The sequence below is a fragment of the Rhodopseudomonas infernalis genome (assembly GCF_022271405.1).
Classification (GTDB): Bacteria; Pseudomonadota; Alphaproteobacteria; order Rhizobiales; family Xanthobacteraceae; genus Rhodopseudomonas; species Rhodopseudomonas infernalis.
The window spans coordinates 1-56,118 of the sequence record NZ_JAJNAL010000021.1; the positions used below are offsets into that span (position 1 = coordinate 1).

Here is a 56,118-nt window from a genome sequence, read left to right on the forward strand (position 1 = left end):
CGCGTCCATCGCCCCCCGCCCCGCGAACCGTGACGATCGCGTGTCGCCCCTCTCCTTGGGACGGGATGAAGGGACTATAGTCCTTGTAGGAATATTGTCAAGGGAAGCTGTCGCTAGTCTGTAGCCCGGATGGAGCGAAGCGTAATCCGGGGAGCGTTGTCGATGCCGTCCCGGATTTCGCTTCGCTTCATCCGGGCTACTGACGGAGTCAGTGCTCGCGTCGCCCTCACCCCGCCCTCTCCCGCAAGCGGGAGAGGGAGTGCGCTGCGGCGCGGGGTGAGGCCTGAAGTGCTTACTTCGCGCCGGCCTTCTGGGCGAATTCCCATGACAGCTTGGCCATCGGGACGGTGCGGGCGGCGGATTCTTTGGCCTTGTCGGAGGCGGCGGTGCCGTCGCGGACGCGGCCGGCGATGCCCTGCAGAATGCCGGCGAGCCGGAACGTGTTGTAGGCGAGATACCAGTTCATGTTGGAGATGCCGCTGATCCCCGCCGCCTCGCAGTACATGTCGGAGGCCTGCTCCAGCGTCGGCAGGTTGAGCGCCTTCAGGTCGGCATCCATCAGGCCCGGCATCGACCACTGCATCAGCAGGTAGGTGAAGTCGGCCATCGGATCGCCGAGCGTCGACAGCTCCCAGTCGAGCACCGCCTGCACCCGCGGCTCGGTGGCGTGGAAGATCATGTTGTCGAGCCGGTAGTCGCCGTGCACCACCGAGACCCGCTCCTGCACCGGCAGCGTGCTCGGCAGCCATTCCATCAGCCGGTCCATCTCCGGGATCGGCTCGGACACCGACGCCTTGTATTGCTTGGTCCAGCGGTCGATCTGGCGCGCGAAATAATTGCCCGGCTTGCCGAAGTCGCCGAGACCGATTTTCTCCGGATCGTAGCTGTGCAACAGCGCGAGGGTTTCGATCTTGGATTTGAAGATCGCCCAGCGCGACTCCGGCGTCTGGGTCGGCAGGGTCGGATCCCAGAACACCCGGCCCTCTTCCATCGACATGATGTAGAACGACACGCCGATCACCGCGTCGTCGGTGCACAACGCGTAGGCCTTCGCCACCGGGAAGCCCTGCTTGCCGAGCGCGTCGATCACCTTGAATTCGCGGTCGACCGCGTGCGCCGACGGCAGCAGCTTGCCGAACGGCTTGCGCCGCATCACGTAGGAGCGGTTCGGAGTGTTGAGCCGATAGGTGGGGTTCGACTGGCCGCCCCTGAACTGCTGAACCTCGAGCGGGCCCTGATAGCCCTCGACATTCGCCTGCATCCATTCCGCCAGGCGGGCTTCGTCGACCCGATGCCGCTCCTCGACCGGCTTGGTGCCGACGTAGTCCTCGTCATTTCGCATCCCGACCAAAGTGCCGCTCCCTTGTTCTTGTTCGCGCGTTTGCGCAGCGCGTTCCGACCATCCAAAACAGTCATACCCGGGCCAGGCCCGGGTATCCATCTTTTCAAGAGATGGATCGCCGGATCAAGTCCGGCGATAACGTTTTTGCGTGGGCCTGATGCCCCACCCTTGCGGGCTCAGTGCGCCGTGTTGGCGTACTTCTTGAGCTCGAGCCGGGCGATGGCGCGGTTGTGCACCTCGTCCGGACCGTCCGCCAGCCGCAGCGTGCGGATGTGGGCGTAATCCTTGGCGACCCCGGCGTCGTCGGAGACGCCGCCGCCGCCAAAGGCCTGGATCGCGTTGTCGAGGATCTTCAGCGCCATGTTGGGCGCCGCGACCTTGATCATCGCGATCTCGAGCTGCGCGGTCTTGTTGCCGACCTTGTCCATCATGTCGGCGGCCTTGAGGCACAGCAGGCGATTCATCTCGATGTCGGTGCGAGCCTCGGCGATGCGCTGCTCCCAGATCGAATATTCGATGATCTTCTTGCCGAAGGCGGTGCGCGACTGCAGCCGGCGGACCATCTTCTCCAGCGCCTCTTCGGCCTTGCCGATGGTGCGCATGCAGTGATGGATGCGGCCCGGGCCGAGGCGGCCCTGCGCGATCTCGAAGCCGCGGCCTTCGCCGAGCAACAGGTTCGACGCCGGAACGCGCACGTCCTTCATCAGCACCACGCCATGGCCGTGCGGCGCATCGTCGAAGCCGAACACCGGCAGCATCTTTTCGATGGTGATACCGGGGGTGTCGAGCGGCACCAGGATCTGCGACTGCTGCTGATGCTTGGCGGCGTTGAAATCCGTCTTGCCCATCACGATCGCGATCTTGCAGCGCGGATCGCCGACGCCCGACGACCACCACTTACGGCCGTTGATCACGTAGTGATCGCCGTCCTTGACGATGCTGGTCTCGATATTGGTCGCGTCCGACGACGCCACGGCCGGCTCGGTCATCAGGAACGCCGAGCGGATTTCGCCATTCATCAAGGGGCGAAGCCACTGCTTCTTCTGCTCCTTGGTGCCGTAGCGCATCAGCACTTCCATGTTGCCGGTGTCCGGCGCCGAGCAGTTGAACACTTCGGAGGCCCACGAGATGTGGCCCATCTGCTCGGACAGCAGCGCGTATTCGAGATTGGTGAGACCGGCACCGTGGAATTCGTCGTCCTCGTGCGAGGACGGCGGCATGAACAGGTTCCACAGCCCTTCGGCCTTGGCCTTCGCCTTCAGCTCTTCGAGGACCGGGATCACCTTCCAGCGTTCACCCTCGGCGTCCTGCTTGTTGTAGATCGGCACCGCGGGCCGCACATGCGTGGTCATGAAGGCGGTGACGCGTTCCAGCCATTCACGCTGGCGATCGGACATCGTGAAATCCATCAGGCGATCCTCACTCTTTTCCAAGCTGTTGGCCGACAAGGTTGCCGACACTGTCTCCCCGCCGCCCAGCCGTCGCAAGGCGATTCGCCCTGCCACCGGCGGCGCCATAGGCGCGCGACGCGATCGGCTCGGCGGGCCGCCGGCTGTCTGACGCGCTCGCGCATTGACATCCGGCCATGAAACGATAGTTTCATACAGCTGTTTGAAATGCAAGCTCGACGATGTTCCGCAGGATGGCATGGCCGCCGACACCACACGCACCGCGATCCTCCAGGCTGCCGAGAGGCTGTACGCCGAACGTGGTTTCGGCGAGGTGACGCTGCGCGACATCGTCGCGGCGGCGGGCGTCAACCTCGCCGCGGTGAACTATCATTTCGGGTCGAAGGACGAACTGATCGCCGAGCTGTTCGTGACGCGCTCGATCGTCACCAATCGCGAGCGCCTCAAGCTGCTGAAGACCGCCGAAGCCGCGGGCGGCGGCAGCGCACCTGTCGAAGAGATCCTGCGGGCGCTGATCGGCCCGTCGCTGCGCGGCTGCCTCGGCCCCGAAAGCGAGCGCTCGGATTCGGCGCGCTTCATGATCCGCGCCTCGATCGAAACCATCGCGCCGATCCGCAAGATCAAGAACCGCGAGATCGATCACTTACGCAAGTTCGCCGCGGCGCTGCGCCGCGCCCTGCCCGGCCGCGCGGACGAAGATATCTATTGGGGCCTGCATTTCACGCTGGCGATGGCGCAACAAACCGTCCGCGACAGCGAACGCCTGCTCCGCCTGTCGGAGGGCCGCTGCGACCTCGACGACGTCGACGGCGTGATCGACCGCGTCGTCAGCGTCGCGGCGCTGGCGCTGACGGCGGGTGCTGCGGTGGACGAGAAGCAGGCGGCGCGGCGGGGACGTTAGCGGGAGGAGTCCGATCGCCACGCCAATTGACTCTGCGCCAGACGCGCGAGCGCTTGATTGGGGCGATACGGCGCTGCCACTGGCACTGCGTCCTCATCCTGAGGAGCCCGGCGAAGCCGGGCGTCTTGAAGGATGGGGCCACGCGGTGCCCATCGCACATGGTTCGAGACGGCGCTACGCGCCTCCTCACCATGAGGTTGTGCGTGTGGCAACTCCGGCTGAAGAGAAATCAGAGCCGCTGCGCGCGCCTTGCTCTCCGCCGTCATCGCTCGCGAAAGCGGGCGACCCAGTATCCCAGTGAGTCAGTGTTGAAGCGCTTCACACCAGCCGCGGGTGCACTGCAATACTGGATCCCCCGCATGCGCGGAGGATGACGGTTGGTGATGGAGCGGGCGTCGTGCCCCATTTTTGGCAACAGTCGACGACTTCGGCCTCGCCGCCCCCTCACCACGCCGGGATATACGTCCCCTTGAACCGCGTCTCGACGAACTGCTTCACCGGGTCGGAGTGATAGGCCTCGATCAGTTGCTTGACCCAGGGCTTGTCCTTGTCTTCCTCGCGGACCGCGATGATGTTCACCCACGGGCCTTCAACTTCCTCGCGGCCGATGGCGTCCTTGGCCGGGTTGAGGCCGGCCTGGACCGCGTAGTTGTTGTTGATCGAGACCAGATCGACGTCCTGCAGCGAGCGCGGCAATTGCGCGGCGTCGAGTTCGACGAATTTCAGCTTCTTCGGATTGTCGATGATGTCGGCGACGCTGGCGGTGGCGCCCGCGCCGTCCTTCAGCTTGATGATGCCGTGCAGTGCCAGGATCAACAGGCCGCGCGCGCCGTTCGACGGATCGTTGGCGATCGCCACGGTGGCGCCCTGCGGCAGGTCGGCGAGCGTCTTGTATTTGACTGAGTACACGCCCTGCGGCGACGCGATCGTATTGGCAACCTTGACGATCTTCCAATTGGTCTTGGAGACCTGGTTCTTCAGGTAAGGCTCGTGCTGGAACGAGTTCGCCTCGAGCTCCTTCTGCGCCAGCGCCTGGTTCGGCACCACGTAGTCGGTGAACTCGATCGGCTTGACGTCGAGCCCGCGCTCGGCCGCGACCTTCTTCACCACGTCGAGGATCTCGGCATGCGGACCGGCGGTGACGCCGACCCGGATGGTTTCGGCATGGGCGGCGCCGGCGAAAGCCAGCGCGATGAGCGAGACGGCAAGACGGCGCATCGACAAACTCCTTGTTACTTCGAAACGGAAATCAGGACCGGCGACTGCGGCGATCGAGCTTGCGTGCCAGCGTGTCGCCGAGCGTCTGCACGCCCTGCACCAGCGCGATCAGCACCAGCACCACCGTCAGCATCACCTCGGGCATGAAGCGCTGATAGCCGTAGCGGATGCCAAGGTCGCCGAGCCCGCCGCCGCCGACCGCGCCGACCATCGCCGAATAGCCGAGCAGGCTGACCAGCGTCAGCGTCAGCGCCATGATCACCGCCGGCATCGCCTCGGGCAGCAGCACCTTGCGGACGATCTGCAGCGGGCTGGCGCCGAACGCACGCGCGGCTTCGATCAGGCCGTGATCGACTTCGCGGATCGCCGCCTCGATGACGCGGGCGATGAACGGAATCGCTGCGATGGTCAGCGGCACGGTCGCCGCCGCGGTACCGATCGAAGTGCCGACCAGCAGCCGCGTCAACGGCACGATCGCGACCACGAGGATGATGAAGGGCGTCGAGCGGGTGGCGTTGACGATGACGCCGATGATGCGGTTGGCGACCGGCGCGGCGAACAATTCACCGGCGCGGCTGGTAGCCAGGAAGACGCCGAGCGGCAGGCCGATCAGCGTGCCGAACAGGCCGGACAGCCCGACCATCGCCAGCGTGTCGAGCAGCGACGACCAGATCATGCGAATGAGTTCAGGCGACATAGCCGAGTTGCTCCACCAGATTGTTGCCGGCCGACAATTGCGCGATCACCTGGCGCAGTACGTCTGGCGCGGCGGCGAGCGACACGATCAGGGTGCCGAACGGATGGCCGGCGATCATCTCGACCTGGCCGGACAGAATGTTGAGATCGACGCCTAAGTCGCGCGACACCCGCGACAGCAGCGGCTGGTTGGCGTCGCTGCCCTTGAAGGTGATGCGCAGCACCGCACTTCCGCCGGGCGGCTGGGTCGGCTGCAGCTTCTCCAGCAGCCAGTCCGGCGCGCCGCTGCCGGTGACGGACGAGACGAACCGCCGCGTTACTTCATGGCGCGGCGTGGCGAACACGTCGAAGGTCGCGCCGTCCTCGACGATGCGGCCGCCCTCGATCACCGCGACGCGATCGGCCAGCGCCTTCACCACCGCCATCTCGTGGGTGATGAACAGGATGGTGAGATGCAGATCGCGGTTGATCTGCTTCAAGAGCTCGAGAATCTGATCGGTGGTTTCCGGATCGAGCGCCGAAGTGGCTTCGTCCGACAGCAGCACCGAGGGCTCGGTGGCGAGCGCGCGGGCGATGCCGACGCGCTGCTTCTGGCCACCGGACAGCTCGGCCGGATAGCGGTCGCGCTTATCGGCCAGCCCGACCATATCGAGCAGCGGCAGCACGCGCTTTTCGATCTCGGCCTTGGGCGTGCCGGCGATCTCCAGCGGCAATGCGACGTTGCCGAACGCCGTGCGCGACGACAGCAGATTGAAATGCTGAAACACCATGCCGATCGAACGCCGCGCGCCGCGCAGGTCGCGTTCGCTCAGCGCGGTGATCTCGACGCCGTTGACGACGACGCGTCCGCTCGACGGTTTGTCGAGCCCGTTGATCAGCCGGATCAGCGTCGACTTGCCGGCGCCGCTACGGCCGATCACGCCGAGGATCGATCCCTTCGGCACGCTGAGGCTGATGTCGTCGAGCGCCACCACCTCGGCGCTGCTGTTGCGGGCCGCATACACCTTGCGGACGCGGTCGATCAGGATGCCCGTAGCGGCTGTCGGACTGGAGACCGGACGGTCTTCCGCGGGCGGTTGCCAGGGGGCATTCATAACAGGCTTGCTCATCGATCCAGGATGCCGTCACCGGGACGGCGCTGTCCATCGGGTACCGTCCCTGCCGCTGCACCGCAATGCACGGAGAATAAAAACAACGTCTGGAGCGATCCGACGGCGCCTCGCGGGACACTCCCGCCCCCGATCGCTGCGGTTGGAGAATAATTTTCCAGTACAAGCGAACGGCGATTCAGATCCCGCCGCCGTTCTCGAACGAGTCCGCGACCGGCTTGGCCTGAGTGACGACGGTGCCGGGCGGCACGCTACGGGTCAGCCAGACGCCGCCGCCGACCTGGGAGCCCTGCCCGATCGTGACGCGGCCCAGCACGGTCGCGCCGGCATAGATCACCACGTCGTCCTCGATGATCGGATGGCGGTCGCCGCCCTTCACGATCCGGCCGTGCTCGTTGGTCTCGAACCGCTTGGCGCCGAGCGTCACCGCTTGATACAGCCGCACGCGCTTGCCGATCCGTGCGGTCTCGCCGATCACCACGCCGGTGCCGTGGTCGATGAAGAAGCTCTCGCCGATGGTGGCGCCGGGATGGATGTCGATGCCGGTCTGCGCATGCGCGATCTCGGCGACGATCCGCGCCAGCATCGGCACCCCGAGCACATACAGCTGGTGCGCGATGCGATGCCGGATCATGGCGGCGACGCCGGGATAGCAGAACACCACCTCGTCCAGGCTCTTGGCTGCCGGATCACCATCGAACGCCGCGCGGATGTCGCTGTCGAGCAGTGCGCGGATGCGCGGCAGACCGTGAGCGAAATCCGTCGTGATGGTCAGCGCCTGCTGCTCGATTTCGCCGGGCTTGGCGGCGCCGTCGAGATCGGCAAGGTGCAGCTCGCGGCCGACCTCGCGCTGCAGCCGCGTCAGCGCCTGCTCGATGGTGTCGGCGACGTAGATGTCGAGCCCATCCTCCGATAGCCCCGCCGGCCCGAAGTGCCGCGGATACAGCGCCGACACCAGGCCGTCGACGAGCCCGGCAACCGCCTCGCGCGACGGCAGATCCGGCAGCGGCCGGCCCCGATAACGTCGGCGCTGCGAGACGGCGCGCAGCCCGGCCAGTTCGGCGACGATCGCGCCGAGATCCGATGCTGGTTCTGAGACGATACGGGGCTCGGCGGATTGCGGCATGCGGGAGACTCCGACTTGTTAGCTTCAAAGCGTCGAGCGACAACCTCTCCCCGTCATTGCGAGCGAAGCGAAGCAATCCAGCGTCGTGCATGGCGCTGGATTGCTTCGTCGCGGAGCCTGTGCCCGGACGGCGCAAGGCGCCGATCCGGGTGCTCCTCGCAATGACGCGTTGATAGTTATGTTACTAACTTGACCTTCATCCTCGCTTCACGCCCCGCCCGCTCTGCAGACGCCGCAGCGCGTCGACCAATGCGTCGATGTCGTCATGCGTGTTGTAGAGCGCGAGCGACGGGCGCACCGTGGTTTCGACACCGAAGCGGCGCAGGATCGGCTGGGCGCAATGATGGCCGGCGCGCACCGCGATGCCTTCGCGATCGAGCGCCTTGCCGACGTCCTCGCTGCGGCAACCATCGAGCACGAACGACATGATGCCGGCTTTCTCGCGTGCGGTGCCGATCAGCTTCAGGCCGGGCACCGTCAGCAGCCGCTCGGTGCCATAAAGGAGTAGTTCGTGCTCGTGCGCCGCGATGTTGGCCATGCCGATGCGGCTCAGATAATCGATCGCGGCGCCGAGCCCGACGGCGTCGGCGATGTTGCCGGTGCCGGCCTCGAAGCGGTCCGGCGGCCCCTGGAAGATGGTCTTCTCGAAGGTGACGTCGGCGATCATATTGCCGCCGCCCTGCCAGGGCGGCATCGCTTCCAGCACGTCGGCCTTGCCGTACAGCACGCCGATGCCGGTCGGCGCGAACATCTTGTGGCCGGAGAAGGCGTAGAAATCGACGTCCAGCGCCTGCACGTCGACCGGCAGGTGGCAGATGCCCTGCGCACCGTCGACCAGCACCCTGGCGCCGTGGCGATGCGCCAGCGCGGTCATCTCGGCAACCGGCGTCACCGTGCCGAGCGCGTTCGACACCTGCGTGAACGCAACGATCTTCGTCTTCGGCCCGAGCAGCTTCTCGTACTCGTCCAGCAAAATCTGACCATGATCGTCGACCGGCGCGACGCGCAGCCGCGCGCCTTTCTCGGCCGCGAGTTGCTGCCATGGCACGATGTTGGCGTGGTGCTCGAGATGCGACACCACGATCTCGTCGCCCTCGCCGATATTCCGCCGGCCCCAGGCCTGCGCCACCAGATTGATCGCCTCGGTGGCGCCGCGCACGAACACCACGTCCTTCACCGACGGCGCATTGATGAACGCGCGGACCTTGTCGCGCGCCGCCTCGTAGACGTCGGTCGCGCGCGCCGCCAGCGTATGCGCGGCGCGGTGGATGTTGGAATTCTCGTGCTTGTAGAAGTGCGCCAGCCGGTCGATCACGCATTGCGGCTTCTGCGTCGTGGCGCCGTTGTCGAGCCAGACCAGCGGGCGGCCGTTGACGGTCTCCTGCAGGATCGGGAAATCGCGTTTGAATACGTTCGCGTCGAACGGCCGCGTGCCGGACAGATCGAGCACGTGCACCTCGGTGCGGTGCTGCGAGGCCAGCCCGGCGAGATCGAACGTCTCCGCGCGCGGAGCCGGCGACGGCGGCGCGGCGGGTGTCGCCCGCGCCAGAGGATTGTCGGCGAGGAAGTACAGCGGCGCCGAGGCCGCGGCCGCGCTCGCGCCGAACGGACCTGCGCCGGCCCCCTCGGGCGGCACGAAGCTGCGCAAATCCCCGAGCCGACCCGGCAGCGCCGCCAGATCCGTCTCGCGCGCGAACACAGGTTCGATTACCGGCGCGGAGGCCGGCGGCGGAGCGACCGGCGTCGCCGCCAGTGGCACCGTCAGGTCGAGCGGCGCGATGGGAGAGCGTGGGCTCGCGGCTTCCGGCGCAAGCTTCGGATCGAGCGCGAACCCGGGCGCCGATGGCCGCGCCGCGCCGATCGTCGGGATCGGCGACGCCGAGCCCGGATTATGGTTCGGCTTGAGCGACGGCGTCAGCGGCGGCGTGCCGGGGATCGCATTCAGCAGAGGTTCGGCGGCGAACAGCGGCGCCGAGCCGAGCGCTGCGCCCGGCGCTGGCACGGCGCCGTTCGGCAGCGCCGAGAACAACGCATTCGCCAGCCGCGCGATAGCGTCGACATCCGGCGCGCCGAGCGGCGCGGACGCGGGATGCAGCACCGCAGGCTCAGGCGTACTCATGATACGTCCCGACCTCGACGTCATCGAGCACGCCGAGCGCATCCTCGGTCAGCACCGCCAGCGAGCAGTACAGCGAGATCAGATAGGACGCGATCGCCTTGCGATTGATGCCCATGAAGCGCACCGACAGGCTCGGCGCCACTTCGCCCGGCACGCCGGGCTGGAACAGGCCGACCACGCCCTGCTTCTTCTCGCCGGTGCGCAGCAGCAGGATCTTGGTGCGGCCCTGCTCATCGACCGGCACCTTGTCGGACGGCACCAGCGGCAGCCCGCGCCAGGTCAGGAACGGCGAGCCGAACAGATTGAGCGTCGGCGGCGGCACGCCGCGCCGGGTGCATTCGCGGCCGAACGCGGCGATCGCGCGCGGGTGCGCCAAGAAGAATGCCGGCTCCTTCCACACCTTGGTGATCAGCTCGTCGAGATCGTCCGGCGTCGGCGGCCCCCTGCGGGTCGAGATCCGCTGCGACGGCGCGGTGTTGGCGAGCAGCCCGTATTCGGCATTGTTGATCAGCTCGCTCTCCTGCCGCTCCTTGACCTTCTCGATCAGCAGCCGCAACTGTTCCTGAATCTGATCGAACGGATGGCTGTAGAGGTCGGACACGCGGGTTTGCACGTCGAGCACGGTGGTCACGGCGTTGAGGAAGTATTCGCGCGGCTGCTCCTCGTAATCGACGAAGGTCTCCGGCAGATCCGCATCGCGATCACGCCGCGGACTGCACTCGACATCGAACGAGGGTGACGCGGTCGCGCCGCGGGTCTCCTTGACGCGGTTCAGGCGAAAGATACCAGCCTCGACCGGTGTCCAGTGCAGCAGCGGCACCAGCCAGCGCGGCGAGATACCGCCCCATTGCGCCCGAGTCTTGGTAGCGTTGGCAAGCTGCCGCGCAGCGCCTTCCGCGAGTGTCCTGCGGATTTCGGTATCATCAGCCATCTGATCTCTTCCCCTGCACGCGCATCGCCGTTGACGCGCGCCGTTCAACTGGAACTAACAACCGGGATAAGAGAAGATTTGCACCGAGTCCACGCCGGGGACGTTCGATTATTCCGGCGCGATGGAGAATAGCATTCTACTAACAACAGCAATAAACTCCTCGATGCTAATCGCAGCCGTGCGGTCAGCACCGCATTCTCCCGACGCGCCACGCAGGAGAACGAGGTGCTAAGCGGGTGCTTCATCATTCTTTCGGTGCATAGGAATGATCTACTCTGGTCCCACAGGCGCTTCGGTGCGCCGCCGCGGAAGACCGGCGAGTGTCAGCCCGTCAGGATGTGAAGGGTAATAGCAGACCAGCGGATCATCGCGAACGCTATCAGCGCGTGCGCCGCATCTCGTCGCGCCGCATCGGCATCGCATCGACCTTGGCGAACAGAACCTCCGCCGACAGAGGCTTGTCCGAGGAGAGCGCGGTGTGGCCGTCCTTGCCGATCAGGAACACCTGAAATCGCTTGCCATCGGCGGACAGCCGCGACCGGATCTGACGCGCGCGGTCGCTATCGCCGACCGCCTCGCGCAGAACGATCCCGCGTTCGGACATGCCGGCGGCGGCCGCCTGATAAATCTGGCGCTGCTGCTCTACGGCGGCGTTGCCGGCGGGCGCGACGACGACGATGACGCGGTTTTTCCACCGCAATTCGTCGAGCGGCGACGCCTGGCTGTGGCCGGTCATCAGCATCATCCCCGTCACCAGTCCCGTCGCGAGCTTTCGGACGTGCATCATGTTCCTCGGCTTGTTTGCCGCCCCTCCGGTAACGTCGGACGCGATCGAATGATCCAGCCAGTCCGAGAGCCGTCGTCCGGATTTCGGCAGCAGCCTCGTTGCCAATGCTCGGAGCGCTGCCTAGACTCTGGCCATGAGCTCGATGACATTTGCCCCGCATGACCCGGCGTAGCGGCAGCGCGGATCTGCCGCTGCATGGCGGCCGCGTCCCGCAATGGCTGGCGGACCGCATGTCGGCGCTCGGCGCCATTGTCTGTCAGGCGATCGTGCATCATTACGGCCGCGAGGAATTGCTCGCCCGCCTCGCCCACCCGTTCTGGTTTCAGGCATTCGGCAGCGTGATGGGGATGGACTGGCACTCGTCGGGCATCACCACGAGCGTGATCGGTGCGTTGAAGCGCGGGCTTGCGCCGCTCGGCAACGAGCTCGGCGTTCATGTCTGCGGCGGTCGCGGGCGGCATTCGCGGCGCACGCCGGACGAACTGATGGCGCTGGGACAGCGCGTCGGTTTCGACGGCGCGGCCCTGACCCGCGCCAGCCGGCTGGTCGCCAAGGTCGACAGCGCCGCCGTGCAGGACGGCTTCGACCTGTATCTGCACGGCTTCTTCGTCACCGACGACGGACAGTGGACCGTTGTGCAGCAGGGCATGAACGAGACCAAGCGGCAGGCGCGCCGCTACCACTGGCATTCGGAAAACCTCGCGAGCTTCGTCGAAGCGCCGCACGCCGCGATCGACGGACCGACGCAGGGCCAGATCGTCAACCTCACCGACAGGCGCGCGGCGCCGTCGCGCGAGGCTCAGCTCGAATTGCTGGCCGACCTCGGCCCCGACGGCGTTGTCCGGACCTATCTGGATGCGACCGCAGAGCCTCCCGCACAAGCCATGCTGCCGCATCTGATCATGCCGGCACATCACGATGTCCGCTCGGCAGACGTCTTCACACGCCGGCTGCACGGCACCCTCGCCGCCGCGGCCGATCGCGGCCCGATCGACTTTCCAGACCTGCTGCTCACGCCCGGCGTCGGCGCCCGCACCGTTCAATCGCTGGCGATGGTCGCCGAGGTCGTGCACGGCGCGCCGTATCGGTTCGCCGATCCAGCCCGCTTCTCGCTAGCGCATGGCGGCAAGGACCGCCATCCGTATCCGGTCCCGATCAAGGTCTACGACGAGACGATCCGCGTGCTGAAGTCCGCGGTGCAGAACGCCAGGCTCGGGCGCGACGAGGAGCTGCAGACCATCCGGCGACTCGACGAGCAGGCGCGCCGCCTGGAGCGCACCGCGAGCGGGCCGTCATTCGAGGACTACGTCGGCGGCGAGCGCAAGGCCTCGCCGGCACTCGGCGGCCGCTCGGTGTTCGGCTGGGAAGCCGACCTCGTCGGCGTTGCGAGCGCGCCAGCCAAATGACCCGCGCGCCTGCGACTGAGCTGTTCAAGATCGAGGGCGAGAGCGCGTTGCCGTTATCGGCGATCTGGATGAAGCCTGACGACGCACGGGCCTGCCTGGTGCTTGCGCATGGCGCCGGCGCGGGCATGACGCATGCGTTCATGGAGCACGTCGCAACCGGACTCGCCGCGCACGGCGTGGCGACGCTGCGCTTCCAGTTTCCCTACATGGAGAAAGGCAGCAAGCGCCCGGATTCCCCCGCCGTCGCACACACGGCGATCCGCGACGCGGTAGCCGAGGCGCGCAGGCGCTGCGGCAACCTTCCGCTGCTGGCCGGCGGCAAATCCTTCGGCGGCCGGATGACCTCGCAGGCGCAAGCGCTGGCACCGCTGGACGGCGTGCGCGGCCTCGTCTTCCTCGGCTTCCCGCTGCATCCGGCCGGAAAGCCCGCGATCACCCGTGCCGAGCACCTCGCCGACATTCGCGTGCCGATGCTGTTCGTCCAGGGGACGCGCGACAAACTCGCCGAGCCGGATCTGCTCGGCCCCGTGATCCACCAACTCGGCAAAACCGCCACCCTGCACCCGGTCGCCGACGCCGATCACGCCTTCCACGTCCCAGCCCGCACCGGCCGGCGGGACGGCGATGTGACCAGCAAGATTTGTGGGGCGGTGGCGGGGTGGGTCGAGCGCACAATCGGCGCGATTTTTGATCTTTAGCCGTTGATACCGCCCATAGACCCTATCTTAAAGAAGGTTGCGAGCTCAAATTATTCTATTGTAGGCTGATTCATTCTCAATGTTATTTGAGGGGCACGGAAGTGGAAGGCAACCTAGCGAGTATTAAGGTGAAGCTGGGCAACGTGGAAATCGAATATCAAGGCGCCTCCGAATTCTTGCAGGCTGATCTGATTCGAATACTGAAAGAGCTACTAGAACTTCAGAAAGAGTTTCCCGCTGTCGAAGCCACAGCCTCACCAGCAAATCCAACCATTGATCAATTGGGCAAGAAAAACAACGAGACGCGGGTTGTTCACGATCATTCCACAAGCACGATCGCTACCATCTTAGCTGTCAGCTCGGGACCAGAACTCGTAAAGGCCGCCGCCGCCCATATTCATTTTTCGAAAGCTGGGAAAACGTTCTCCCGACAAGAACTTATCGATGCAATGCGCTCCGCACCAGCGTATTTCAAAGAGACTTTTATCAATAACTTGAGCTCAAGCCTGAAGCGGCTAACGAAAGACGACGTATTGCGCGTCGTCGGCAATGACTCGTTTTCGTTATCAGCTAAAGCCATCGCAGAGATAGAGCCCAAACTTGCTTAAAGCACCTGAACTGAAAAATTGGCTGCACCGTGATCTGACAAGAAAAGATAAGGTGCTTCTCGTATTAGCATCAGATGATACAAACTGGCAGGTCGCGGAGATCAGGGCTCGGGCCCTCGATGCTGGATTGAGGGATATCGTTAATTGGAACGTGTCCCAGATACTTGGAACGACCAAAGGACTTGCTATCGCGACACCAAAGGGATGGGAGTTGACGGATGCCGGGAAGCAACACTTAAGGACGCTGGGCGTTTCAAGCATCAGTCCCGCAGCAGTGCTGATAGCTACCGATCTACGCAATCTCCTCTCACGCGTAAAAGATAGTGATACGCGGGCCTTCGTGCAAGAAGCGGTGCAGTGTTATGAATTTGAGCTATATCGCTCGGCAGTAGTGATGTCGTGGCTTGCTGCGGTACATGTACTAAAGGCGGTCGTTCAAGCCCAATATCTGACTGCCTTCAATACTGAAGCGTCGAGGATTGACCAGAAGTGGAAACCAGCCAAGACGACTGATGACCTTGGACGAATGCAAGAAACGGAATTCCTAGACCGGATCGCGGCCATTTCCGTTATCGGCAAGAACGTCAAAGACGAACTGCAAAAGTGCCTAAAATTACGCAATGGTTGCGGTCACCCCAATAGTTTGAAGATTTCAACGAACACCGTCGCGAGCCACATCGAAATTCTAATTTTGAACGTTTTCACCCCGTTCGCTCGATAGCCGTATGCTCTTCGAATTGTGCACTTACCCCCACCTCTCTGCATTCTCCCGATTCAGATCGGTCTTCGCAGTCGCAATCCGATCCTGCAGGCTCATGGTCATATTTTCCGGCGGCTCTCGGAAGCCTTGAGAGCTTCAATCAGGTCGGGTTGGACTATGAGGATGCGGCGAATCACGCTTATTCGAAATCACGCCCGCACTAAACGGACGTAGAGCGCGGGCGTGGTTTGGGCGGCTTCGCCTACACTTCCCGGCATTTCCACGGCTCGCTCATCTCGGGGCATCCCGAGGAACGGCGCCATGTTGGCGAAGAATTCAGTGGTCCCACTGCGGCCCACGGCAGGCTCACGGGTCGGTTAAGCAATTGTGACGTATAATTTTTGCAATGGCCTGGTGGAGCGGGTGAAGGGAATCGAACCCTCGTATTCAGCTTGGAAGGCTGCTGCTCTACCATTGAGCTACACCCGCGTCGGGCGTTGCCTAACATGCCCGCGGGCTCGCCTCAACACCCTGTGGGGCCGCAGGCGGGGATGATGGCGAGCGGGTGCGCCCGCCGCCGCCTTGGCAAGGCCGGCCGCGCCTTCCTGGAGCAGCTGTCGCCGTCCTTCAAGGGCCAACGGCCCGTGCACGGTGCGGCCGGGGGCCCTCCGATCGTGGTCGGCGCAGGCGCAGTGCCTGGGGCTCCCTCACCCCCGCCCTCTCCCGCAAGCGGGAGAGGGAGCCTGCCGTGCTCGGCGTCCGACGTCGGTTGTCCCCGCAGCCGGGCCTGCGGCTGCCCGTCGGACACCCCGCCCGTCGCACCGGCGCGTGCCTGCCTCCGCCGCCATCGCGCAATTGGAACAGAACGGGCGCGTTCCAGTTGTGGGGCAAACACCCTACCACCGGAGGCGACGATGGGCTTTTTCAGCAAGGACATTCAGACGATGGACGACATGCTGCTGCATGGTCTCCGCGACATCTATTATGCCGAGCAGCAGATCACCAAGGCGCTGCCGACGATGATCGAGCAGGCGACCAACCGGGACCTCGCCGCCGGCCTCAAGGCGCATCTGGAAGAGACCGAGAAGCAGATCGAGCGGCTCGATCAGGTGTTCAAGAAGCTCGGCGAGAAGCCCTCCGGCATCGACTGCCCGGCGATCGACGGGCTGATCAAGGAAGCCAACGAGACCGCCAGCGAAATCGCCGACAAGACCGTGCTCGACGCCGCGATCATCGCCAATGCGCAGGCGGTCGAGCACTACGAGATCGCCCGCTACGGCACGCTGATCGCCTGGGCCGAGGAACTGGGGCACGACGACATCGTGCGCTTCCTCACCACCAATCTGAACGAAGAAAAAGCGGCCAACACCAAGCTCAACACCGTGGCGCTCCGGAAGGGCGTCAATCGCAAGGCCGCAAGCTGAGGATATCCGCCATGAAACGTACCATGATCGCACTGGGCTGCTGCCTGCTGATGGCAACGCCCGTGCTGGCGCAATCGGTCGGCGAGAAGACCGGCGTGAATTCCGTCCTCGGCGTCGCGCCGACCACCGCCGACTTCGTCAGGCAGGCGGCGATCAGCGACATGTTCGAGATCCAGTCGAGCAAGCTGGCCGAGCAGAAGGGCGACACTGCCACCAAGGCGTTCGCCAAGGAGATGGTCGCCGACCACACCAAGACCAGCACCGAACTGAAGTCGCTGATCTCCGCCGGCAAGGTGAAGGCGGAATTGCCGACCCAGCTCGATGATGCGCATCGCAGCAAGCTGGACAAGCTGACCAGCGCCAGCGGCGCGGACTTCAACGAGACCTATGTGGAGCAGCAGATCTCGGCCCATAAGGACGCGGTGTCGCTGTTCGATCGCTACGCCCGCGGCGGCGAGAGCGCCGAGCTGAAGACCTGGGCCGGCAAGACGCTGCCGGCGCTCAAGCATCATCTCGACATGGCACAGACCCTCGACAAGCAGCGGTCGAACACGACCTCGCAGTCGACCAAACCCGGCAAATAATCCCCTCCCGCCAAACTGGGCCCGGGCGCGCAAGCGTCCGGGCCTTTTTTCGTTGTGCGGGACGCGGCCGAGCCGGACAGCTCCGGAACCGAAATCGAAATACGGCATTATCGCGTCTGCAGGCGGGGAAGTTTCTCAATGATAACAGACCGATCGAGTTCAATCGGGGTTGGGCCGAGGGCCGAGCTTCGTGATTGCGCCTGCGCGCCAACGCTGAAGGACCCGCGATGACCGACACGGATACGCTCGACCCGCCGCCCGCGACCACCGAAGCGCCCGCACAGCCTGAAGCTGCGCCGAAGCCGGAGCCGGGCTATCATGTGGTGACCGACAACAGCACCGTGCGCGAAGGCCTCCCCTTCCCGCTCGGCGCCTGCTGGGACGGCGAAGGCACCAACTTCGCGCTGTTCTCCGCCAACGCCACCAAGGTCGAGGTCTGCCTGTTCGACGGCGATACCGAGCGCCGGATCGAACTGCCCGAATACACCGACGAAGTCTTTCACGGCTACATACCGGATGTCGGCCCGGGCACCTTCTACGGCTACCGCGTCCACGGTCCCTACGAGCCCGAGAACGGCCACCGCTTCAATCCCAACAAGCTGCTGCTCGACCCCTATGCGCGCGCCCACGCCGGCGAGCTGAAATGGGATCCGGCCGTGTTCGGCTATCAGATGGAAAGCGGCGACGACACCACGTTCGACGAACGCGACAGCGCCCGCTTCGTGCCGAAATGCGTCGTCGTCGATCCGGACTTCGACTGGCGCGGCGAGCCCGGGCGCAAATTCGTGCCGTGGGATCAGACCATCGTGTACGAGACCCACGTCAAGGGCTTCACCAAGCTTCACCCGGGCGTCCCCGAGGATCTTCGCGGCACCTATGCGGGCTTCGGCTCGCAGGCCGTGGTCGATTACATCGCCTCGCTCGGCATCACCGCCGTCGAGTTGCTGCCTATCCACACCTTCGTCAACGACAGCTATCTGCTCGAAAAGAATCTGGTGAACTACTGGGGCTACAACACCATCGGCTTCTTCGCGCCCGACCCGCGCTACGCCGCCGACGTGCCGAACTCGCTGCGCGAGTTCAAGGAGATGGTGTCCAAGCTGCACGACGCCGGCCTCGCCGTGATCCTCGACGTGGTCTACAACCACACCGCCGAGGGCAACGAACTCGGCCCGACGCTGTCGTTCAAGGGCATCGACAACGCCAACTACTACCGGCTGCTGCCCGACCAGAAGCGCTACTACATCAACGACACCGGCACCGGCAACACCGTCAACCTGTCGCACCCGCGCGTGATCCAGATGGTGACCGACTCGCTGCGCTATTGGGCCGGCGAGATGCATATCGACGGCTTCCGGTTCGACCTCGGCACCATCCTGGCGCGCGAAACCCACGGCTTCGACGAACAGAGCGGCTTCCTCAAGGCCGTCAATCAGGACCCGCTGCTGAGTTCGGTGAAGCTGATCGCCGAGCCCTGGGATTGCGGCCCCGGCGGCTATCAGGTCGGCGGCTTTCCGCCGGGTTGGGCGGAATGGAACGACAAGTTCCGCGATACGCTGCGCGACTATTGGCGCAGCGAGGCCAGCGCCGCGGCACTGGCCCCTCGCCTGTCCGGTTCCGGCGACATGTTCAATCGCCAGGGCCGGCGCGCGTGGTCGAGCGTCAACTTCGTCACCGCACATGACGGCTTCACGCTGAACGACTGGGCCAGCTACAACGAGAAGCACAACGCCGAAAACGGCGAGGACGGCAAGGACGGCCACTCGGACAACCGCTCGTGGAACTGCGGCGCCGAAGGTCCGACCGACGATGCCGACATCATCGCGCTGCGCGAGCGCCAGAAGCGCAACATGCTGACGACGCTGCTGCTGGCGCAAGGAACCCCGATGATGCTGGCGGGCGACGAATTCGGCCGCACGCAGAAAGGCAACAACAACGCCTACTGCCAGGACAACGAGATCTCCTGGGTGCATTGGGATCACGACGACGCGGCGCGCGAGCTGTTGAACTTTACCAAGCGGCTGATCGCGCTCCGGCGCGACTGCCCGACGCTGCGGCGCAGCCGCTTTCTGCAAGGGCAGTACGACGAAGAACTCGGCATCTGCGACGTCACCTGGATCAACGCCAATGGCGGCCCGATGCAGGACGAGCACTGGCAGGACGGCAACGTCAAATGCTTCGGCATGCTGCTCGATGGCCGCGCCAGGAAGACCGGCATCCGACGGGCCGCGGAGGACGACACGGTGCTGTTGATCACCAACAGTTTCGACGGGCTGGTCGAGTTCACTCTGCCCGAAGTTCCGCACGGCTCGAAATGGTCGCTGGTGATCGATACCAACATTCCGAATGCCGAAGAGAGTGAGGTTTTCGACTGCGGGGCGGCCTATCAGGTCACGGCGCGGTCGGCCCTGCTGTTCAAGCTGATCACTTGACGATCGCGGTTTGCCGCTAATTTGCGCAGGTGTTCAGTCGGTTACGGCGGAACCGACTGAGCGTCTGGTCATTGAAGCACGACAAATTCAATGACCGTGAAATTGGAGACTGCGGGTGAAGATTCGAGCGGGCTACAACATCGTCTTCCAGTGCTTCCAGGAAACTCCGATGAACCTGCTGCTGAGCGTTCGTCCGGAGCGGATGCCGGATGTGATCGGCGAGCACACCATCAGGTTCTCGCCGGAGGTTGCCGCACGCGACTTCATCGACATGTTCGGCAATATCTGCACGCGGATCGTCGTGCCGCCCGGGCAGATCGAAATCAGCAACGACTTTCTGATTTCGGACTCCGGCCTGCCCGACGAGGCGGCCCCCGGTGCCCGTCAGCTGACGGTCGCCGAGCTGCCCGACGAGGTTCTGGTCTATCTGCTCGGCAGCCGCTATTGCGACACCGACAAGCTGTCGAACCTCGCATGGTCGCTGTTCGGCGGCATCACCTCGGGCTGGGAGCGCGTGCAGGCGATCGTCGACTACACGCACAACCAGATCGAATTCGGCTATCACTACGCCCGCAACGACCGCACCGCCGCCGAAGGCCATGCCGAGCGGATCGGCGTGTGCCGCGACTTCGCGCACCTCGCCGTCACGCTGTGCCGCTGCATGAACATCCCGGCGCGCTACTGCACCGGCTATCTCGGTGACATCGGCGTGCCGATCGACCCGGCGCCGATGGACTTCTCGGCGTGGTTCGAGGTTTATCTCGACGGCCGCTGGTACACGTTCGATGCGCGGCACAATCATCCGCGGATCGGCCGCATCGTCATGGCCCGCGGCCGCGACGCCGCCGACGTGGCGATCTCGACGTCGTTCGGCACCGCACAGCTGGTGAAGTTCGAGGTCACGACCTACGAAGTCAACGAAGAGGCCGCCGGCCAGCAGCAAGCACTCATGCAGCAGATGCCGATGCAGCAGGTGGCGTGATCCGAAAGAGCCTTTTGAATCCGTCATTGCGAGCGCAGCGAAGCAATCCAGCCCACGGCCCACAGCGCTGGATTGCTTCGTCGCTTTGCTCCTCGCAATGACGTGAAGGCTGAGGCCATCCTCGCAATGACCGGACGGCGGGCGCTAAGCCGCCCGCACGGTGCCGAGGAATTTCGCGACCTCCACCTTCAAGCGTCCGCTGTCGCCGGACAGCGACTTCGCCGCGTCCAGCACTTGCGACGACGCCGATCCGGTTTCGGTGGCGCCGCGCTGCACGTCGGTGATGTTCGCCGACACCTGCTGGGTGCCTTGCGCGGCCTGCTGGACGTTGCGCGAGATCTCCTGGGTCGCGGCGCCCTGCTCTTCCACCGCAGCCGCGATCGTCGACGAGATCTCGGACATCCGCCCGATGGTCTCACCGATCTGCTTGATCGCCGTCACCGACTGATCGGTCGCGCTCTGGATGCCGCCGATCTGCTGGCTGATTTCGCCGGTCGCCTTGGCGGTCTGCTCGGCCAGTGCCTTGACCTCGGCGGCGACCACCGCAAACCCGCGGCCCGCTTCGCCGGCGCGTGCCGCTTCGATCGTGGCATTGAGCGCCAGCAGATTGGTCTGGCCCGCGATGGTGTTGATCAGTTCCACGACGTCGCCGATCCGCGCCGCCGCCTGGGCGAGGTCTTCGACGCGATCGTTGGTCTGGCGCGCCTGCTCCACGGCTTCCTGAGCAATCCGCGCCGATTCCTGAACCTGCCGGCTGATCTCGTTGACCGACGAACTCATCTCCTCGGTCGCCGACGCCACCGACTGAACGTTGGTGGACGCTTCTTCAGACGCGGATGCCACCAAAGTGGCGAGCGACTGCGAACGTTCCGCCGTGGAGGTCAGCGAGGTGGCGGAGGCTTCGAGTTCTTCCGAAGCCGACGACACGGCGCTCACGATCTCGCCGATCGCGCCCTCGAAATCGTCGGCGATGCGCAGCATGTCCTGCTTGCGCTGCGCCGCGAGTTCGCGGTCGCGCACGATCCTCGCCTCGGTCTCCTCGCGGGCCTTGCGCTCGGCATTGCGCTGGATGATGCCGACCGTCTTGCCGATGTCGCCGACCTCGTCGCCGCGCTCGGCGCCGACGATATCGACGTCGAGCTTGCCGCCCGCGATCTGCCCGAGCGCACCGTTCAGCCGGGTGAGCGGACGCGCGACGCCGAGGAACGAGAACAGCGTCGAGCCGATCAACACCAGAATGATGGTCGCGCCGAATGCCAGCGCCATCCTGCCGGACCACGTGATCTCCGCGGCGGCCTTGGCCTTAGCCTGCTGGGTGGACTGCTGCGCCGTTTCAACGGCGCCGCGCAACAGCGCCGCAGCCTTGTTGGCGAGCGGGATGGTCTGGTCGCGGCTGATGCTGTTCTTGAGCGCATCGGCGACGAACGCATCGGACGTCGTGGTCAGATAGCTCTTCAGCACGCCATCGAGCTCACGAAGGCCGGCTCGGCTCTTGCCGTCCGGCGCCTGCTCAAGAGCCCGCCGCAAGCCATCGGCCACAGCGGACGACTTGCGCTCGATCTTGACCTTGTAGTCCTTGTCCTCCGCGACGAAATACTGCCAGCCGATGGCGCGGACGCCGTCGAAATCGCCATCCGCTTCGTGAAGCGACGCCAGCGCCGCCTGACCACCGAGCACGCCCTCCAGCGCCGCGATCCTGGCGTCCCAATCGGCCGCAATCGCGCTGCGCTTGGCATTGAGGTCCAACACCTTGAGCTGCTGCTCGGCCTGCCGTTCGGCGCCGGCCGCATAGTCGGTCGTCATCTTCTTGATGTCGGTGAACTTGTCCTTCTCGGCCGGGGCGGCGGCCGCGATTGCCGCGTCGAGCAGCTTGGCCTGCGCCAGCCGGGCGACGTTGAACTCGCTGCGGCGCTGTTCGAATTCCTTCAGCGATCGCGCCAACCGAACGCCGCGCACCGCGAGCTGCATGTTGCGCATTTCGGACTCGGCGATCAGCGCGCTTTCGGAGACCTCCGCCTCGCGATCGGCCACGCGCGAGGCTTCGTTCACCCGCGTCTCGGTCATGAGTTGATTGGTGACCATGCCGGCCGCCAGCAAGATGCCGACCAGACCGGCGAGTCCGAGTTTGTTTCCGATGCGGTTGAGTTTAGACACGGGCAGACTCCTGTTCTGCCTCGTGCTTACCGCATGGGTCCTCAAACCCGGTTAATACCCGACTACGTAGAATTACGTGACCGCCGCAACCCCGCCGTGGCGCTGCAGCCGTCGGCGGAGGCTCGCCCGGCCGGATCAGACCGCCGACGACCTTGGCCGACTACCTGCGCTGCAGGCGCGAAATGTCCGTCACCTGCACGGTCACCGATCTTGCCCTGCCGTTACGCATCACCTCGAGTTTGACCTCATTGCCGATGCCGACGTTCTCCAGCGTCGCCGCGAGGTCGGACATGCTGTGAACCTCCTGGCCATTGGCCCCGATGATGACATCCTCGACCATCCCGGTTTCGCTGGCGCCGACCAGACCGGCGCGCGCCGCCGGCGAGTCCGGTAGCGTACGGACCACGACAACGCCATCGATGCCGAGCCGCGCCGCCTCGTTTTCATCGGCCGCGATCACGCCGATGCCGGGCACCGGCACAGTGCCGGTGCGGATCAGCGCGGTCGCAACGCGGTTGACCGAGTCGACCGGGATCGCAAAGCCGATGCCCGCGGACGCGCCCGAGCCGGAAATGATCGCGGTGTTGAGCCCGATCAGACGGCCGGCGCTATCGAGCAACGGCCCGCCCGAATTGCCCGGGTTGATCGCAGCGTCCGTCTGGATCACGCCGCTGACTTCATGCGCGGCCGCGGTCGGCAGCCGGCGCTGCAGGGCGCTGACGATGCCGGTGGTCAGCGTCTGCTCCAGCCCATAGGGATTGCCGATCGCGAACGCCGCCTGCCCGACCTGCAGGTCCGACGAGCTGCCGATCGCGATCGGGCGCAGCGCCGTGCGCGGCCGCTCCAGCTGCAGCACCGCGAGATCGTAGTTCGGCGCGGTGCCGATCACGCGGGCGGTGACGAACTCGCCCGACGACAGCCGCGCGCCGAGAGCGCTCGCGCCCTGGATGACATGATTGTTGGTGATGACGTGGCCGGCCGCATCCCAGATCACGCCGGAGCCGGACTGCACGCCGCCCTGCTGCGGATCCTGCTGCTGAAACGACGGCGCCGACCGGCGCGCCGACTGGGCATAGACGTGCACGACGGACGGCGACACCCGCTTGAACAGCTCGATCGTCGAGGTCTCGATCGGCGCCAGTTCGCCGCGGGCCGTGACGGTTCGCGGCTCGGCCACCGAGAACCACAGCGACGCCAGATAGGGTTGCGCGACCCAGGCGGTCGCGAGCACCAGCAGCCAGATCACGCCGATGCGCAGCAAGAGATCGGTACGGCGGGCACGGCGGGCTTGGGGATCGGCGGGCGATGGGGTCGGCGGAACGGAGGGCGACATCGGCAGGACGGTCCTTGGCAACGTGAGCGGACGAACCACAAGTGGCGCAGCTGATCGGGTTCCACAACGGTTCCCGGCACAATGCTGCGCAACGGTCCAGGTTCCGTTCTCGGCTTCGCGCTGGTGATGAAGATGAATTCGGAGTCATAAAGCGCCGGATCGGCTCCGCCCGAGTGGTACAGGCGGCCAGGCGGTTCTATATCCGGAACCAGACCGGCGCTCCGCCGGCAATGCAGGTTACGATGTCAGACCCGATCTCGACGATGATGCTGGTGATTTCCGTATGGGCGCTGCCGCTGCTCATCGCCATCACGTTCCATGAAGCGGCGCACGCTTATGCGGCGCGGATGTGCGGCGACGACACCGCCTGGATGCTCGGCCGCGTCACGCTGAACCCGTTCAAGCACATCGATCCGTTCGGCACCGTGCTGCTGCCGTTGCTGCTGCTGGCGATGCAGTCGCCGTTTCTGTTCGGCTACGCCAAGCCGGTGCCGGTGAATTTCCGCGGGCTGCGCAATCCGCGGCGCGACATGGTGCTGGTGGCGGCCGCTGGCCCTGCGATCAACATCGTGCTCGCGCTCGGCGCCGCTCTGGCGCTGCGGTTGTTCGGTGACGTGTCCGGCGCAACCGGCGAGTGGCTGGTGCGAAATCTCGCCAACGCGCTGTTGGTCAACGTCGTGCTGGCGATCTTCAACCTGATTCCGATCCCGCCGCTGGACGGCGGCCGCATCGCCATCGGCCTGCTGCCGCGCGTGCTCGGCCGGCCGCTGGCGCGGCTCGAACCCTACGGCATGCTGGTGCTGATCGGCCTGGTGTTCCTGATGCCGCTCGCCGGCCTCGGCGGCGCGACGCAGTGGATCGCACAATCCAGCCGCTACGTCGTCGAAGCCATCCTGCGGCTCACCGGCAACGCCTGAAGCAGCACCGCGCGGCTCACCACTTCTCGCCGAACGGGCGAATTTCGAGCTCGAACGTCCAGGCGCTGCGCGGCTGCTGATAGAGCTGCCAATACGACGCGGCGACCGACGAGGGCGGCATCAGCAGATCGGGGTTGTCGAGCGCGGTGGGGCCGAGCGCTTCCAGCCGCCGCTGCCGCACCCATTCGGTGTCGACACCGGAATCGATGATCAGATGTGCGACGTGGATGTTCTTCGGGCCGAGCTCGCGCGCCATCGCCTGCGCCACCGCGCGCAGCCCGAACTTGGCGCTGGCAAATGCCGCGTAGCCGGCGCCGCCGCGCAGGCTCGCGGTCGCGCCGGTGAAGAAGATGTTGCCCTGCCCGCGTGGCAGCATCAGGCGGGCCGCTTCGCGTCCGGCCAGGAAACCGGAGTAGCACGCCATCTCCCAGACCTTGCGGAACACCCGTTCGGTGGTGTCGAGGATCGGGAAATTGACGTTGGCGCCAACGTTGAAGATGCAGACCTCGAGCGGCGCGTGCTTGTCGGCTTCTTCCAGGAAGGAGACGATCTCCTCTTCCTTGCGCGCGTCGAGCGAGCGCGCATGGATTTCGCCGCCGGCCTGTCCGATCTCCGCGACGAGCGGATCGAGCTTGGCGCCGTTGCGCCGTCCGGCAAACACGGTGAACCCTTCGGCGGCGAATTTCTTGGCGATCTCACTGCCGATGAAATCGCCCGCGCCGATGACGGCGACGGTCGCGTTGCGCTTCTGCAAGGGTGCTCTCCCGCTGGGTTGAGTGAACGGTGGGCCACGCTGATCAGGCGATCTAACGTTCTTTTTCAGAACTCGTCAATTGGGAGCTTGTACGTCTGACAGGGGGTGGAAATTCGGTCTGAGAGACTGGACGCACATGCGCACTTTGCAATCAGGCAATTTCGCTTCCACCCGTCATGCCCGGCCTTGTGCCGGGCATCCACGCCTTGCTGGCGAAAATGCAGGAGAGGCGCGGATGGTAGGGACAAGACCGGTCATGACGGAGTTTGTGAGCATACGGAGCGATCTGGAAAGTCGGGGAGAATTCAGCTCGAACTCAGAATCAGACTGTTGGGCGAGGGCAGCGAACTATCCTCCGATCGCGCGGACCGAGTTGTCCGAGCGTCAGTTCCAATATAGAATGCACTGACCCGGCCGGGTCTGGTTCGACGACCCTCCCCGCTGGATCGACTGGAGGCTGCGGATGAAGTGGAAGGAGCTCGAAGACGAATCGTGCTCGATGGCGCGGACGATCGCGGTGATCGGGGATCGCTGGACGCTGCTGATCCTGCGCGAGTGCTTTCTGCGCACGCGCCGCTTCGAGGCGTTTCAGTCGTCATTGGGGATCACTCGGCATCTCCTCGCCGAACGGCTGAAGAAGCTGGTGAGCCAGGGCATCCTGCGCCGCATCCCGTACCAGGAGTCCCCGAGGCGCCACGAATACATCCTGACCCAGAAGGGCCTCGACCTCTATCCGATCATGATGGCGATCGTACATTGGGGCGACATCCACATGGTGGACGAGCGCGGCCGGCCGGTGCTGCACGAGCATCGGACCTGCGGCAAGATGTTCGATCCGGTGATGGTCTGTTCGGAGTGCGGCGAGCCGCTGCTGGCCAGGGAAGTCCACACCCATGCGGGTCCGGGCGCGCGGGCCGGCTCGTCGATCGCCTCTGCCCGGCCTTCACCCGAGCGAACAAGCGAACCGAAAGCGAGGCCGCGGATCCGCACCGCATGAGCCGGGCCGCTATCTCTTGAAAACTCCAACCAGCGCAGCCGCCTTGTTCGACATCTCGCTGATAGCTGCGTCCTTCTTGAAGCCGAAGCCTCGAACGACGTTCGGCAGCGAGGCCAGCTCAATCGCGGTCGGCAGATTGGCCGCGTCGAGACGCGCGAGAACGAGCTCCAGCTGTGTCTCGTAGTCGGCCAGCAGCTCTCGTTCCTTGCGACGTTCGGCGGTCCAGCCGAACGGGTCGAGCGGCGTGCCGCGCAGTCCCTTGAGCCGCGCCAGGATATCGAAGGCCGTAAAGATCCAGGGACCGAATTTCATCTTCTTCGGCCTGCCCGTGGCCTTGTCGATCGATGCGAACAGCGGCGGCGACAGCCAGACGGAGAGCTGATCGTAGCCTTCGAAGGTTTCGGACAGGCGCGCCCGCCAGTCGCCCTTCGCATACAGCCGGGCGACTTCGTACTCGTCCTTGTAGGTCATCAGCTTGGCGAGATTGACGGCGACCGCTCGCGACAGCTCCTCCGAGCCCGGCGCGACGCGGCCTTCGGCTTCGCGCACGCGCGCGACCCATTGCGTATAGCGCTTGGCCCATCGCGAGTTTTGGTACTGCGTCAGGAGGCCGACGCGATGAGCAACGATGGCGTCGCAGGTGTCGGCCGCAACCGCGGCGCTGCCGCGGGCCTGCACGGCGGCGGGATCGACCACCGCAAGACGGCCGAGGTCGAAGGCGTCGAGATTGAACTGCACAGCGGCGCCGTTGAGTTCGATGGCCTTGCGGATCGCCGCAGACGGCAGCGGCAGCAGGCCGCGCTGATACGCGTAGCCGACCATGAACATGTTGCTGCCGATGCGGTCACCCAGCATCTGCTCGGCGATCGCTCCGGCGTCGATCAGCCAGTTCATGTCGGTCGCCCCGCCGATCAGCTCGACCAGCCCGGCTTCGTCGATCCGGTAGTCGCGATCGGCCTGAAATGCCGCCGTCGGTGTCGGATCCGCGGACAGCACCGCGCGCGTGCGCGACATCGAGCAGACTTTGAGCCCATCGGGGCTCGCCGCGGCAACCAGATCGCAGCCGAGCAGCAGATCGGCGCTCTCGGGGCCGACCATGGCGCTGGAGAGCCGATCCGGCGACGACGCGATCCGCAGGTGACTGAAGACGGCTCCGCCCTTCTGCGCCAGCCCGGTCATGTTGTAGGCGTTCGCCGCCTTGCCGGCGACGTTGGCGGCCATCGCCAGCACGCTGCCGATGGTGACGACGCCGGTGCCGCCGACCCCGGTGATCAGTACGCTGTATTGGTCGAACTCGACCTCGGGCGCTTCCGGCAGATTGGCGAACAGGCCGCGATCAATCTGCCCTGCGCCTTTGCGCAGCTTGGCGCCTTCGACCGAGACGAATGACGGGCAGAAGCCTTCGACGCAGGAATAATCCTTGTTGCACGACGACTGGTCGATGCGCCGCTTTCGGCCGAGCTCCGTGTCCACCGGCACGATGCTGACGCAGTTGGACTGCACGGAGCAATCTCCGCAGCCTTCGCAGACATCCTCGTTGATGAAGACGCGCCGCGGCGGATCCGGCATCAGCTTGCGCTTGCGGCGACGGCGCTTCTCCGCCGCGCAGACCTGCTCGTACACGATGACGGTCGTGCCGGCGGTGTCGCGGAGTTCGGTCTGGATGCGAGGCAACTGGTCGCGCGCGACCACATCGACGCCAGGAATATCGACCACGGTGCGATCCAGATCGTCGGTAACGACGATGACGCGCGCGACGTCCTCGGCCAGCACCTGACGCACGATCGCACGCGTCGTCAGGGCGCCTTCGACCGGCTGTCCGCCGGTCATGGCCACGGCGTCGTTGGCGAGGATCTTGTAGGTGATGTTGATGCCGGCGAGCACGGACGCGCGGATCGCCAGCAGGCCCGAATGCGAATAGGTGCCGTCGCCGAGATTCTGGAAGACGTGCCGGGTGCTGGTGAAGTGCGACAGCCCGATCCAGTTCGCGCCTTCGGCGCCCATTTGCACAGGCTTCACCGTGTCGCGGTTCATCCACATGGCCATCGAGTGACAGCCGATGCCCGACATCGCGATCGATCCCTCGGGCACCTTGGTGGAGCTGTTGTGCGGGCAGCCCGAACAGAAATAGGGCACGCGGGTCGGCTGCGCCTTTGTCGGGGACGTGGCCTTCTCCGGCACCTCTGTCTGCACCATCCGCAGCACGGCGTCGTTGCTGATACCAAGCGCAGTGAGCCGCGACGCCAGAGCCTTTGCGATGACGAGCGGGTTGAGCTGGATGTCGGAGGGCAGCAGTGTGTCGCCCTGCTCATCCTGTTTGCCGATCAGGCGCGGCCGCACCTGCTGATTGAACAGGATCTTGGCCGCCTGGTCCTCCAGGAACGCTTTCTTCTCCTCGACGAACAGCAGTTCCTCGCAGCCCTCAGCAAAGGCGACGAGGCCGGCCGGCTCCAGCGGCCAGATCAGGCCGACCTTGTAGACCGACACTCCCCACGCTTCGGCGCACGCCTGGTCGATCCCGAGCAGATTGAGCGCGTCGACGAGATCGGCGTACGCCTTGCCCGAGGTCACGATCCCAAGGCGCGCCCCTGCTTTGCCGAGGCGCCGGCTGTCGAGCCGGTTGGCGCGGGCGTATTCGTGAATGCGCGGCAGTCGTTTCCTGATGACGGCGGTTTCATCGCGCTGCGGGCCGTAGTCCGGCTGCGGCCGGATCGCAGCCTCGTCCTGCGGATCTGAAGCCGGCAGGTTGATCACAGGCTCGTCGTCGGCCACCGCGATGGTCGAGGTAGTCTCGACGGTCTCGTTGACCGTCTTCAGTCCGACCCACAGGCCGGTGAAGCGCGACATCGCCCAGCCGTGGAGGCCGTATTCGAGGATCTCCTGCACGTTGGATGGATAGAGCGACGGAATGAGATTGGCGGCCAGCGCCTGCTCGCTCTGATGCGCGACCGTCGACGACTTGCCCGGATGATCGTCGCCATAGACCACGAGCACGCCGCCGTGGCGCGTCGTGCCGGCGTAGTTGCCGTGCTTGAACGGATCGCCCGAGCGGTCGACGCCTGGGCCCTTGCCGTACCACATGCCGAACACGCCATCGACAGTCCTGCCTGGCAGGCTGTCGATCTGCTGTGTGCCCCACACCGACGTCGCGGCCAGATCCTCGTTGAGGCCCGGCTGGAATACGATCTCCGACTGCTTCAGGAAGTCCTTGGAATTCCACAGCTCCATATCGAGGCCGCCGAGCGGCGAGCCGCGATAGCCCGAGACGAATCCGGCCGTGTTCAGTCCGGCTTTGCGATCCCGCTCCCGCTGCGTCAGCAGGAGCCTGACCAGCGCCTGTGTGCCATTGAGGAAGACGACGCCCGAAGCTTGCGTGTAGCGGTCCTTCAGGGAGACGTGGCGCAGCGGCATGTTCATGGGATCTAGGCCTTGGGCGGAGCTGGGGATGGCTGCGGGCCGGTGCCGACGACGCCGTCGCGCACCAGCGCTTCGATGTCGTCAGCGCTCCAGCCGGCATCTGCGAGGACGTCACGCGTATCGCCGCCGAGACCTTGCGGCATCCGCCGCATCTCGGGGATCTTGCCGTCGTAGCGCACCGGATGCGCCACCACGGTGCCCTTGAGGTCCCCGATAGCGAACTCCTGGAACGACTCGTTGTGCACGACCTGCGGGTCGCGGCGCACGGCGTCATAATCCTGAACGCGCTCGTACCACAGGCCGTGCGGCGCCAGCGCCTTGTCGAGCCGCTCGTACGTCCAGCTCTGCAGCTCGTCGCCGAGCACGCGCATGAACGCGTCGCGGTTGGCCATGCGATCGGCAGCGAGTTCGATCAGCTCGGCGGTGCCGATTGCTCCCGCGAAGCTCTCGATATCGCCGCCCAGGCTGATCACGGCGTGACAGTCGGCCAGCTTGAACACGCCGTAAGGCGCTGGCAGGAACCACGAGGCCAGGCGATGGTCGCGTGTGATCCGATCCGGGCCGCGGCCGCCCGAATAGTACGCCGCCATGGACTCGCTTTGCAGATCGAGACCGGCGCTCAGCAGGTTGGATTCGATGCGGGTGCCCTCGCCGGTCGCAAGCTTCCGGGCATAGGCGGCACTCACCGCCATCGCCAGCAGCGCCGCACCGTGCTGATCGACCACCGGCACGCCGGTGACGGTCGGCGCGGCGTCGAGATTGCCGGTGACCGCAATCAGGCCGCAGCGCGCCTGCACCAGCAGATCCTGCCCCGGCGCAGAGGCCATCGGGCCGGACGAGCCCCAGCCGGTCGCCGACGCGTAGATGATGTCCGGCTTCACCGCCTTCACGGCTTCGTAGCCGAAGCCGAGACGCTCGAGCACGCCGCCGCGATAGTTCTCGATGATCACGTCGGCGGTCTTGATCAACGAGAACACCACCTCGCGTCCGCGCTCGCTCTTCAGATCGACCGAGATCGAGCGCTTGTTGCGGTTCACCGAGAAGAACGTCGCGCTGAAGCCGTCGACAAATACCGAGTCCGCCGCATAGCCGCGCTCGAACGCGCCGGTGAGCGGCTCGACCTTGATGACGTCGGCGCCGAGATCGGCGAGATATTGCGACGCCGCCGGTCCCTGCACGAAATGCGTGAAGCCGAGCACGCGCATGCCTTTGAGCATCGTTCCGCCCTCCTTGCCCGTGCTGCTCACAGAGCCTGCCGCCCGTTCTTCAGCAGACTGCGGGCGATGACGACGCGGTGAATGTCGGACGCGCCGTCGAAGATCCGGTAGACGCGCGCATCGCGATAAAGCTGCTCCAGCGGCATCTCGCGGCAATAGCCCATGCCGCCGAAGATCTGCACCGCTTTGTCGGCGACGCGCCCGAGCATTTCGGAGGCGTAGTACTTGACCATCGAGACCTTTTCGCGCGGATCAAAACCCTGATCCGTCTCCCACGCAGCGTTCAGCACCATCATGCGCGCGGCGAAGATCTCGGTTGCCATGTCGGCGAGCATCGCCTGAACCATCTGAAACTGACCGATGGGCTGGCCGAACTGCTTGCGCTCGTTAGCGTAGTCGATCGACATCTGCAGCAGCTTGCGCGCCATTCCGACCGAGCGGCCGCCGACCATGCCGAGCCGCACTTTGTTGATGGTCGACAGCGCCTGAAACAATCCGGAGCCTTCCGGGCCGAGCATCTGGCTCTTGGGCAGACGCACGTTCTCGAACACCAGCTCGGCGTGGTTGGTCGCGCGCAGTCCCATCATGTACTGAATGCGGCCGACGGTGAATCCGGGCGTGCCCTTGTCGATCAGGAACGCGCTGATCCCCTTGCCGCCCTTCGACGGATCGGTGACGGCCGTGACGATGAACGCATCGGCGACGTCGGCGTCGCTGATGAAATGCTTCGAACCATTGATGATGAAGTCATCGCCATCGCGGCGGGCCGTGGTCTTGATGCCGGCAGCATCCGAGCCGGCGTTCGGCTCGGTCATTCCCAGCGCGACGTTGATGTCGCCGCGGACCGCCGGGAGTAGATACCTCTCGCGCTGATCACCGATGCAGTTCTCCAACGAGCCCGGAATCGCACCGAACGCGCGGCGCACCAGCGCGTCCTTGGTGAAGCCGAACTCCTCTTCGCACAGACACATGTCGACGGCGCTCAGTCCGCCGCCGCCGACCTCGGCAGGCATGCCCATGGCGAACAGGCCGAGGTTCTTGGCCTTATCGCGCAGCTCCCGCGCCAGTTCGGGGCGCACATACTGCACCTCTTCGACTTCGGCCTCGTGAGGGGCAAGCTCTTCCTTGATGAAGCGCCGCAGCGACTCCAGCAGCATCTGCGTTTCGGACGGAATGGAGAAATCGATCACAGCACGGTTCCTTTGCGCGCGCCGGTTGATGGGCGGCTCTTGATCGGGGGGATGCGGGCGAGATGAATCAGTCGGCGGGCTTGAACGCGTCGACATCCAGGGAATCGGAGAACTGCGCCGGACGCTTCTCGATGAAAGCGCTGACTCCTTCGGCGAAGTCGTGGGTCTGCGACAACGCCTCGCTGAGATCGAGCGTGCGACGGATCGCGTCCTGCTCCGGCAGATCCATCGCGTAGCGCAGCGCGGTCTTGCAGGCATAGGCGGCGGGCGCGGGCCCCTCCGCAAGCCGCGCCGCCAGGCCGCGGGCCACGGCCAGCGTCTGCCCCTTCGGCGCAATGCGGTTGATCAGGCCCCAGGCGAGTGCCGTCGGCGCGTCGACCATGTCTCCGAGCAGCATCATCTCGTTGGCACGACCGAGGCCGATGCGACGCGTCACGCGGACGGTGCCGCCGCTGCCCGGAAAGCCGCCGAGTTTCACCTCGGGAAGGCCGAGCCTCGCATCTTCCGACGCGACGATCAGATCGCAGCCCGCAGCAAGCTCGAGCCCGCCGCCGAGCGCAAGCCGCTCGATCGCCGCCACGGTCGGCTTCGGAAAGTTTCCGACCAGACCGTAGGTCTCGTTCTCGTAGCCGAGCTTCTGCGAGACGATGCCCCGCTCGGCCACCAGCCGTGGAAATTCCTTGATATCAGAGCCGGCGCAGAAGGCGCGATCGCCCTCGCCTGTCAGCACTAATGCGCCGATCGCCGGATCGGCCGCGAGTGAGTGCAGCACATCGTGCATCTGCCGCGTCAGCGACAGCGTGACGACGTTCATCGGCGGATTGCTGAGAAACAGGGTGGCAACAGCCCCGTCGATTTCAACGCGAACTTTCTTGTCTTGCATTGGCGTCCTCCGCGTCGAAACTTGACTTAGACTGACTTGCACGTCAATAAGTTTTTCGGAGCTGCTTACCCGCGGAGGGGGCGGCCGCAACGGGAGAAAACGGATGGCAGCCATTGTCGTCGCCAAGGTGCAGGTCACCGATCCGGCGAAGTACGAGACCTACAAACCGCTTGCCAAGAAGGCGATCGAAGCCTTCGGCGGACGCTACATCGTGCGTGGATCGGAGCCGCACGCCGTCGAAGGCGACGCGCCGAAAGCGCGCTTCGTGATCGTGGAATTCGATTCCGTCGAGACGGTCCGCCGTTTCTACGATTCGCCGGAGTATCTGGCCGCACGCGAGGCCCGTGCCGGCGCCTCGATCGCCGAGATCATCGCGCTCGAAGGCATTTGAGCGGCGCGTCAGCCTATTCAGAGAGGACCAAACGATGGCTAAGAAGAACTACGACTGCTCGGGCGTGATCCCGGCCTGCCTGCTGCCGCTGCACGATGACCTGACGATCGACCAGACCAGCTACCGCAAGCACTTGCGCGATCTCGCGGGCGTTCGCGGGCTCGGCGCCGTGACGGTGAACGGCCACGCCTCGGAAGTTTCGTCCTGCAGCTTCGAGGAGCAGGAGATGCTGCTCGACGTCGCTGCGGCCGAAATCGGCGACAAGCTGCCGATCGTCAACGGCATCTACGCCGAGAGTGGCCGGGACGCGGTCAAGATCGCCCAGATGGCCGATCGCAAGGGCGCATCCGCGCTTCTGGTCTTCCCGCCGAACGTGATGATGCTCGGCTGGCGCGCCGACATGGTCGTGGATCACTACAAGCGAATCGCCGACGTGACCGATTTGCCGCTCATCATCTTCCAGTTTCCCGTCAACCTGCCGCTGAACTACTCGCACGACCTGCTCGCGCGGCTGATCAACGAAGTGCCCACCGTTCGGGCGATGAAGGATGGCTGCGGCGATCCCGTGCGCCACGAGATCACGGTGCGCACGTTCCAGTCGGCGAAATTCCAGGTGCTGAGCACCCACAGCGCGTGGCTGCTGAGCTCGCTCGTGACCGGCTGCAACGGACTTCTCTCGGGCGCCGGCAGCACTATCGCCGATCTGCAGGTCGCGTTGTTCGAAGCCGTCAAGGCCAACGACCTCGCCAAGGCCAAGGCGATCTCCGATCGCATCTACCCGACCACGCTCGCCTTCTACGGCGCGCCGCCGGTCGACATGCACAACCGCATGAAGGAAGCGCAAGTCATTCTCGGGCGCTTGCCCTCGGCAGCAGTGCGGCCCCCGCTGCAGAAGCTCGACGCTGCCGAGATTCAGCGCATCCGCGCAGCCATGGAGCAGGCAGGCGTCAAGCCGGAAGGTGCGTTGCCGGCGGTCGCATAGCGCTTCGGCGTTGCACCGCACTCGCAAAGCTGTGATAATGAAACCGCCGGATCAAGCGGCATCGAATATCCGTCAAGCAGGATTTTGCGGTTTCAGAATGCGAGAGCGCATTAAAGTCGTCGCCGAGGAGCTTCTCGTCAAATACGGCTACCGGGGCTTCAGCTTCGGCCAGATTTCGGAGATCCTCGAAACCACCCGCGCCAACCTGCACTATCATTTCGGCAGCAAGGACGGTCTGGTCGAGGAAGTCCTCGAGGACTACGCGAACAAGACCCTCGATCACTATCGTGCCATCTGGACCGACACGACCACCACGCTGAGGCGAAAGGTGGAAGCGACGGTGCAGATGGCCCATCGACGCTACCTGCGCTACAACGCCGCCGGCGACAATGGCGAGCCGTGGAGCCTGATGATCCGGCTGCGCAACGATACCGACGCGTTGACGCCGAAAATGCGCGTCAAGCTGCAGCAGGTCACCAAAGAATTCGAGATGCTGGTGCGCGCCGGCGTACGCAGCGCGATCCAGTCGGGCGAACTGGCCGCCGACAGTCCGCAGGAAAAGCTGGTCATCCAGCTCGTCAACATCATCCACTACGCAGGTTCGGTGACGCGCGACCACGGCCATTTCGGCCGTCTCGCCGACCTCTGGGAGGCGACGCTGTCGACCATCGAGCGCGCCTACGCCAACAAGAAAATTCCGGTCAAGTCCAAGGCCTAACGTTCGACGGCGACGCCCGCGATCAGACTTCTGAGGGCGACGTTGTTCTGCTTGCGGTCCCAGGTCGACGCCGTCACGCCGGACTCGCGCAGACCGGCCTTGCGCACTTTCTGGGTCGGCGTGCGCGGCAACGCATCGAGACATTCGATGTAGCGCGGCACCATGTGGTGCGGCAGCTCGGCGGCGAGATAGGACAGCAACTCGGCGGGGTCGACTGCCTGGCCCGGTCGCGGCACCACGCTCAGCTTGATATCGTCGTCCGACGAATATCCCGAGGGCACTCCGACCGCGGCACTCTCCAGGACGGCGGGATGCCCGTTCGCCGCGACCTCGATGTCGTAGGACGAGATATTTTCCGCGCGCCGCCTGATCCTGTCGCCGAGGCGGTCGACGAAATACACCCAGCCATCTGCATCGACATAACCGCTGTCGCCGGTGTGAAACCAGAAATTCCGGTACGCCTTCGCGGTCGCCTCGGGATTGCGGAAATAGCCGGGCGTCACGATCCAGGGGAGCTTCGGCCGAACGACAAACTCGCCGACCTCCCCGGTCGGCAGCGGCAAGTCGGTGTCGCTGTCGACGACTTGAAATTCGTACCAGTCATGACGGATCTTGCCGGCCGCCCCTGGTCGGAGCGGCTCATCGTGAGGATGCCAGCAAGGGATATTGATCTCCGTCATCCCCCACGTCTCGATCCCCTTCAGCCCGAACCGGCGCTCGAAGTCCGCGGCGATGTGCCGTGGAAACGGCGACGTCCCGAGCCGCGTCAGCCTGGTCTGCGCATCGTCCGGCCGCTCGGGCTGCTGATGGATCATCTCGATCAGCGGCCCATGCCCGATCGTGACGGTCGCGCCGCTCTCCCGGATACGGTCGATCCACCTGTCCGCGGCGAACTGCCGGTCGAAGCAGATCCGCGCGCCGGTCAGCAGCGCCGCGTACACGACACAGAACCGCGGCGACATGTGAAACAGCGGGTGCGCGCAATAATAGACGTCGTCGGCTCCGACCCAGAGGCCCTCGGCGGTTTGCCGCGCGGTCAGATAAGCCTGCGCGTGCGTGACAATCACGCCCTTGGCCGGGCCGGTCGTGCCCGATGTGAAGAGAATCGACAAGGTGTCGGCGGGAGACAGCGAGGGCAGATCGGCCCCGAGCGGCTCCGTCTCCGAGCTACCGAGTTGCTTCAGCTCGATGCCGGCGAGCGCCGGCAGATCCTGATCGGGGACTCCGAACCAAACCACGCTGCGCAGCGTGCCGAGATCGAGTCCGTCACGCGCCAGCGTGGGCAGCAGTGTCGCTTCCGCAACCAGCAGCTTGGGTTCGACCAGGTTGATCGCATGTTCGAGCGTGCGGCCGCGGAGCGCCGGATTGATCGGGGCATCGCTGGCGCCAAGCAGGCTGATGGCAAACCACAGCGCAATGTGCTCGGCCGAATTGCCGGCGAAAATCGCGACACGATCGCCTCGCCCGACGCCTTCCTTGGCCAGCACCGCGGCGAACCGCAGTGCCAGCGCATGGACCTGCGCGAACGTCAGAACCGGTTCGTTTCCGAATTGCAAAAATGGCCGGTCGGGCGTCGACGCCACCCGGCCGGCGATGACTTTATCGAGCGCCCAATCGGCGAACGGAAGATCCAGCAACGAATTGGTCATGGCTGTGCCGTGAGAAGGAGAGACGCCGGGCGCTCTCCTCCGCGCGTCCTCATTTCACCGTCTTGAACTTGCCGTCGTGGACTTCGACCGTGATCAGGGTGTCCTGGAACACGCCTTCGTGCTGATCCTTGGAGTAGCAGAGGCTGCCATCCAGATAGGTGTCCTTGAAATCGCAGATCGTCTCGAGGGCATCGCGGATCGCGGGTCCGGTGACTTCGCCCTTGACGCGGCGGATCGCCTCGAACACCGCAAGGGCACCGGTCGAGCCGATCAGCTCGGCGTAGCCCTTGGGGGTCTTGCCCGCCGCGACGATCACTTCGCCCAGCTTCTTCTGCTTCTCGGAGGGATCATCCCAGTTTCCGATCGAAACAATCTGGATGCCTTCGGCAGCATTGCCCGCGGCGTCGAGGAACGGACGCTGGTTGAGGCTGCCGGTCCCGATGACGGGAGCGGTGATACCGACCTGCTTGGCGGCGCGCACGAAGGCCGCACCCAACGCCGGCGCCGAGGTCTTCAGCAGCACGACGTCCGGATTGGTGTTGCGGATATTGGTGGCCGCCGCGGTGAGATCGATCGCGCTGAGCGGCGCGCCGACCGCGGCCACGATCTCGAAATTGTTGTCCTTGGAGAGCTGGGTCGCGAGCTTCATGCCTGCCTCGCCGTACGCATCCTCCTGATACAGAATGCCGATGCGCTTGCGCTGCGGCTTGAACACGGCCCGCTCGAACAATGCGTTGATGATCAGCGTATCCGAAGGCGCGGTGCGAAATACCCAGGGCCAGAACGCATTGTCCTTCGACGTCACCGGGATCGTGCCGACCGGCGAGAGCAACGGCACCTTGTTGGCGAGCGCGATCGGCGCGAGGGCCAAAGCGCCCGTCCCCAACGTCGGCCCGAGGATCGCCACGACCTTGTCCTGGCGAGTGAGCTTCGTGGCGCAGCGCGCCGCCTCGGTGGGATTGGTCTGCTCGTCGCAGATGATCAGATCGATCTTCTTGCCGTTGATGCCGCCTTGCGCGTTGAGGTTCTTCGTCAGCGCCTCGACGATATCCCGCTCCGGAACGCCGAACGGAGCCGCCGGCCCGTTCAGGCTGTAGATCGCACCGATCTTGATGCTGTCCTGCGCGTGTGCGACCGCTGTCATCGCCACCGCCATCGCCGCGCCGCTCGCAACTGCCCCCAGCCAACCCAATTTCATCTCTTCACTCCCTTGTTGTGTTTATTGTCTGCCGCGCGCCGTCAGCCGCGGCCGGTTCCCAGAAAAGCTTCGGCGATACGTTGCGGATCATCGAGGTCTGCCCGATCTCCGCTGCTCACAATGTGACCGTGAGACAGCACGACGTAGCGATCGACGATCCGCGCCGCGAACGGGACGTTCTGTTCGGCGAGTAGCAGAGCGAGGCCGTTCTTCTTCAGGCGGTCGAACGCGGCGGCGAGAATGTCGAACACCGCAGGCGCCAGTCCCTGGCTCGGCTCGTCCAGCGCCAGCACCGCCGGCTTGCGGCCGAGTGCCAGACCGATTGCGAGCATTTGCTGTTCGCCGCCGGACAGCATGCCGGCCATCGCCGTTTCCCTGGTCTGCAGAATTGGAAACAGGTCGATGATGAAAGCCCGCTGGGCTTCGCGCTCCGACGCCGGCAGCAGCGCCAGGCCGATATCGATGTTTTCCCTCACCGTCATCGTCGGGAAAATGTTGCGACGCTGTTCGGGCACGAGCGACAGGCCGTGCAGCGCGCGCTTATGCGCGCTCATGCCGCCGAGGTTGCGGCCATTGACGATGATGTCGCCACCGCCGCGCACCACGCCTGCGATCGCCTGCAGCATGCTGCTCTTGCCGGCGCCGTTCGATCCCAGCACAGCCAGCATCTCGCCGGCCTGCAGCGATAGGTCGACACCGGACACCACCGTGACGCGGTGATACCTGGCGCTCAGTCCCTTGCACGACAGCACGGAGGCACTCTGCGGCGTGCCGAATTGCATGTTCATCGCCCGGCGCTCCCCAGATAGACGTCGATGAAGGCGCGATCCTTGGCGATCACCTCGGGCTCGCCTTCGAGCAGCTTCGCGCCGTCCTTCAGAACGACGACATGTTCAGCGAGCTCACGAATGAGACCGAAATTGTGCTCGACGAGCAGAACGCCGACGCCGCGATCCGCCAGCTTACGGATCTCGCGCGACAGCATACGCTGCTCTTCCCGCTCCAGGCCGGCGGCCGGCTCATCGAGCAGAATGTACTTCGGACGGTTGGCGACGGCGCGCGCGACCTCGACGAGTCGCACGCGTCCCATCGGCAGTTCGTTCATCGTCAGCGAGCGAAACTCCGACAGCTTCAGATCGTCGAGAATATCGCTGCAGCGGTTGCGAAAGTCGCCCTCCTCCGCGACCGCCTTCGGCAGCCGCAGCATCGCGCTGAACACGCCGGTGCGGTGCACCGGATAGAACCCGCACATCACCGCTTCATTGACCGTGACCTTCGGATCGAAGCGCGGCGTCTGGAAGGTTCGCGCGAGCCCGAGCCCGATGCGACGAAACGGCGGCATCGCGTCGATCCGCGTGTTGTCGACCTCGATACTTCCGGCAGCAGGCTTGACCATGCCGGTGATGGCATTGAACAGCGTGCTCTTGCCGGAACCGTTCGGGCCGATGACTGCGACGATCTTGCCCGGCGGCAATTCAAGGGACACGTCCTTGACCGCCGTCACGCCGCCGAAGCGAACGGTGATGTCTTTGACCTGGACAGTCATGCTGTGCCCTCTGTCGTGGCGGGTCGAACAGCAACCGCCTGCTTGGACGATCGGCGCGCCACCAGCTTGCCCCAGTCGGTGCCGAGCATGCCGTTGGGCGCGACCAGCAGAACGAAAATCAGTACCCCGCCGAAGATCATGCCCTGCGTCTCGGCCGCGGGCAGATAAAGCGTGAGCAGCGTGAGGAAGGCCGCCCCGAGTACGGGACCGAGCAATGTCGAGGCGCCGCCGATGACAGCCATCAGCACGACCTTGATCGACACATGCATGGTCAACGAGTCCGGGCCCATGTAGGTGAGATGATGGGCGTAGAGCCAACCGGCGAGGCCCGACACCGACGCCGAAATCGCGAAGTACGAAGCCAGCAGAGCCGGAACGTTGACGCCGTCCGCAGTCGCCCGCAGCGGATCGTGCCGTGCGGTCTTGACGGCGCGGCCGACCGCCGAGTCGGTCAGGTTGGCATAGAGAAACAGCACCACCACCACGAGCCCCCACGACAGCACGTGCATGGCGAAAACGCTGTCGGCGAACCACAGCGGCGGGATGCCGGAGATTCCGATATAGCCGCCAGTGAACCCTTTACCCTCGCGGATCGCGAGTTCGAGCACGAGGCTGAGCAGCAGCGTCGCGATCGACAGCGGGAGCGGCGACAGACGCGTGATCGCGCGGGCCATCGGATAGGCCACCACGGCGGGCAGCAGCAGCGCCAGCGCCAAACCGACCAGAGGTGATAGTCCGTAGCGCGTCGTCACGATGCTGGTGGCGAAGGCGCCGATCGCGCCGAACGCTGCCGGAGCCATCGAGAGGATGCCGGCCTGACCGTAGGCCATTCCCACGGACAGAGCCAGCAACGCGAAGATCGCAACCAGAACGGAGTTGTCGAGCCAGAACGCGCTGCCGGCGATCATCGGCGTCAAGGCGGCGATGATCACGACGAGCAGGGCAATCGGAGCAAGGCGGGAACGAAGCACGGCGGGCATCAGACGCGGCCTCCGGTTGCAACAATCTGGTTCATGCGTCCCAGCGAGAGCACCACGAAGATGACGACCAGCGGGATTGCGGTGGCCCAGGCGCCGGGCAGATAGCCGGCGCATAGCGCCTGCACCATGCCGATGATCAATCCGCCGGCGAAACCACGGAGCGGACTGTTCATTCCGAAGATGATCGCGGAGCCAAATCCCCAGATCGTCAGGGTGAAGGCTGAACTGTAGTCGGCACCTGTCGTGTAGAGAATGAGAACGCCCGCGACGCCGGCGAGCAAGCCGCCGAGCAGATAGGTAGCAAACCAGATCTGCCGAACCGGAATGCCGTTCAGCGACGCGCCGACCGGATTGGCTGCGCTGGCGCGCATCGAGCGACCGAACGGCGTCTTGCGTAGCACGACGAACAACGCGGTGAGGATCACGAGGCAGACCGCGGCATTGATGCCGGTCTGCGGGCTGATGCGAATTCCGCCGATATTCCAGAACGCCTCGAACGGCTGCCTGATCATCGGATTAGTGCCGAACACGCTCAGGATGAGCGACTCCAGGAACATCGCCAGGCCGAACGTACCGAGCACCGCGGTCACATGGTCGACCGCGCCCGGCCGGTTGAGCCGCAGCGAGATGATGCCGACCACGAAGGATGCGAACACCGTGGCGAGGATCGCGGCCAGAATTCCGACCGGCCCGCCGATGCTGTAGGCGACCGCTACGGCAAGCACCGCATAGGCGCCGAGCGCGACGTCGACCGAGCCTGTCGTTGAAAACAGCAGGCTGACCGGGAACGCAAGCAACCCGTAGGTGATGCCGAGCAGTGCTCCGCGCAACAAGTACTCGACGAGTTCGTACACCCTTCCCTCCCTGGCACCGGGCGTTTTACGCTCCGGAATACTTACTCGCTAGTAAGTAAGATTAGACTGATTTTGTCAACCCGCGACCGGTCGTCTCAGTTCATCCAGAGACCGCCAGTGACGTTGATCGACTGACCCGTCATGTAGCTGGCTTCGTCCGAGATGAGAAAGGCTACTGCGCGTGCGATGTCCTCAGGCTGACCAAGGCGCTGCAGCGGGATCAGATGCTGCCGTTCCGCCGCCGAAGGAAGTCCAAGCGCCGCCGCTGTTTCGTCGGCCTGCTTGCGCATCTCGGTGTTGTCGATCGTTCCGGGACAAACCGCGTTGACCCGGATTCGATGCGCGGCCAGATCGATCGCCATCGACTGCGTCATTCCGATAATCGCAAACTTCGACGCGCAATACGCGAGCGAATTAGGCCGACCGGATTTGCCGAACCACGACGCCATGTTGACGATGTTGCCACCGCCGGCGTCGCGCATCGCGGGAACCAGCACATGGCAACAGTTGAACGTGCCGCCGACGTTCACCTCCATGGTGCGGTCGAAATCCGCCGGGGTGACATCGAGGATCGACGCGAGGCGCCCGATGCCGGCATTGTTCACCAGCACGTCAGGCGCAGCTCCCCAAGCCTGCGTGGTGGCGGCCGACGCGGCCCTCACCGCGTCGAGATCGGACACATCCACCACCTGCGTGGTGTGGCCGCTACCCTCTTTCAGTTCCGCCAGAGTGGATTGAAGCGCGCTCTGATTCACATCCCACAGCGCCACCGCACATCCTTCGCCGGCAAGACGCATCGCAATGGCCTTACCGATCCCGTGCGCCGCACCCGTGACGATCGCTCGCTTACCCGCGTAGTTGTACATGTCCTGCCCTGTTGTGTGATCGTGACGGCAACCAAGTGCCGCGGCGGTTAGGTCCGCCGGATGTGCATGCCACCGTCGACGTGATACGCGCCGCCGGTGATGTAGGGCATCAATCCTGCAGCGAGCACGCCGACGGTGCGGCCGATATCCTCGGCCTCGCCCCAGCGCGCCTGCGGAAAGCCGCGGGACTGCACCCAACCATCGTACTTGTCGAAAACGTCGGCAGTCATGTCGGTCCGGATGATGCCGGGCCGCACCTCGTGCACCGCGATGCCGAATTCGGCGAGCCGCAGGGCGTAGAGGCTGCTCATCATTGCGACGCCCGCCTTGGACACGCAGTAATCGGCCTGCGCAGGCGTCGCGATCACCGCATTGCCGGACGAGATGAAGACGATCGACCGATCCGGCCGCGCATGATCACCGGTGCGATCGGCGATCATGCGCCGAGCTACGTGCTGGGTCAGGAAAAACGTGCCGCGGACGTTGACGCCGAGCAGCCGGTCGAGGCTTTCGGGCGGAACATTCAGCATGTCGCCGCGAAAGGCGGTCTGCACGCCGGCATTGTTGACCAGGCACGAGATCGGCCCGAGCGCATCCCACGCCTGGGACACAAGGCTTTCCTGGCTGTCGAGATCGGCGATATCGCCCTGGACGAAGGCGCCGCGGACGCCGCGACCAGCAATGCCTTCGAGCGTTTCGTCGGCGTTCTGGTCACGGACCACATCGTTGATCACAACGTCGAAGCCGTGCCCCGCCAGCGCGTAGGCGATAGCGCGGCCGATGCCGCGGCGTCCGCCCGTGACGAAAGCGACCTTTCCGGGTTCGCTCATCGCGCCGCCGCCTGCTTCAGCGATTCATTGGGGACCCAGCGCATGATGTGCACGGCCGACGCCACCGTCTCGCCGCGCTGATTGGTCGCGACCACGTCAGCAAGCGCGCGGCGCCGATCGCCTTCGATCGCGCTGACCGTGTAGGTGATGGTGACGGTGTCGCCGAAGAACACCGGCGCCATGAAGCGGACGCGGTCGTAGCCTTGCGACACGGCGGTGAGGCCAACGTATTTGTCGATATGGGGACCGTACATCACGGTCGACGCCGTCGACATCAGGCCGAGCGAGAGCACGCCGTGGGCGATGCGGCTGCCGAACGCCGAGTTGCGCATGTACTCTTCGTTGCAATGGACGGGAGCGAGGTCGCCGGTGACACCGGCGAACAGGTAAACGTCGCTCTCGGTCAGCGTCTTCGCGAAGGTGATCTTGTCCCCTTTCGCGACGTGGAAGTCGGCGTCCTGCATACTTGTCCTCCCGGGTGTTTTGCATCCATAATACTGACTTGCATGTAGGTCAATACACAGGACGACCATTCTCATGGCTCTTCAGCCTTCTCCCGCTCCCGGCATTTCCAAGGTGATCGAGGCCCTCGGGCCGCTCCTCGGCGATCGGATCACCACCGCGGCCGCTGTCCGCGAGCAGCACGCCAGTCAGCTGACGTGGCTTCCCTCCCAGCTCCCCGACGCCGTCGCTTTCGCCGAGAGCACCGCAGAGGTGGCAACTATCGTCAAGGCCTGCGCGGCCGAGAACGTTCCGATGATCGCATTCGGGACCGGCACGGCGTTCGAAGGCCACGTCAATGCCCCCGCCGGCGGGCTCTCGATCGACGTCAGCCGGATGAACCGCATCCTCGCGGTCAACAGCGAAGATATGGATTGCGTCGTACAGCCCGGGGTGACGCGGCAGACGCTCAACAGCTACTTGCGCGATACCGGCCTGTTCTTTCCCGTCGACCCGGGCGCCGACGCCTCGCTCGGCGGCATGACGGCGACGCGCGCTTCCGGGACCAACGCCGTCCGTTACGGGACGATGAAGGACAATGTCATCGCGCTCACCGCCGTGCTTCCGAACGGCGATGTCGTGCGCACCGCGCGCCGCGCCCGCAAGAGTTCGGCCGGCTACGACCTGACGCGCCTGATGGTCGGCTCCGAGGGCACGCTCGGAATCATCACCGAAATGGTGCTGAAACTATCACCCGTCCCGGAGGCGGTGGCCGGCGGCATCTGCCCGTTCCCGACGGTTCGTGCGGCTTGCGACGCGGTGATTGCGACGATCCAGAGCGCTATCCCGGTGGCTCGCATCGAGCTGCTCGATGAAGTCACGGCGGCCGCCGTGCGATCGTATTCCGGCCTCGCGCTGATGGATTCGCCGCTGCTGCTTCTTGAATTCCACGGCTCGCCCCAAAGCGTCGCCGAGCAATCGCAGCGCTTCGGCGAGATCTCGGAGGCCTATGGCGGCGGACCGTTCGAATGGTCCGACAAGGCCGAGCAGCGCGCCAAGCTATGGCAGGCACGCCACGATACGTACTGGGCCTGTCTGGCGCTGCGTCCCGGTGCGCGGCCGATTCCGACCGACGTCTGCGTTCCGATCGCACGCCTCGCGGACTGCGTCGAACAGACCAAGGCGGAGATCGCAGAGCTCGGACTGATCGCGCCCCTCGTCGGTCATGTCGGCGATGGAAACTTCCACGTCCAGCCGATGGTCGACATGACCAACCCCGACGAGATCGCGACCGTGAAGGGATTCATCGAGCGCATGGTGGAGCGGGCCATCGCCATGGACGGCACCTGCACCGGCGAACACGGCGTCGGCCAGGAGAAACGACGATATCTCGAGCTCGAGCACGGCCCGGAGACGCTCTCGCTGATGCGGACCATCAAGCGTGCCATCGATCCGCACAACCTCATGAACCCCGGCAAGCTGGTGGACAATTCGCTATGACCTCGCCCTTCCCACCCTCGGCCGCCACTGTGGACTACGTCGACGGCAGCACCCGCGTCTACGCGATCATCGGCCATCCGGTGCAGCAGGTGCGCTCGCCTCAGGCGATTACGTTTGAACTTCGGCGCAGAGGCCTCAACGCCATTCTGTTGCCGTTCGATGTCGCCCCCGCCTCGTTCGACAGCGTGATGGCCAATCTGCTGGCCATCGGCAATCTCGACGGGCTGATCATCACCGTGCCGCACAAGATCCGCGCCCGCGAACTCTGCACGCGGGTCGGCCCCCTCGCGGAGATCAGCGGCAGCGCCTCCGTCATCGCGCGGACAGCCGACGACAAATGGGTCGGAGAACTGTTCGACGGCATGGGATGCGTCGCGGCGATCCGCAATCGCGGCGTCGACCTCGAAGGCCGACGGGTTCTGCTGCTGGGTGTGGGTGGCGCGGGCGCCGGCATCGCCGTCGAACTCGCCCGCCATGGTCCAGCGCAGATCCACATCCACGATCCGGATCGCGCCAAGGCGATGCATGTGTTCGAACGCCTGTCGGCGCATTTCCCCGCGCAGTCGTTCAGCGTCGGCCTTCCGGCTCTCGACGGGATCGACGTTCTGATCAACGCTTCGCCGGTCGGCATGCTCGATCCGGACCGGATGCCGATCGAGGCGTCGCGCTTTCCGTCACACCTCGTCGTCATGGACGTCATCACCGATCCGTCGCCGACCCGCCTGTTGCGGACGGCCGAGGAGAGCGGATGCATCGCGGTGTACGGCCGGGAAATGTTCGATTCCCAGATCGCCGGCGCCTGCGACTTTCTTTTCGGCGCGCGGCAAGTCGGGGTGAACGACGTTCGTTTCGATCAGCAGCCGGCGCGGCTCAATCGATCCGAATGATGAGCTTGCCCTTGTTCTGCCCTTTCAGCAGTCCGATGAAAGCGCCAGGCGCCTGCTCCAGGCCGTCGACGATGTCCTCCATGAACACCAGAGCGCCGGAGCGAACCTTCGGCGCTGCTTCAGCGAGGAATTCGTCGCGATAGGCCAGATAGTCCGTGACGATGAAGCCGCGGACCAGCAGGCGCTTGACCAGCGTGTCCTGCATCAGCTTCGCCAGCGGCGTTTCATTCGTATCCGGCTGGGCGCTGTTGTACTGCGAGATCAGCCCGCAAACCGGCACGCGGGCGAACGGATTGAGCAGCGGGATCACAGCGTCCAGCACGCGCCCGCCGATGTTTTCGAAGTACACGTCGATGCCGTTGGGGCACGCCGCCGCGAGTTTCTCAGCGAGCTGAGGGTCACGATGGTCGACGGCCGCATCGGCGCCGAAGCGTTCGACCGCGAGCGCACATTTTTCGGCGCCGCCCGCGATCGCGACGACGCGGCAGCCGGCCGATTTGGCCAACTGGACGACCAGCGATCCGACGCCTCCGGTCGCCGCCCCGACCACGACGGTCTCGCCCGGCTTCGGCTCGCCGATCTTCATCAGCCCCGCATAGGCCGTAAATCCGGGACTTCCGAGCACGCCCAGATAAGCGGTCGGACTGACCCCGGCGGCATCGCATTTGCGCAGCGCTGCCGCTTTGACGATCGCGTAGTCCTGCCAGCCGCCGCCCGCCAGCACCAGATCGCCCGGCGCGAACCCGCCATCGTTCGAGGCCACCACTTCGCCGACGGTGGCGCCGACCATCACCTCGCCGAGCCCGACCGGAGGCGCGTACGACTTCGCGTCGTTCATGCGCCACCGCATGTAGGGATCGAGCGACAGGAACCGATTGCGGATCAGCACATCGTCTGCGGCGCGCAATTGGGGACGATCAACGGTCGCAAATTTGAAGTCGTCGATGGTCGGCTCTGCCGCGGGTCGTCGCGCTAATTGCCACTGCCGATTCATGTCGCCCCATTTCTGCTCATCGTGAATGGCCGTGTTGTTCTACACGAGAGCAGTCGAAGTCAACCTTCGCCGCAAATCGCTGAGACGTCGGAGGATCGGAACCACAGCTGATCGTCGCAGCTGCGACGGAGCGTCTCACTCCGCCGCGATTGCAACGCCGCTGTCGAGCGCAGCGATGAGTTGACGCTTGCGCTCCTCGGCCGCGCGCACCGAAGCTGAGCGGCATCAGTCCCTTCTCAAACACGTCGCCGAGCAGCAGCAGGTTTTCACCACGCGGTCGATCGGATCGGCGCGGGCGAACGCGGCGACCGTGCAGGAGCCTCTCGACTTCGGCATCTACGGCTTCGCGCTGTCGCGCTACCCGGGCTGCTGATCGGCCTCAAGGCGTTTTCCGAAACGGCGGAGAGCTCGGTGCGTTGCACGGGCTCTCGATCAAGCAGACGCCCGACTAAGCGTGAGCTGGACAGCCATTCTGCCGTGGAGTGGTTACCGCCGACTCAGTGAGTGTTCGGATACACGCCGGAGTGGATAGCCGTATCGGCTGCACAGATGATGCCCTGCGGTCGGCGCCCGGATGCCCCCAACCGGAGAGACGCGCCGAGACGCGCGTTCGCTCGGCTTCCGCCGGCGCGCCGAATATCCATCCAGTCAGGAATCTATGGATGGTGGGGGAGGCAGGACTCGAACCTGCGAAGCCATGAGGCGGCTGATTTACAGTCAGCTCCCTTTGCCACTCGGGACACTCCCCCGCCCGTGCCGCCGACCGTACGCCTTTGGCAGGCAAAACCGGAACCGGACAGCCGCAGCGAGCCCGCGGGCGGGCCTGCAACGCGGCGGGTTATGGGCGATGCAGGGGGGCCAAGTCAACCAATCCCATGACAATTTCTCTACGCAAGAAGCCGTATGGGGAAATTGCCTTGGCGGCGGGGCCGTGGGACAAGCGCCCGATGAGTCCGAAAGATCGAAATCCGCGCTTTCAGCGCCGCGATGACCGCCCGCGCGGCGGCCCGCAGCGCTTCGACCGCCGCGGCCCGCGCGAGCGCGAGCCCGAGGGCATCGCGATTCTGTATGGCTGGCACACCGTCACGGCGGCTCTGGCCAACCCGAAGCGCCGCATCCGCAAGCTGCTGCTCACCGAAAACGCGGCCCGCAGGCTCGCCGACGAGGGAATCGTCCCCAAACCGGCGCCCGAGATCGTCCGCCCGGGCGACATCGATCGCCGGCTCGGGCCGGACGCGGTGCATCAGGGCATGCTGGCGGAAGCCGATCCGCTGGACTCGCCGCGGATCGACTCCCTGCCCTCCGACGGCATCGTGCTGGTGCTCGATCAGATCACCGATCCGCACAATGTCGGCGCGATCTTGCGCTCGGCGGCGGCGTTCGCCGTCAAGGCGATCGTCACCACCGCGCGGCACAGCCCGGAAGCCACCGGCGTGCTGGCGAAATCCGCCTCCGGGGCGCTGGAGCTGGTGCCGTTCGTGCTGGTGACGAATCTCGCCCGCGCCCTTACCGAGCTCAACGACAGCGGCTTCCTCACCGTCGGGCTCGACAGCGAAGGCAGCGCCGATCTCGCCGCGGTGGAGCTGCACGCGCCGCTGGCGCTGGTGCTCGGCGCCGAAGGCAAGGGCCTGCGGCAGCTGACGCGCGAGACCTGCAGCGTGGTGGCGCGTCTCGACATGCCGGGCGAGATCAAGAGCCTCAACGTCTCCAACGCCGCCGCACTGGCGCTGTATATCGGCGCCAGCCGGCTCGGCCTGATGCGCTGAACAGCCCGAAAAACACAACACCCGCCCGCATCGCTGCGGACGGGTGTTGGTTGTTGAACTGCCGGATCAGTAGTTGCGGCGCAACACCGGCCCGTGCGGGTGGTGATGGCGCGGCGCGCCGTAATGGCCGCGATACGACGCGGCCCGATACATCCCGTGACGATGATGGTGGCGCATATGACGCCGGCCATAGCTGTACACCACCGGTCCGCTCACCGCGGGCGCGCCGACATATTGGTGCGTCATCGCATTGGCATAGACGCCACCGGTGTAGGCCGAGCCGGTGCGCCACACCGAAATCGGACGGTCGTCATACATCGGAGCCGGCGCGAAATTGCCCGGGCCCGAATAGGTCGGCCCCTGGTTGACGTAGTAGTAGCGCGTCGGATCGGGCAACCGCTCGAACCCTGCCCCGCCATAGCCGGCGCTGTAGCCGTAATCGTACGGCAGGTAAGCCGCCGATCCGCAGGCGCTGACTGCGCCACAGGGCGCGCAGCCGCCCGTCAGCAGGCCTCCGCACGCCGACGCCGGCGCGGCGCTGACGGCAACGACGGCAATTGCGGCCATCAATCCCGAAATCATCTGACGCATTTTACTCTCCTGGGGGTGCACGTTTCTTGGTTGAACCTCGATCCGAACTCAGCCGCGCGGGCCGCGGAAATTGGGCCGCGGCCGCAATCCGCCGCCGCCTTCATCGAATGGCGGCGCGACGATGACCTGCGGCGGATCCATCGGCACCTGGGCCGGCGCCGGCTGCGGCGGGCGCGACTCGACTTCCCAGGATTGATGGAAGCTCTCGGCCGGCTTCGGCAGCGGCCGGTTGGCCGGCGGCTCGATCTCCAGCCTGCCGTAGCCCGGCAGCCGGTTCGAGCTGGGATAATAGTGGCCGACCTCCGGCAGGCGCACCGGCCGGCTGCCGTAGAAGGTCGGCTGCCGATGCACACCCCGCTCGAGCCCCCAGTCGCCCTCGACCACCGTGTAGGACACGTCGCGGCCGTTGATGATGATCGGCACGCCGGGCCGGCCCGGAATCACCACGGCAAAGCCGCCGCTATCCGCCAGCGCCGGCGCCGCGGTCAGCGTCAGAAGCAGCATCGCCTGCGCGGCGCGCGAGATCGGAGAATTCATCACCATGGCCTCGAGCGTAGTTGAAAAGCTTGCGGGATGGGTTAAGGCGCGGCGCCGAAGCGCCGGTAAGCCTAACGCGCAGCCCGGAATCCGGGTCCCATCGCTCGGTGTGACCAGCGAATCGTTAACGCGCGGAGGGGGCGCACTGTCTCTGGAGGGGCATGGTGCCGGCGGAGAGGATCGAACTCCCGACCTTCGGTTTACAAAACCGCTGCACTACCGCTGTGCTACGCCGGCGAGGCACGCTGCGCCGAAACAGCTAGCAGCGCGGGACGGTGACGACAAGGCCGGGCTGGCAAGTTTCGCGCCCCGCCCTGAGGCTATCGCCCTCTCCGCGCCTCTGCCGCTGGTCACCAACTTCGGGCCGTCCAATAGGGATGGTACGCCGGGCGAAGTCTTATGCCCGCATGAGCAACGATAAATTCGACGACCCGAGCCGCAAGGGCAACGAGCCCGCTCCGCTCTTGATGATCGCCGTCTCAACAATCCCGCTGCTCGGCGTGGCGGCGTGGATGCTGCTGGGCTGACGCACGCCAAGCCACACTGCCCCCGCGGGCCCAACGACGCGGGATGGCTGGTCCGTCGTTTGCCGCGGGCTCTGGGAGCGGCCCGCCCGCGGCGCTAGTGGCGCGACGCCAGTGCGGCTGCGATCCGGCCCTGCACCACCACGCCGAGCCAGATCACGACCGTGGACAGCGCCGCTGCGGCAATCACCAGTACATCAAAATGGGACATCGGACGGTCCTTTTGATCGGCGGCAGGATAAGTGGCCGAGCATCCCGCCAACTCGGCGCGGGAGCATCCGCGATACTTACGCCCGGGGCACCGGCCGGCTTTGACGCCGGTCAATCGCCGGCGGAGCCGTCGCTAGAGCCAGCGCGCCAGCACCGCGACATTGACCGCGCAGGCCAGCAGCAGCACCAGCGTCAGGCCGATCGGGACCCCTTCGAGCAGGGTTTTCGAGATCGTCGTCATGGCTGGGAACATCGGGCGATTCTGGTTCCAGAGTCCCACCCGATATTTTCTCGGGTGTTTAAGACTTGTTAACCTTCGATTCCCGAATGCCCGCCTTGCCGCCCAATGAAAAAAGGCCGGCGCGACGGCCGGCCTTGCAAGACTGCGGATTGGGCTGTCTCAGTACTTCGCGACCGCGGGGCCACCCCAGCCGAACCGATAGTTGATGCCGGCCTTGACGGTGTGGTCGTCGTTGCGGAACGAGGTGCCGACCACGTCGGCCGGACCACCGGTGAAGTTGGTATCGCCGAACTTGTAGTACTGGTACTCGACCTTGGCGGACCAGCTCGGCGCGAACATGTATTCGAGGCCGGCGCCGACGGTGTAGCCGTCGTTCCGGTTGCCGGAGGTCGTGTAGGCCGACTGGATGCCACCGCCGGTGTTGACGCCCAGCGTGGAGTCGCGGAAGGCGTAACCGCCTTTGGCGTACAGCAGCGCCGGGCCCCAAGTGTAGCCGAGGCGGCCGGTCACCGAGCCGAGGCCGCGGGTGTTCTCCGTTGCGGTGCTGCCGCCGGGGAAGATCACGCCGGTGTTGTTCGAGGCCATCCAGCTGTACTGGGCCTCGACACCCATCACCCAGTTCGGCGCGAACTGATAGTCGAAGCCGCCCTGCACGCCGCCCATGAACCGGCCGGCGTCGCTCTGGATGTTGTTACTTCCGGCGAACGCGCCTCCGACGTTGCCGCCGATATAGAAGCCGGTCCAGTTGTAGACCACTTCCGGCGCGGTGTAGGCCGGCGGCGGCGCCTTGGTGTAGGTGCGCGGGCCGAGATCGGCAGCGAAAGCGGGCGCGGTGAGCGAGCAGATCGCGGCGGCGCTGAGTAGAAACTTCTTCATCGTGTCCCTCGTTCGATGGCGTCCGATATGCCCAGAACAAGATGGCGTCAGTTTGGTTGCCCGGCGGCAAGGCTGCAGCGAGCTTCGAGCCGGACTGTGACAGCGGCGCAACAAATTGGAACCGGCACAGATCTGTTGATTAGTCGCAGCGGATGAGGATTTGGTCCGTGCTACCGCGACAATTTTTCCAGCTCGGGAAACGGCGCGTAAACGGCGCCGGTGCAAAGCTCCATCGCCGAGCTTGCTACGCGATCGAGCCGGCCGTTGACATGGACGATCGCCAGCTCCTGCGGCCGGCCGCCCGGCGGGGTGAAGCGCACGCAGGAGACGAACCGCACTCTGCCGGCGACCGGGCGCTGCACCGGCTCGGCCATGCCGGCCTCCCGCAGACCGACCGGATTGTTGAGATAGCTGCGGACGAATGCCGGGATTTCGCTGCGATAATTCGCCGGAAACGGCTGCACCGCGTCGCCGCCGTCCGGCGGACCGGCCTCGTCGCTGGTGATGCAGCCGCCGAGCGCCAAGGCGGCGATCAGCGCGAGGGCAAGGGGGGCAATGGCAGGCACGGGCGGCTCTTGAAATCGGGCGACGACGTCGCAGCATTAGCTGCTTCGCGCGATGAATCAAACCCACCCGCGCAAGGCGGGCCGCGGCCGCACTGGTGGTTGTAGCCGGTGCGACCGAAGCACGCGCTCATCCCGCGCAGGCTGCCTGCCGGCGAGCGGAGCGGCTGACAGGGACTTGATCATGAGGGTCTCCTTCGTTGCACGAAGTCTGTTGCAAAATCACAGCCGGCTGGTGAAGCTCGGATAGGAGGCTGCCGGCGGGTCTTTCGATCATGACGCGGCGCCAGGCCGGCCGTTTGCAGGCTGGCTGTTTGAAAGGGGGCTGACGTGAAACCGCAGCTCGGGCTGATCCGTATGCACGATCTGTCGGCTTCAGGCCGGGCTTGTTCAAGCCGGGCCTGATCGCGCAGAGGCGGACTCTATTCGTGCCGGGTGCCCGGAATGATCGGCGGCACGCGGGGTTGTGGTGGTGAGCCATCGCGATTGGCTCGATCAGTGGAGGACGAGAATGACCGGACGACTGCTTGCTGCTGCCCTGCTCTCGGCTGCGCTGATCGCGCCGCCGGCCCTGACGCCCGCGCTTGCGGCGCCCGACTCCAGTCCATCGCCGCCGCCGTCGTCGGACGGCAATTCGAGCGGATCGAAGAAGAAGGACAAGCGCTCGGAGCAACGCTTCCAGGACGGCTACCGCGCCGCCTACGCCACGATCTACGACCGCGCCGACTACGCGGCGGCGATCGATCAGCTCAAGGCGCTCGGCCACGACGACAACGCCTCGGTGGCGACGCTGATCGGCTATTCGTATCGCAAGCTTGGCGACACCAAGCTGGCGCAGGCCTGGTACGAACGCGCACTGAAGACCGATCCGAACCATACCAAGACCTGGCAGTATTACGGCCTGTGGCAGGTCGAGCAAGGCAACCGCGAGCGTGCGCAGGTTCATCTGTCGCGCATCGCCCAACTCTGCGGCAACACCAGCTGCGAGGAATACACCTCGCTCGCCGCCGCGATCGCCGCAGGCACCGGCAGCTCGTACTGATCGTACGCACCGCATCGAAGCGGCCTGATCTGCGCCGGCGCGGCGGCCTCGATGCGGGCCGCCGCGCCGCATCGCGCAGGTCCGTCGCTGCAGCGACGGCTCGACAAACCGGGGAAACGTCGTATAGACGACGACGGTGAAACCCGCGTCCCTCGCGGCGTTTCGAGCCAGAGCCTGCGCCGAGCCCGCACATGACCCCTGCCCCACGGCACGACCGCATCGCCTTCGTCGCCGGCACGAGCGTTGAAGCCCAGGCCGCGCTGACTCAACTGTCGTCGCTGTACGGCAATATCGATCCGAACGAGGCCGACGTCGTCGTCGCGCTCGGCGGCGACGGCCTGATGCTGCAGACGCTGCATCAGCAGATGCGCAGCGGCAAGCCGATCTACGGCATGCATCGCGGCACGGTCGGCTTTCTGATGAACGAATACTCCACTCACGATCTGCATCGCCGGCTCGAAGCGGCGCGCGAGACCGTGATTCATCCGCTGCTGATGCGCGCCACCGATATCTACGGCGAAGTGCACATCCACCACGCCATCAACGAAGTCTCGCTGTTCCGCCAGAGCCATCAGGCAGCGCGGCTGCGCATCATCATCGACGAGCGCGAGCGCATGAGCGAACTCGTCGCCGACGGCATCCTGGTCGCAACGCCGGCCGGCTCGACCGCCTACAATCTGTCGGCGCAGGGCCCGATCCTGCCGATCAACGCGCAGTTACTTGCGCTGACGCCGATCTCGGCGTTCCGGCCGCGGCGCTGGCGCGGCGCGCTGCTACCCGACAACGCCTTCGTGGTGATCGAAGTGCTCGAAGTCGACAAGCGCCCGGTCGCCGCCGTCGCCGACCACGACGAAGCCCGCGACGTCCGCCGCGTCGAAGTGATCTCCGACAAGACCATCGCGATGCGCATGCTGTTCGACCCGGGGCATAGCCTCGAGGAACGGATTTTGAGCGAGCAGTTCGGGACATAAGCGGCGGCGCCCGATGGCGGCGCCACGCACGCCAATTTCGCTAGATTGATTAACGACTTGACCGCACCGCGCAGCCGGTTGGGGCAAACCTGTGGCAGCGCCGCCGGCCGCCGCGCCGTCCGTTGAAATCGCAGCAGAATTTCCGGCTGCGCCCTGGGGCAAACTCGTGGCAAACCTAGAGCCTGAGCGCAGGCCACGACATTCGGCTGGCGACGCAGGAATGACGGCGCGCCGAGAGGCAGTAAGCGGTCACATCCGCGACCAAAGCCGAGCGTCACCCGCAAGCCACAGCGAATCGGACGATATTCCTGACCTGACGTGGCCCGCAGGCCACAGTCGGCCTATGCGAATGCTTCTCATGGTGAATCGACAGCTGTGGAGCTCGACGGAGCGTGAACCGCAAGAATACCGCAGAACGAATATACGCGCTCCGCGTTAGGCCGCGTCGAGCAGCGCAAGATCGGAGACGAACTCGAAGCGGAACTGATTGGCCTCGTCGTCGGGCAGCCAATTCGCCATCTGCGGAAACACCTGACGATAGAACGCGGCACGCTCCGGCTTCCACGGCAGCGTGCGCGCGGCGCTGGCTTCGGCGAGGATCTGCAACAACTCGGCGCGTACTTCATCGGGATCGGCGCGATACACCGGCGTCGGCGCATCGTGGTCGAACAATTCGGCTTGCGGAACGGGACCGAACAAATCGAGTTGATTAGTTCGCGGCATCAGGACTGCCCTTCGAGCGAGGCTTCGAGCAACTCGATCTCGTCGCCGGTCAACTCGAACAGTTTGTAGACGATCGCGTCGATCTCGCGTTCGGCGTCTTCGATCTGCTTGCCGAGGGCGATGACTTGGGCGGATTTCTCGGCCAGATAGCTTTCCCAGCCGTCGCGATCCTTCACCGGAATTTCGGTCTTGAAGGCCTTCTTGATCTCAGCGCGAAACGACGAGAAATCGAGAGTCCAGAAACATTCCAGTTTCCCCGACGCTTCTGGTGCTCCGCGCCGAGATCACCGGCAATCCGTCGGTGAACGGCGGTACGAATCTCCAGGTGCTGCTGCGCCACTCGACCGCAGTCCAGAGCAAACTGCGATATGATCGCGAGCGATGCTTTGCTCGGCCGCTCCGGCAGACGAAGTTGCTCGATGTATTGTGCCTCGGCCTCGAAATATCCACCTCGTTTCAGTCGAGCCAAGGAAACAAACTGAAACCAGAGACAGCGGCTATTCAAGAGAGCGAGCAGGAACGCGTCGTCGCTCGGGATGAAGAAACACTTGTTGTTGAGGAAGTAACTATTGCGGTCGAGCGCGAACACGCGAGACTGCTGAAAGTGCGGCCAAGCGATCTTGGGGGCCTCGAACTTCGGCTGATAGGCCAATTGCGCCTGCTGCAGTTCCCACCACTCCTGCTTGGTCGCACGCTTCTCCAATTCCGGCCTGAACGGCAGCAGCCAATCGCGGATCGCCGGGTAGTTCTCGATATCCACGTTGCCCTTCGGGGTGTTGATCAGGAACAGCCCGTCCGGCTCAACCCGCCAGCGCTTGATGTCTTCGCCCTTGAGAAACGGCTTCAGCAACTCGGCCGATTTCGCGTCCTGCTTCACCAGCCGATCGCGGGTCGGCGTGTCGAT

At 65.1% G+C, this 56,118-nt stretch carries 54 protein-coding genes and 3 tRNA genes (1 of these 57 only partly in view); 20 read left to right on the top strand and 37 right to left on the bottom strand.

The window, feature by feature from the left end:
• Nucleotides 1-292 precede the first annotated feature (292 nt).
• Together LPW26_RS15020 and LPW26_RS15025 are read right to left on the bottom strand one after the other, a co-directional pair.
• Nucleotides 293-1,342, bottom strand: a complete 1,050-nt coding sequence (locus tag LPW26_RS15020) for a phosphotransferase family protein (RefSeq protein WP_238736306.1) — start codon at nt 1,340-1,342, stop codon at nt 293-295.
• Nucleotides 1,343-1,518: 176 nt separating this feature from the next.
• A complete protein-coding gene (locus tag LPW26_RS15025; protein ID WP_238736222.1) occupies nt 1,519-2,751 on the bottom strand; it encodes an acyl-CoA dehydrogenase family protein in 1,233 nt (410 codons plus the stop codon).
• 238 nt (nt 2,752-2,989) lie between these two features.
• Between LPW26_RS15025 and LPW26_RS15030 the strand changes: the two genes are divergently transcribed.
• Complete coding sequence (locus tag LPW26_RS15030) at nt 2,990-3,652, top strand: TetR/AcrR family transcriptional regulator (protein ID WP_238736223.1); 663 nt, start codon at nt 2,990-2,992, stop codon at nt 3,650-3,652.
• Nucleotides 3,653-4,096: 444 nt separating this feature from the next.
• Here LPW26_RS15030 and LPW26_RS15035 read toward each other — a convergent pair whose 3' ends face one another.
• The 7 genes from LPW26_RS15035 to LPW26_RS15065 form a co-directional block, all read right to left on the bottom strand.
• Nucleotides 4,097-4,870, bottom strand: coding sequence for a MetQ/NlpA family ABC transporter substrate-binding protein (locus LPW26_RS15035; RefSeq protein WP_238736224.1), 774 nt, complete (start codon nt 4,868-4,870; stop codon nt 4,097-4,099).
• 31 nt (nt 4,871-4,901) lie between these two features.
• Nucleotides 4,902-5,567 carry a methionine ABC transporter permease gene (locus LPW26_RS15040; protein WP_238736225.1) on the bottom strand — a complete coding sequence of 222 codons (666 nt, stop codon included), beginning with the start codon at nt 5,565-5,567 and terminating at the stop codon, nt 4,902-4,904.
• Nucleotides 5,557-6,675 carry a methionine ABC transporter ATP-binding protein gene (locus tag LPW26_RS15045; RefSeq protein ID WP_238736226.1) on the bottom strand — a complete coding sequence of 373 codons (1,119 nt, stop codon included), beginning with the start codon at nt 6,673-6,675 and terminating at the stop codon, nt 5,557-5,559. Before LPW26_RS15045 ends, LPW26_RS15040 begins: the two co-directional genes overlap by 11 nt.
• Before the next feature lie 178 nt (nt 6,676-6,853).
• Nucleotides 6,854-7,801 (bottom strand): serine O-acetyltransferase EpsC, encoded by a 948-nt coding sequence (gene epsC, locus LPW26_RS15050; protein ID WP_238736227.1) that lies wholly within the window; start codon nt 7,799-7,801, stop codon nt 6,854-6,856.
• Between the two features lie 196 nt (nt 7,802-7,997).
• Nucleotides 7,998-9,920, bottom strand: coding sequence for a family 2A encapsulin nanocompartment cargo protein cysteine desulfurase (locus LPW26_RS15055; RefSeq protein WP_238736228.1), 1,923 nt, complete (start codon nt 9,918-9,920; stop codon nt 7,998-8,000).
• Nucleotides 9,907-10,851 (bottom strand): family 2A encapsulin nanocompartment shell protein, encoded by a 945-nt coding sequence (locus LPW26_RS15060; protein WP_238736229.1) that lies wholly within the window; start codon nt 10,849-10,851, stop codon nt 9,907-9,909. Before LPW26_RS15060 ends, LPW26_RS15055 begins: the two co-directional genes overlap by 14 nt.
• A 379-nt stretch (nt 10,852-11,230) precedes the next feature.
• Complete coding sequence (locus LPW26_RS15065) at nt 11,231-11,635, bottom strand: DUF4174 domain-containing protein (protein ID WP_238736230.1); 405 nt, start codon at nt 11,633-11,635, stop codon at nt 11,231-11,233.
• 161 nt (nt 11,636-11,796) lie between these two features.
• Between LPW26_RS15065 and LPW26_RS15070 the strand changes: the two genes are divergently transcribed.
• The 4 genes from LPW26_RS15070 to LPW26_RS15085 all read left to right on the top strand — a co-directional run bounded on the left by LPW26_RS15070 (nt 11,797) and on the right by LPW26_RS15085 (nt 15,071).
• The gene (locus LPW26_RS15070) at nt 11,797-13,044 is read left to right on the top strand and encodes a DUF763 domain-containing protein (RefSeq protein ID WP_238736231.1); all 1,248 of its coding nucleotides are present in this window, start codon (nt 11,797-11,799) and stop codon (nt 13,042-13,044) included.
• A 68-nt stretch (nt 13,045-13,112) separates the two neighbouring features.
• On the top strand, nt 13,113-13,742 hold the full coding sequence (locus LPW26_RS15075; protein ID WP_238736232.1) for an alpha/beta hydrolase family protein: 630 nt from the start codon (nt 13,113-13,115) through the stop codon (nt 13,740-13,742).
• A gap of 128 nt (nt 13,743-13,870) precedes the next feature.
• A complete protein-coding gene (locus tag LPW26_RS15080) occupies nt 13,871-14,350 on the top strand; it encodes a hypothetical protein (protein ID WP_238736233.1) in 480 nt (159 codons plus the stop codon).
• A complete protein-coding gene (locus LPW26_RS15085) occupies nt 14,343-15,071 on the top strand; it encodes a hypothetical protein (RefSeq protein ID WP_238736234.1) in 729 nt (242 codons plus the stop codon). The genes LPW26_RS15080 and LPW26_RS15085 overlap by 8 nt, the downstream gene beginning before the upstream one ends.
• A 394-nt stretch (nt 15,072-15,465) precedes the next feature.
• On the opposite strand, the gene LPW26_RS15090 is transcribed toward LPW26_RS15085, so the two are convergent.
• Nucleotides 15,466-15,539: transfer RNA gene (locus tag LPW26_RS15090), tRNA-Gly, on the bottom strand.
• Nucleotides 15,540-15,964: 425 nt separating this feature from the next.
• On the opposite strand from LPW26_RS15090, the gene LPW26_RS15095 reads away from it, so the two are divergent.
• The 4 genes from LPW26_RS15095 (at nt 15,965) to LPW26_RS15110 (ending at nt 20,472) form a co-directional block, all read left to right on the top strand.
• A complete protein-coding gene (locus tag LPW26_RS15095) occupies nt 15,965-16,474 on the top strand; it encodes a YciE/YciF ferroxidase family protein (protein ID WP_238736235.1) in 510 nt (169 codons plus the stop codon).
• An 11-nt stretch (nt 16,475-16,485) separates the two neighbouring features.
• Nucleotides 16,486-17,058 carry a DUF4142 domain-containing protein gene (locus tag LPW26_RS15100; RefSeq protein WP_238736236.1) on the top strand — a complete coding sequence of 191 codons (573 nt, stop codon included), beginning with the start codon at nt 16,486-16,488 and terminating at the stop codon, nt 17,056-17,058.
• A gap of 227 nt (nt 17,059-17,285) precedes the next feature.
• Nucleotides 17,286-19,490 (top strand): glycogen debranching protein GlgX, encoded by a 2,205-nt coding sequence (gene glgX / locus LPW26_RS15105; protein WP_238736237.1) that lies wholly within the window; start codon nt 17,286-17,288, stop codon nt 19,488-19,490.
• Nucleotides 19,491-19,605: 115 nt separating this feature from the next.
• Nucleotides 19,606-20,472, top strand: a complete 867-nt coding sequence (locus tag LPW26_RS15110) for a transglutaminase-like domain-containing protein (RefSeq protein ID WP_238736238.1) — start codon at nt 19,606-19,608, stop codon at nt 20,470-20,472.
• Between the two features lie 144 nt (nt 20,473-20,616).
• Here LPW26_RS15110 and LPW26_RS15115 read toward each other — a convergent pair whose 3' ends face one another.
• Nucleotides 20,617-22,626, bottom strand: a complete 2,010-nt coding sequence (locus LPW26_RS15115; protein ID WP_238736239.1) for a methyl-accepting chemotaxis protein — start codon at nt 22,624-22,626, stop codon at nt 20,617-20,619.
• 160 nt (nt 22,627-22,786) lie between these two features.
• Nucleotides 22,787-23,959: a S1C family serine protease gene (locus LPW26_RS15120; RefSeq protein WP_238736240.1), complete on the bottom strand. Its 1,173-nt coding sequence runs from the start codon at nt 23,957-23,959 to the stop codon at nt 22,787-22,789.
• Nucleotides 23,960-24,201: 242 nt separating this feature from the next.
• On the opposite strand from LPW26_RS15120, the gene LPW26_RS15125 reads away from it, so the two are divergent.
• Nucleotides 24,202-24,876, top strand: a complete 675-nt coding sequence (locus LPW26_RS15125; protein ID WP_238736241.1) for a site-2 protease family protein — start codon at nt 24,202-24,204, stop codon at nt 24,874-24,876.
• A 16-nt stretch (nt 24,877-24,892) separates the two neighbouring features.
• Here LPW26_RS15125 and LPW26_RS15130 read toward each other — a convergent pair whose 3' ends face one another.
• The gene (locus LPW26_RS15130; protein ID WP_238736242.1) at nt 24,893-25,630 is read right to left on the bottom strand and encodes an SDR family oxidoreductase; all 738 of its coding nucleotides are present in this window, start codon (nt 25,628-25,630) and stop codon (nt 24,893-24,895) included.
• Nucleotides 25,631-26,093: 463 nt separating this feature from the next.
• Between LPW26_RS15130 and LPW26_RS15135 the strand changes: the two genes are divergently transcribed.
• Nucleotides 26,094-26,627, top strand: a complete 534-nt coding sequence (locus LPW26_RS15135) for a winged helix-turn-helix transcriptional regulator (RefSeq protein ID WP_238736243.1) — start codon at nt 26,094-26,096, stop codon at nt 26,625-26,627.
• Between the two features lie 9 nt (nt 26,628-26,636).
• On the opposite strand, the gene LPW26_RS15140 is transcribed toward LPW26_RS15135, so the two are convergent.
• From LPW26_RS15140 to LPW26_RS15155, 4 genes are all read right to left on the bottom strand, one after another.
• Nucleotides 26,637-30,044, bottom strand: a complete 3,408-nt coding sequence (locus LPW26_RS15140) for an indolepyruvate ferredoxin oxidoreductase family protein (protein ID WP_238736244.1) — start codon at nt 30,042-30,044, stop codon at nt 26,637-26,639.
• Nucleotides 30,045-30,049: 5 nt separating this feature from the next.
• Nucleotides 30,050-31,261: a CaiB/BaiF CoA transferase family protein gene (locus LPW26_RS15145; protein ID WP_238736245.1), complete on the bottom strand. Its 1,212-nt coding sequence runs from the start codon at nt 31,259-31,261 to the stop codon at nt 30,050-30,052.
• Between the two features lie 26 nt (nt 31,262-31,287).
• Nucleotides 31,288-32,451 carry an acyl-CoA dehydrogenase family protein gene (locus tag LPW26_RS15150; protein WP_238736246.1) on the bottom strand — a complete coding sequence of 388 codons (1,164 nt, stop codon included), beginning with the start codon at nt 32,449-32,451 and terminating at the stop codon, nt 31,288-31,290.
• Between the two features lie 67 nt (nt 32,452-32,518).
• Nucleotides 32,519-33,334, bottom strand: coding sequence for an enoyl-CoA hydratase/isomerase family protein (locus tag LPW26_RS15155; RefSeq protein ID WP_238736247.1), 816 nt, complete (start codon nt 33,332-33,334; stop codon nt 32,519-32,521).
• Nucleotides 33,335-33,437: 103 nt separating this feature from the next.
• Here LPW26_RS15155 and LPW26_RS15160 point away from each other — a divergent pair, with 103 nt between their 5' ends.
• The 3 genes from LPW26_RS15160 (at nt 33,438) to LPW26_RS15170 (ending at nt 35,425) form a co-directional block, all read left to right on the top strand.
• Complete coding sequence (locus LPW26_RS15160; RefSeq protein WP_238736248.1) at nt 33,438-33,725, top strand: DUF1330 domain-containing protein; 288 nt, start codon at nt 33,438-33,440, stop codon at nt 33,723-33,725.
• Nucleotides 33,726-33,759: 34 nt separating this feature from the next.
• Nucleotides 33,760-34,707, top strand: a complete 948-nt coding sequence (locus tag LPW26_RS15165; protein ID WP_238736249.1) for a dihydrodipicolinate synthase family protein — start codon at nt 33,760-33,762, stop codon at nt 34,705-34,707.
• A 97-nt stretch (nt 34,708-34,804) separates the two neighbouring features.
• Complete coding sequence (locus tag LPW26_RS15170; protein WP_238736250.1) at nt 34,805-35,425, top strand: TetR/AcrR family transcriptional regulator; 621 nt, start codon at nt 34,805-34,807, stop codon at nt 35,423-35,425.
• On the opposite strand, the gene LPW26_RS15175 is transcribed toward LPW26_RS15170, so the two are convergent.
• The 9 genes from LPW26_RS15175 to LPW26_RS15215 form a co-directional block, all read right to left on the bottom strand.
• Nucleotides 35,422-37,074, bottom strand: coding sequence for an AMP-binding protein (locus LPW26_RS15175; RefSeq protein ID WP_238736251.1), 1,653 nt, complete (start codon nt 37,072-37,074; stop codon nt 35,422-35,424). The two genes, LPW26_RS15170 and LPW26_RS15175, sit on opposite strands and share 4 nt — an antisense overlap.
• A gap of 49 nt (nt 37,075-37,123) precedes the next feature.
• A complete protein-coding gene (locus tag LPW26_RS15180; RefSeq protein WP_238736252.1) occupies nt 37,124-38,272 on the bottom strand; it encodes an ABC transporter substrate-binding protein in 1,149 nt (382 codons plus the stop codon).
• Between the two features lie 41 nt (nt 38,273-38,313).
• Nucleotides 38,314-39,060 carry an ABC transporter ATP-binding protein gene (locus LPW26_RS15185; protein ID WP_238736253.1) on the bottom strand — a complete coding sequence of 249 codons (747 nt, stop codon included), beginning with the start codon at nt 39,058-39,060 and terminating at the stop codon, nt 38,314-38,316.
• The gene (locus LPW26_RS15190; RefSeq protein ID WP_238736254.1) at nt 39,057-39,818 is read right to left on the bottom strand and encodes an ABC transporter ATP-binding protein; all 762 of its coding nucleotides are present in this window, start codon (nt 39,816-39,818) and stop codon (nt 39,057-39,059) included. Before LPW26_RS15190 ends, LPW26_RS15185 begins: the two co-directional genes overlap by 4 nt.
• A complete protein-coding gene (locus LPW26_RS15195) occupies nt 39,815-40,798 on the bottom strand; it encodes a branched-chain amino acid ABC transporter permease (protein WP_238736255.1) in 984 nt (327 codons plus the stop codon). Before LPW26_RS15195 ends, LPW26_RS15190 begins: the two co-directional genes overlap by 4 nt.
• Nucleotides 40,798-41,652 (bottom strand): branched-chain amino acid ABC transporter permease, encoded by an 855-nt coding sequence (locus LPW26_RS15200; RefSeq protein WP_238736256.1) that lies wholly within the window; start codon nt 41,650-41,652, stop codon nt 40,798-40,800. The genes LPW26_RS15195 and LPW26_RS15200 overlap by 1 nt, the downstream gene beginning before the upstream one ends.
• 95 nt (nt 41,653-41,747) lie before the next feature.
• Complete coding sequence (locus LPW26_RS15205) at nt 41,748-42,518, bottom strand: SDR family NAD(P)-dependent oxidoreductase (RefSeq protein WP_238736257.1); 771 nt, start codon at nt 42,516-42,518, stop codon at nt 41,748-41,750.
• 47 nt (nt 42,519-42,565) lie between these two features.
• The gene (locus tag LPW26_RS15210; RefSeq protein ID WP_238736258.1) at nt 42,566-43,348 is read right to left on the bottom strand and encodes a 3-ketoacyl-ACP reductase; all 783 of its coding nucleotides are present in this window, start codon (nt 43,346-43,348) and stop codon (nt 42,566-42,568) included.
• On the bottom strand, nt 43,345-43,812 hold the full coding sequence (locus LPW26_RS15215; protein WP_238736259.1) for a MaoC family dehydratase: 468 nt from the start codon (nt 43,810-43,812) through the stop codon (nt 43,345-43,347). Before LPW26_RS15215 ends, LPW26_RS15210 begins: the two co-directional genes overlap by 4 nt.
• Before the next feature lie 73 nt (nt 43,813-43,885).
• Between LPW26_RS15215 and LPW26_RS15220 the strand changes: the two genes are divergently transcribed.
• Together LPW26_RS15220 and LPW26_RS15225 are read left to right on the top strand one after the other, a co-directional pair.
• Entirely contained in the window at nt 43,886-45,289 is a 1,404-nt protein-coding gene (locus tag LPW26_RS15220) for an FAD-binding oxidoreductase (protein WP_238736260.1), read from the top strand.
• A complete protein-coding gene (locus tag LPW26_RS15225) occupies nt 45,286-46,176 on the top strand; it encodes a shikimate dehydrogenase family protein (RefSeq protein WP_238736261.1) in 891 nt (296 codons plus the stop codon). The genes LPW26_RS15220 and LPW26_RS15225 overlap by 4 nt, the downstream gene beginning before the upstream one ends.
• Here LPW26_RS15225 and LPW26_RS15230 read toward each other — a convergent pair.
• Entirely contained in the window at nt 46,160-47,170 is a 1,011-nt protein-coding gene (locus LPW26_RS15230) for an NADP-dependent oxidoreductase (protein WP_238736262.1), read from the bottom strand. The two genes, LPW26_RS15225 and LPW26_RS15230, sit on opposite strands and share 17 nt — an antisense overlap.
• A 187-nt stretch (nt 47,171-47,357) precedes the next feature.
• Between LPW26_RS15230 and LPW26_RS15235 the strand changes: the two genes are divergently transcribed.
• Nucleotides 47,358-47,543 (top strand): hypothetical protein, encoded by a 186-nt coding sequence (locus tag LPW26_RS15235; protein ID WP_238736263.1) that lies wholly within the window; start codon nt 47,358-47,360, stop codon nt 47,541-47,543.
• A gap of 290 nt (nt 47,544-47,833) precedes the next feature.
• Here the strand turns inward: LPW26_RS15235 and LPW26_RS15240 are convergent.
• A tRNA-Tyr gene (locus LPW26_RS15240) sits at nt 47,834-47,919 on the bottom strand.
• A 198-nt stretch (nt 47,920-48,117) separates the two neighbouring features.
• On the opposite strand from LPW26_RS15240, the gene rlmB reads away from it, so the two are divergent.
• Nucleotides 48,118-48,936, top strand: coding sequence for a 23S rRNA (guanosine(2251)-2'-O)-methyltransferase RlmB (gene rlmB, locus LPW26_RS15245; RefSeq protein WP_238736264.1), 819 nt, complete (start codon nt 48,118-48,120; stop codon nt 48,934-48,936).
• A gap of 66 nt (nt 48,937-49,002) precedes the next feature.
• On the opposite strand, the gene LPW26_RS15250 is transcribed toward rlmB, so the two are convergent.
• The 6 genes from LPW26_RS15250 to LPW26_RS15275 form a co-directional block, all read right to left on the bottom strand.
• A complete protein-coding gene (locus LPW26_RS15250) occupies nt 49,003-49,527 on the bottom strand; it encodes a hypothetical protein (protein ID WP_238736265.1) in 525 nt (174 codons plus the stop codon).
• A gap of 48 nt (nt 49,528-49,575) precedes the next feature.
• The gene (locus tag LPW26_RS15255) at nt 49,576-50,064 is read right to left on the bottom strand and encodes a hypothetical protein (RefSeq protein WP_238736266.1); all 489 of its coding nucleotides are present in this window, start codon (nt 50,062-50,064) and stop codon (nt 49,576-49,578) included.
• 162 nt (nt 50,065-50,226) lie between these two features.
• Nucleotides 50,227-50,301: transfer RNA gene (locus tag LPW26_RS15260), tRNA-Thr, on the bottom strand.
• A 384-nt stretch (nt 50,302-50,685) separates the two neighbouring features.
• Nucleotides 50,686-50,799 carry a sodium:solute symporter gene (locus LPW26_RS15265; RefSeq protein ID WP_238736267.1) on the bottom strand — a complete coding sequence of 38 codons (114 nt, stop codon included), beginning with the start codon at nt 50,797-50,799 and terminating at the stop codon, nt 50,686-50,688.
• Between the two features lie 399 nt (nt 50,800-51,198).
• Nucleotides 51,199-51,915: an outer membrane protein gene (locus tag LPW26_RS15270; RefSeq protein WP_238736268.1), complete on the bottom strand. Its 717-nt coding sequence runs from the start codon at nt 51,913-51,915 to the stop codon at nt 51,199-51,201.
• 170 nt (nt 51,916-52,085) lie between these two features.
• Complete coding sequence (locus LPW26_RS15275) at nt 52,086-52,481, bottom strand: hypothetical protein (RefSeq protein ID WP_238736269.1); 396 nt, start codon at nt 52,479-52,481, stop codon at nt 52,086-52,088.
• Nucleotides 52,482-52,989: 508 nt separating this feature from the next.
• Between LPW26_RS15275 and LPW26_RS15280 the strand changes: the two genes are divergently transcribed.
• Entirely contained in the window at nt 52,990-53,520 is a 531-nt protein-coding gene (locus LPW26_RS15280; RefSeq protein ID WP_238736270.1) for a tetratricopeptide repeat protein, read from the top strand.
• 191 nt (nt 53,521-53,711) lie between these two features.
• Nucleotides 53,712-54,491 carry an NAD kinase gene (locus LPW26_RS15285; protein ID WP_238736271.1) on the top strand — a complete coding sequence of 260 codons (780 nt, stop codon included), beginning with the start codon at nt 53,712-53,714 and terminating at the stop codon, nt 54,489-54,491.
• A 435-nt stretch (nt 54,492-54,926) separates the two neighbouring features.
• Here the strand turns inward: LPW26_RS15285 and LPW26_RS15290 are convergent, their stop codons facing one another.
• The 3 genes in view from LPW26_RS15290 to LPW26_RS15300 are tightly spaced (each overlapping or abutting the next) and all read right to left on the bottom strand, a layout consistent with a single transcriptional unit that may run on beyond the window.
• Complete coding sequence (locus LPW26_RS15290; protein WP_238736272.1) at nt 54,927-55,214, bottom strand: hypothetical protein; 288 nt, start codon at nt 55,212-55,214, stop codon at nt 54,927-54,929.
• On the bottom strand, nt 55,214-55,390 hold the full coding sequence (locus tag LPW26_RS15295) for a hypothetical protein (protein WP_238736273.1): 177 nt from the start codon (nt 55,388-55,390) through the stop codon (nt 55,214-55,216). The genes LPW26_RS15290 and LPW26_RS15295 overlap by 1 nt, the downstream gene beginning before the upstream one ends.
• A protein-coding gene (locus tag LPW26_RS15300) for an Eco57I restriction-modification methylase domain-containing protein (RefSeq protein WP_238736274.1) crosses the window boundary here: on the bottom strand, nt 55,387-56,118 show its final stretch. Its footprint extends 2,358 nt past the window's final position; only the last 732 of its 3,090 coding nucleotides appear in the window; its start codon lies beyond the right edge, outside the window; the stop codon is at nt 55,387-55,389. Before LPW26_RS15300 ends, LPW26_RS15295 begins: the two co-directional genes overlap by 4 nt.

Excerpts from the sequence above, each read along its gene's own strand:
- LPW26_RS15020 (WP_238736306.1), bottom strand. The coding sequence starts at position 1,342 with ATGCGAAATGACGAGGACTACGTCGGCACCAAGCCGGTCGAGGAGCGG.
- LPW26_RS15025 (WP_238736222.1), bottom strand. The coding sequence starts at position 2,751 with ATGGATTTCACGATGTCCGATCGCCAGCGTGAATGGCTGGAACGCGTC.
- LPW26_RS15030 (WP_238736223.1), top strand. The coding sequence starts at position 2,990 with ATGGCCGCCGACACCACACGCACCGCGATCCTCCAGGCTGCCGAGAGG.
- LPW26_RS15035 (WP_238736224.1), bottom strand. The coding sequence starts at position 4,870 with ATGCGCCGTCTTGCCGTCTCGCTCATCGCGCTGGCTTTCGCCGGCGCC.
- LPW26_RS15040 (WP_238736225.1), bottom strand. The coding sequence starts at position 5,567 with ATGTCGCCTGAACTCATTCGCATGATCTGGTCGTCGCTGCTCGACACG.
- LPW26_RS15045 (WP_238736226.1), bottom strand. The coding sequence starts at position 6,675 with ATGAGCAAGCCTGTTATGAATGCCCCCTGGCAACCGCCCGCGGAAGAC.
- epsC (WP_238736227.1), bottom strand. The coding sequence starts at position 7,801 with ATGCCGCAATCCGCCGAGCCCCGTATCGTCTCAGAACCAGCATCGGAT.
- LPW26_RS15055 (WP_238736228.1), bottom strand. The coding sequence starts at position 9,920 with ATGAGTACGCCTGAGCCTGCGGTGCTGCATCCCGCGTCCGCGCCGCTC.
- LPW26_RS15060 (WP_238736229.1), bottom strand. The coding sequence starts at position 10,851 with ATGGCTGATGATACCGAAATCCGCAGGACACTCGCGGAAGGCGCTGCG.
- LPW26_RS15065 (WP_238736230.1), bottom strand. The coding sequence starts at position 11,635 with ATGCACGTCCGAAAGCTCGCGACGGGACTGGTGACGGGGATGATGCTG.
- LPW26_RS15070 (WP_238736231.1), top strand. The coding sequence starts at position 11,797 with ATGACCCGGCGTAGCGGCAGCGCGGATCTGCCGCTGCATGGCGGCCGC.
- LPW26_RS15075 (WP_238736232.1), top strand. The coding sequence starts at position 13,113 with ATGAAGCCTGACGACGCACGGGCCTGCCTGGTGCTTGCGCATGGCGCC.
- LPW26_RS15095 (WP_238736235.1), top strand. The coding sequence starts at position 15,965 with ATGGGCTTTTTCAGCAAGGACATTCAGACGATGGACGACATGCTGCTG.
- LPW26_RS15100 (WP_238736236.1), top strand. The coding sequence starts at position 16,486 with ATGAAACGTACCATGATCGCACTGGGCTGCTGCCTGCTGATGGCAACG.
- glgX (WP_238736237.1), top strand. The coding sequence starts at position 17,286 with ATGACCGACACGGATACGCTCGACCCGCCGCCCGCGACCACCGAAGCG.
- LPW26_RS15120 (WP_238736240.1), bottom strand. The coding sequence starts at position 23,959 with ATGTCGCCCTCCGTTCCGCCGACCCCATCGCCCGCCGATCCCCAAGCC.
- LPW26_RS15125 (WP_238736241.1), top strand. The coding sequence starts at position 24,202 with ATGTCAGACCCGATCTCGACGATGATGCTGGTGATTTCCGTATGGGCG.
- LPW26_RS15135 (WP_238736243.1), top strand. The coding sequence starts at position 26,094 with ATGAAGTGGAAGGAGCTCGAAGACGAATCGTGCTCGATGGCGCGGACG.
- LPW26_RS15140 (WP_238736244.1), bottom strand. The coding sequence starts at position 30,044 with ATGAACATGCCGCTGCGCCACGTCTCCCTGAAGGACCGCTACACGCAA.
- LPW26_RS15145 (WP_238736245.1), bottom strand. The coding sequence starts at position 31,261 with ATGCTCAAAGGCATGCGCGTGCTCGGCTTCACGCATTTCGTGCAGGGA.
- LPW26_RS15155 (WP_238736247.1), bottom strand. The coding sequence starts at position 33,334 with ATGCAAGACAAGAAAGTTCGCGTTGAAATCGACGGGGCTGTTGCCACC.
- LPW26_RS15160 (WP_238736248.1), top strand. The coding sequence starts at position 33,438 with ATGGCAGCCATTGTCGTCGCCAAGGTGCAGGTCACCGATCCGGCGAAG.
- LPW26_RS15165 (WP_238736249.1), top strand. The coding sequence starts at position 33,760 with ATGGCTAAGAAGAACTACGACTGCTCGGGCGTGATCCCGGCCTGCCTG.
- LPW26_RS15170 (WP_238736250.1), top strand. The coding sequence starts at position 34,805 with ATGCGAGAGCGCATTAAAGTCGTCGCCGAGGAGCTTCTCGTCAAATAC.
- LPW26_RS15175 (WP_238736251.1), bottom strand. The coding sequence starts at position 37,074 with ATGACCAATTCGTTGCTGGATCTTCCGTTCGCCGATTGGGCGCTCGAT.
- LPW26_RS15180 (WP_238736252.1), bottom strand. The coding sequence starts at position 38,272 with ATGAAATTGGGTTGGCTGGGGGCAGTTGCGAGCGGCGCGGCGATGGCG.
- LPW26_RS15185 (WP_238736253.1), bottom strand. The coding sequence starts at position 39,060 with ATGAACATGCAATTCGGCACGCCGCAGAGTGCCTCCGTGCTGTCGTGC.
- LPW26_RS15190 (WP_238736254.1), bottom strand. The coding sequence starts at position 39,818 with ATGACTGTCCAGGTCAAAGACATCACCGTTCGCTTCGGCGGCGTGACG.
- LPW26_RS15195 (WP_238736255.1), bottom strand. The coding sequence starts at position 40,798 with ATGCCCGCCGTGCTTCGTTCCCGCCTTGCTCCGATTGCCCTGCTCGTC.
- LPW26_RS15205 (WP_238736257.1), bottom strand. The coding sequence starts at position 42,518 with ATGTACAACTACGCGGGTAAGCGAGCGATCGTCACGGGTGCGGCGCAC.
- LPW26_RS15210 (WP_238736258.1), bottom strand. The coding sequence starts at position 43,348 with ATGAGCGAACCCGGAAAGGTCGCTTTCGTCACGGGCGGACGCCGCGGC.
- LPW26_RS15215 (WP_238736259.1), bottom strand. The coding sequence starts at position 43,812 with ATGCAGGACGCCGACTTCCACGTCGCGAAAGGGGACAAGATCACCTTC.
- LPW26_RS15220 (WP_238736260.1), top strand. The coding sequence starts at position 43,886 with ATGGCTCTTCAGCCTTCTCCCGCTCCCGGCATTTCCAAGGTGATCGAG.
- LPW26_RS15225 (WP_238736261.1), top strand. The coding sequence starts at position 45,286 with ATGACCTCGCCCTTCCCACCCTCGGCCGCCACTGTGGACTACGTCGAC.
- LPW26_RS15230 (WP_238736262.1), bottom strand. The coding sequence starts at position 47,170 with ATGAATCGGCAGTGGCAATTAGCGCGACGACCCGCGGCAGAGCCGACC.
- rlmB (WP_238736264.1), top strand. The coding sequence starts at position 48,118 with ATGAGTCCGAAAGATCGAAATCCGCGCTTTCAGCGCCGCGATGACCGC.
- LPW26_RS15250 (WP_238736265.1), bottom strand. The coding sequence starts at position 49,527 with ATGCGTCAGATGATTTCGGGATTGATGGCCGCAATTGCCGTCGTTGCC.
- LPW26_RS15255 (WP_238736266.1), bottom strand. The coding sequence starts at position 50,064 with ATGAATTCTCCGATCTCGCGCGCCGCGCAGGCGATGCTGCTTCTGACG.
- LPW26_RS15265 (WP_238736267.1), bottom strand. The coding sequence starts at position 50,799 with ATGTCCCATTTTGATGTACTGGTGATTGCCGCAGCGGCGCTGTCCACG.
- LPW26_RS15270 (WP_238736268.1), bottom strand. The coding sequence starts at position 51,915 with ATGAAGAAGTTTCTACTCAGCGCCGCCGCGATCTGCTCGCTCACCGCG.
- LPW26_RS15280 (WP_238736270.1), top strand. The coding sequence starts at position 52,990 with ATGACCGGACGACTGCTTGCTGCTGCCCTGCTCTCGGCTGCGCTGATC.
- LPW26_RS15285 (WP_238736271.1), top strand. The coding sequence starts at position 53,712 with ATGACCCCTGCCCCACGGCACGACCGCATCGCCTTCGTCGCCGGCACG.
- LPW26_RS15290 (WP_238736272.1), bottom strand. The coding sequence starts at position 55,214 with ATGCCGCGAACTAATCAACTCGATTTGTTCGGTCCCGTTCCGCAAGCC.